We start from the raw sequence: 43,151 nt of genomic DNA on the forward strand, positions 1-43,151 counted from the left end.
TCTTAAGAATGGTGCAACATCTCAGTTTAAACTCACATTTTGCACCAATATCAGCAACGGGCTAGAAGCCCGTTCCACAAAAAATAAACTTGATTGTGGAACGGGCATCTTGCCCGTTCTTAAAAAGAGTGCAAAATATTGGTTTCAGCTAATTGAGTGATTCCTAATAACCAGGCTCCTCCTCGTACTCAGGAGTCTTAGTTTTCTCAGGGATATTCACCCGAGGAGCCTGGTAAGGCTTCGGTGCCTCATCGTCAGCCCAAGCATCAGCCTCCACATCATCTTCGTACTCCACCACCGGCTGCTTCGGGCGAGAAATCTCGGCGCGAGTGTATTGCGGCTTTTCCTCGTACTCTTCCTCCTCGTAATCGTCCTCCTCGCCGCCCCAATTATCCTCTTCGTAATCCTCGTAATCCTCGATTTGCTGCTGCTGTACCTGCACCGCGCGCATCGGCGGCTGGCGAACCGCAGGTCGATTCCACTCTAAATCCTCATCCCAAGGAACTTCCTCCACCGCAGGCGCAGCTACGCGGCTCCGCATTTCCGGTGCAGGTATCCGCACGCCTGGGCCCAATTGATTTCCCGTAGCCACGGGTTTCGGATAATAACCTGCCTCGTCCTCTTCCCGTTCCCAAGGTGCTTGGCCCAAACCGACGCGCTCCAGCAAACCCACACTAAGCTGCCTGAGCCTTTCCTCGGAACCTTCAAACACAATCAAGCGATTCGGGCCGCTGCTGACAATTTCTTCAATCCCCAACTCGTAAGTGCTGAGAACTTGGTCGGGGATTTGGGGGATTCCCAGGGAAGCGATAATTATAGAAACTAACTTACCGTCTTCGGGATCGAACCTAAAGCCCCGCACCCTACCTAAAAGTTCGCCGGTTTCGGTAATAACTTCGCTGTTAATCAAAATGCTGTAGACTTCAACATCAACATCATCTTCGATCGCGCTCTCATCTTCCACCAACAGCACGTCGCCGATTTCGCTGACATTGCTGAGGAACATAAACTTCGGCATTCCAGCGACCGCAAATATATTATCACGCAGACCGATCGCCACAACTTCCCGCCGGTCAATGTCCACCCACAATTGACTAACCACCCCCAAGCGTTTACCTCTGTCGCGGGTGATGACCTGAGTGCCTAGAATATCGGAGCGTTGGCAGATTTGTTCGGATGTCATTCTAACTTTAATCCTGATTTATTAAGTACATATATCACTCAACACGAGCGTTAACATAAACTCCGGGACTACAACTTCAGCCCTATGACTTGAGTATAAGCTCCCCGTGCTTGAGTAACGCCAATTGTACGCTCAGCCGATTGAATCATAGGTCGCCGCAAACTCACAACAATAAACTGGGCTTGTTCAGACTGTCGTTTTATCATTCTAGCTAATCGCTCCACATTTGCCCCATCCAGAAACATATCCACTTCATCAAAAGCGTAAAACGTAGACGGGCGGTAGCGTTGCAGCGCAAAAATAAAACTCAGCGCTGTCAATGATTTTTCGCCTCCAGACATGGAAGCCAGCCGCTGTACGGGTTTGCCCTTCGGGTGAGCGACCAAATTCAAGCCACTGCTGAAGGGGTCTTCCTGGTCATCTAGCTGGAGATAGCCATCGCCTTCGGAAAGTTCCGCAAAGATAGTCTGGAAGTTCTCGTTAACCGCGTCGAAAGCTTCTTTAAAAGCGCGCCGCCTGAGTGTGGTAAAATTTTCGATTCTCAACAGCAGTTCAGTGCGTTCTCCTTCCAATGTGGTCAATTTTTGACTCAATTCTTGAAGGCGTTCTTGAGTGCGGTTGTACTCTTCCAAGGCTAGCATATTGACTGGTTCTAAAGCTTGAATGCGTTTGGCGATCGCCTTTACTTCTTGCTGCAATTCCGTCAAATTGGCTTTCTCAACATTTTCAGGAATCGACGGCACGGGATCGGGCATTTCCGCCCGCTGCGCTTCCAAGAGAGTGCGGACTGCGGCCAATTGTTCCCGGCGTTCTTGCTGGGTTTCGTGAAGTTTTTGCAACTGCCACTGTAACTGTTGTTTGGCTAAATGCTTCTCTCGCAGTTGAGATTCTGCCCGATCGCGATCTCCCTTCTGCACGCCCAATTTTTCCTCAATTTCCCCCAAAGCCGCCTTAGCTTCCGCAATTTGCCGGTCGAGTTCTAACTGCTGCGAAACAATGCGATCGAGTGCATCCGCCCCCGCATTTTGCTGCACTTGCCATTCCTGCAATTTCTCGCTGCCTTCCTTAATTTTGTCTTCCAAACGCCCGAATTGATTTTCCAAGTCTACAAGGCGCTGCTGGACGTTTCTCAGAGCCAATTCTCGCTCTTGCAGTTGCGCTTCCAGAGCGCGCAAACCCGATTGCATTTGCTGCCATTCGCTGTGACTGTTCGACTCTTCCAACTGCGCCAAAGTTTGCCGGTACTGCTGCAATTGAGTTTCCTGTGCAGGCAATTCTCGTTCCAGCAACTGCAATCTCGATCGCGAATTAGTTAATTCCTGTGTATTTTTGGCAATTTGCGATCGCACTTGTTCCTGTTGCGCTTGCAAATTCTTAATTTCTGAATCCAACTGTTCCAGACGCAACTGATTTTCGCGCAAATTTTGTTTCGCTTCCATCAATTCTTGGCTGCGAGTTTTGACTGCAACAGAAGCGCGATCGATCGCAATTTTGCACCGTTCCAAAATCCGCTCAATTTCCTCCAACCTTTCTTGCAGAGATGCGATCGTCCGGGCTTCACTAGCAGCCTCACTAGCCTCAACCGTGCCAAAATGCAAGGTAGATCTGTTCGTAGAACTACCCCCAGTCATCGCCCCGCTAGTTTCCAAAATTTCCCCGTCCAAAGTGACAATCCGGTACTGTCCCAAATAGCGGCGAGCGTCGCTGAGGTTGCTAAACACAACCGTACTGCCAAAAACGTAAGCAAAAATTTCCTGATACCGCGAATCGCAGTCAATCAAATTAACAGCCGCATCCACAAACCCTGCCGCGCGCCGCAAATTTTCATTCACCGAATACCTGCCGCCCCTAATCTTATTCAAAGGCAAAAACGTCATCCTTCCCGCCCGTTTTTGTTTCAACAATTCGATCGCAGCAGCAGCCACGCTGTCATCTTCCACCACCATATTTCCCATTCGCCCGCCCGCCGCAATTTCCAGCGCCAACTGATAGCGTGGTTCCACCCGACCCAGTTGAGCCACCAAGCCGCAAACTCCGCCAATTCCGCTTTGCGCGACAATTTTTGCAGTAAACGTTCCCGTCGCTTCTTGCAAAGCTTGAAACTGCACTTCTAGCTTGTCTAATTTGCGCTGTCTTTCCCGCTGTTCTTCCAACAAACGAGTTTGAGTTTCCTGTTGCAGTTGCAATTCTTGTTCGGCTTCGACTAAAATCTGATTCAGGGATTCTACTTGCAAAGATGCCACGCCTTTGGTTTCCACAAGGCGAGATTGCTGCTCTTTTTTCGCTGCAATTTCCTGTTCCAATACTTGCAGCGATTGGTTTTGTTCTTGAATTTGACTTTGCAGGCGATCGGCTCTTTCGCCAATGGTAGCTTGTTCTGTACGCTGCGGTTCCAAAGTTTGTTGAATTGTTTCGATTTGGCGGTGCAGTTCCGTTTGCTGCTGTACCCAAACTTCTGCCGTCGAGGCGATCGCACTTGCAACTTCTCGACTTTCATCTAAACTTTGCTGGGCTGCATCCCGCTGTTCCTGCAAACTTCCTATTTGAGACTTAACATAAGATATTTCAATCTCAATTTGCTCCAAACTTTGCTTAAATTGTCGAACTTCCTGCTCGGTTTGTGCTATATTAGCCGCCATTTGCCCAGCAGTTGTTTCCAAATCCTGTTTGCGGTTTTGCAGTTGCCGCCGTTCCGCTTCCTGAGTAGCAATCGTCGCTTGCAAAGCCAACAATTCCGACTCTCCCAAAGCTTTAACGCGGGCATTCAGCGCGTCAAGTTCGGCGGTTGCTTCTTGAATTTGGGTGCTAATTGCTTGCAGTTGTTCGGTGAGAGATGCCGAAGTGCGATCGCCCGCTTCGATTTGTTCGCGCAGTTTCCATTCTTGCTTTTGCAACTGGCGGAATTTCAGCACAATTTCCCATTGCGACTTTTCTTGAAATTCCGCCCGCAATTTTTGATATTTTTCCGCTTTTGTGCGATCGGAAGCCAGTCTATCGCGCTGAGAAATCAGCTCTTTTTCCACAATTCTGCTGCGTTCTTCCACCTCCTTAACTTCATCCAACTTCTGCCTAGCTAAGGAGATTTTGCGATCGAACTGAGCCACACCAGCTAATTCGTCAATGATTTCTCTGCGTTCCTTAGAATTCATCGAAATAATGCTGGTAACGTCTCCTTGCAGCACGACGTTATAGCCTTCGGGATAAATTCGCAAGCGGTTGAGTTGTTCGTGAAGTTGAGTCAGCGTACAAGGTTGACCGTTAATGTAATAAGTTGAAGTGTAAGTACCTTGGCGAGTTACCCGAAGTTTGCGCGTTACACTCCACTCATCCGATTTTGGATTTTGGATTTTGGATTTTTTATTACTAGCGAGTAGTTGTCCGTTGTTGTCTTGAGTTGCTGCGATTTCAATCTCTTCTACGTCTTCAACAGATAACTCGTCCGATTTTCGATTTTCGATTTTTGATTTTCGATTGACAGGAGATGATTTGCCGTTGTTGTCTTGAGTTTCGGCAGTTTCTATCCCTTCGGCTTCTTCAACAGATAGAGGCGATTCTTGATGGACAGGAGATGATTGTCCGTTGTCTTGAGTTTCGGCAATTTCTATCCCTTCGACTTCCTCTGCTGCAACAGATAACTCATCTGCTGCATTTTCATCCTCATCTTCATCCTGGGCGAACCATTCCTCTCCCACATCTTCCAGGGCAAAGGTAGCAGTCACGCTAGCTTCGATCGTACCGCGTTTGTTTTGGGCGCTGTTGACCAAATCCGGCAAACGTTCAGCCCGCATTCCCTTAGAACTCGAAAGTCCGAGACAAAACAGCAAAGCGTCGAGGATGTTGGACTTCCCAGAACCGTTGGGCCCGGAAACCACAGTAAAACCGGGCAGCACGGGAATGGCCGTCGTGCCGCCAAAAGATTTAAAGTTAGTCAGTTCGATCCGTTTAATGTGAACCATATGCTAGGAGTAGCTTTGGCTCTAGGTTGTTGTCACAGGGTAGCACAGGCAATGGGGCGATCGACAATGTGTAAACTTTCTGGCATTGTCGATCGAACCGATATCTTACACCTTTGTCAACAACAGAGTCAGCTTTTACTTAAAAAGTTCATTGACAAAGGTACAACATCTGTGATTTTAGCGATCGCTACAAATGAACGTAAATTTTGATACAGATAAGTTCATGAGACTCGATCGACATTATTTGTGCGATTAAACCTGAAAGCCTTGTCCCTAGTGAATTCCAGCAAATAAAATTCCCGGAATTCCTCATGTTACCCCTAGACATATAAAAACTTTCCGGTAAAATCGAACCAAAATTAATAATGTATAAAGTAACGAAGCGCATTATGGAGGGCAAACCCATTACACCAGCTCAGAACTCATCTAACGTGCCAGCTTCACCTGAAAGCGACCAACAAGTATTGCAAATTTGGGGTCGCCAGCCCCTTAAAGGACACGTCAAAATCAGCGGCGCCAAAAACTCGGCTTTAGTCGTGATGGCAGGAGCCCTGCTATGCCCAGAGGATTGCCGTCTCCGCAACGTTCCCGGTCTAGTCGATGTCGCCCGCATGGGGCAAATACTCTCGGCTGTAGGAGTCAAATTACAGCAGAACGGGGACGTTTTAGACATCAACGCCAGCAACCTCATAGACGCTCAAGCCCCCTACGAATTAGTCAGCCAACTGCGGGCGAGCTTCTTCATCATCGGCCCACTGCTAGCGCGTTTGGGATTTGCCAAAGTGCCCTTGCCCGGTGGGTGTGCCATCGGCGCGCGACCCGTTGAACTCCACGTTCGCGGTCTCCAAGCCCTCGGTGCCGAAGTCCACATCGACCACGGCACGGTTCACGCTTACGTCAAAGGGCCGAACCGCCGCCTGAAAGGAGCCAAAATTTATTTGGACTACCCCAGCGTTGGCGCAACTGAAACTTTAATGATGGCGGCGACTCTGGCTGAAGGAGAAACCGTGATTGAAAATGCGGCTCAAGAGCCGGAAGTCGCAGATTTGGCGAATTTCTGCCGCGCCATGGGAGCAAAAATTCAAGGCGCCGGCACGAATACGATCGTCATTTCGGGAGTTCCCAAGCTGCACGCGGTAGACTATTCAATTATTCCCGATCGCATTGAAGCCGGGACATTTTTAGTAGCCGGAGCCATCACTCACTCGGAAATCAGTTTGTCGCCGGTAATTCCCGACCACCTGACCGCAGTCATTGCCAAATTGCAGACAATTGGCGCGAAAATTATTGCAGAATCCCCCGACATTTTGCGGATAGTTCCCGGCCAAACTCACTCGGCCACCGACATCGAAACTCTGCCTTATCCCGGTTTCCCCACAGATATGCAAGCTCAGTTTATGGCTTTGCTGACACTGAGCGAAGGCGACAGCTTGATCAAAGAAACTGTGTTTGAGAATCGCTTGCGCCACGTAGCAGAGCTCAACCGCATGGGCGCGGACATTCGCCTGAAAGGCAATGTAGCGATTGTGCGCGGAGTGTCGCGGCTGTCGGGTGCGCCGGTAGTGGCAACAGATTTGCGGGCTTCGGCGGCGTTAGTGTTAGCGGGACTTGCAGCCGATGGTGTCACCACCATCAGCAGCTTGCAGCACTTAGACCGCGGCTACGAGCAGTTAGAGGTGAAACTGCAAAAATTGGGAGCTAAGTTGCGGCGCGTCAAAGAGGGTACAGACCCGGCGACTGCTGAGGCTCCTGTCAATCCCGTGCGATCGGGTTTAAACTGTTAGTTAGTAGTTAGTGGTTATTTGTTATGAGTTGTCGGTTATTTGCGGTGCCCTGAGCGTAGTCGAAGGGTTATCGGTTATTGGTTATGAAAACTAACAAATAACAAATAACAAATAACAAATAACAAATAACCACTGACAACTAACAACTAACAACTGACAACTGACTAAAATGTCGAACATACCGCTCATCGGTTTGAAAGCAGACCAGTTTCGCCACCCGCTAGACTTGGAAGCCACCAACACGCTCAAACAACTGCCCGGCCTGGATTTGATGGTGCGGCAGTTGCTCGGACAACTGGGCGAACAGTTTTTTATGCTGGAAAATCTGGCTTCCAGCGTCCAAGTCGGCGAAAATCAATTGCCCCACCTGCATCAATTGCTGTTGGATGCCTGCAAAACTCTGGATTTGGAACCGCCGCAGCTTTATGTCCGCCAGCATCCGATGCCAAATGCTTACACCTTTGCGATGCGGGGAAAACAGCCTTTTGTGGTGATGCACACTTCTCTGATTGATTTGCTCACAGACGAGGAAGTTAAGGCAGTAATTGCTCACGAGTTGGGGCATTTGAAGTGCGAGCACGGAGTTTACTTGACTCTGGCTAATTTAATTGTGTTGGCCGCCGGCCAAATTTCGCCTGTGGGAGCCGTACTCGCGCAGGGTTTGCAGGCGCAAATGTTGGAATGGTTGCGGTGTGCAGAATTTACGTGCGATCGCGCCGCCTTGCTCGCCACTCAAGACCCAAGAGTGGTAGCATCGCTGTTGATGAAACTGGCCGGAGGTTCGCCGACTTTAGCTCCGAAACTGAATGTCGATGCGTTTTTGGCGCAGGCGCGGGCCTACGACGACCTCAGCAGCACTCAACTGGGAGAAATGCTCAAACAAGCTCAAACGGCTCAGTTGTCCCATCCTGTACCAGTATTGCGCGCCAGAGAGATCGATCGCTGGGCAAGTTCAAAAGATTATGAATCTTTGCTTGCAGGAAATCGATCGGTGTGTTATGATGGTGAAACCCAAAAGGGCGGGTGGCGAAATTGGTAGACGCATCAGACTCAAAATCTGACACCGAAAGGTATGAGAGTTCGATTCTCTCCCCGCCCACTGCTAAAAAAGCTAGTGATGTCTTAATAAAGAACTCTGTGATAGGTAGCCCAGTAGCTCCAAGTGCATATCTCATCACTTGATATCCCCCTTGCTGGTGGCTGTGGTTGCTAGTCGAGTCTTTTCCCAACTTCAGTTGAAATAACTCATGAGCAACCGCACTATTACTTTCATCTGCTTTTTTATGTAATAAAAACAGAAAGAGATGAGTAATGAGGCAAGCAATATACCTTCTGTGGATTTAGCTATGGTTCCAGGCACAGTTTATCTCCAAGATTGTGTCTGGAATCAGTTAAGTAAACTGTATACTCTTGATTTAGCCACAGGTAAAGCAACATTCATCGGTGAGATCATTACAGAAGTTTATGATATTGCCTTTGTTGATTCACAACTCTATGGCAGGGAGCGAGTACGAGTTCGATAAAATGCTCGTTGCTGCTGATTTCGCACCACTGAAAGATGAGAAAGATGTATCCGCTCAATAATTCGGGGCAGACTACCCACTCAGGAACGATTTTGCGTCATTTGAGGTGCATCGTTGAGCGATTTACCCCGGATTATTGAGCGGATACAGAAAGATGTTGCGTTTTATTACGAAAAGAAAAATTATCTACCCCTCTAGATAGACTAATAGTCATTCCTGGAGCTGTAAAACTTGCGACCAATACTAGCAGATGCTGAGTTTATCAGCACTAAGTTGATCGGCACTAAGGGAAATACCGTCATCAGCAACCTCGATTATGATTTCTTAACAGTTTTGCACCACAAGTCTAATAGCATATATCCCATTAAGTGATTACCAAAAACTTAATGTAGATGCGTTTTTGGCGCAGGCGCGAGCCTACGGCGACCTCAGCAGCATTGAACTCGGAGATATGCTCAAACAAGCTCAGACAGCTCAGTTGTCCTATCCTGTACCAGTATTGCGCGCCAGAGAGATCGATCGCTGGACAAGTTTAAAAGATTATGAATCTTTGCTTGCAGGAAATCGATCGGTCGGTTATTATCGTGAAAACCAAAAGGGCGGGTGGCGAAATTGGTAGACGCATCAGACTCAAAATCTGACACCGAAAGGTATGAGAGTTCGATTCTCTCCCCGCCCACTGCGAGGCAAGTTAGGGATGTCTTAATAAAGCGCTTTGTGCTAAATAGCCAAGCAGCTCCAACTGCATCTATCATCACTTTATCTCGCACTCGCTGGTGGCTGTCGTTGCTAGCCGAGTATTTTCCCAAAATCAGTTGAAATAACTGATGACCAACCGCACTGTTACTTTCATCTGCTTTTTTATGTAATAAAAACAGAAAGAGATGAGTAATGAGGCAAGCAATATACCTTCTGTGGATTTAGCTATGGTTCCAGGCACAGTTTATCTCCAAGATTGTGTCTGGAATCAGTTAAGTAAACTGTATACTCTTGATTTAGCCACAGGTAAAGCAACATTCATCGGTGAGATCATTACAGAAGTTTATGATATTGCCTTTGTTGATTCACAGCTCTATGGCATCGATCGAGAAGGCGACACAACGCAGCTCGTAAAAATTGACATCAAAACGGGCGATACGGCTGTCATTGGGGATACGGGTTTTGCTACAGCCGGCTTGGCTTATAATGCCCAAAGTCAAACCCTTTATGCCACCACAGCTAAACAACTCATTGCCCTCGATCTCAAAACAGGAAAAGGTACACCAGTAGCTACCGTAGCTAATAAAGACTACAACTGTGGTGAAGTTGCCTTTGATAGCAATGGCATAGCATATATCACATTAATTGGTTACGAAAAGAAGAAATTACTTGCTAGATGCAACCTCAATACTAGCGAAGTTAAAACTATTGGTGATACCGGATTTCCTGGTATTGGCAGTATGGAATTTGTTGGCAATGTCCTTTATGGCGTTACTGGCAGATTTTTTAACTTGGGAAAAGACGGTCAACTAATCCGCATTAATACCAAGACAGGTAAAGGCACATTAGTGGCTCAAACCAAGCCTAGCGGTCGTTGGGCAGGAATTGCGGTTTATCAACCAGCAGCAGAAGTGAGCGCAACCGTCACTTCACAAGTTAACCCTGAAACTACACAAGCTCCACAAACAACTACTACAACGGGTGACGAAACTATGAAACTGTTAACGATTGATACCAAAGAAAACTGTTACGTTATCAATACCGCTCAGATGAATAGCTTGCAACAAAATGTTGCTAAGTCTCTGACATTAGACAAAGGAACTTTTGACATCCAAATTACCAGTGGTAGCTACAGTTATAGTGCCGACAATACCGTCGCTGAGCCTTTTGTCTTTCTCTGGATTTATGGACTTGATGACAGTACCTTTATCAACACAAAGACAGGTGTGGAGACAGGTGCAACTTGGGCAACTTTAAACGGCTATAACGACAAATTGCAGTTAGACATCAAAGAAAAAGCTGTAGTCTGTGCTTTATTCTTTGATACCTATAGTGGTGATAATCAAGGACAAGTCACTGTTTCAATCACTGGAAATCAACAGTTTAGTACCCAAACTTTAACCGTTGATAGCAAGGAAAACTGCTATTCGCTGGATGGCAATTATCTCTCAACTCTTAAAAAAGCCAATGCTAATTCTATCGAGTTAGCCCCAGGGAACTATCGCGTCAAGATTCGGGAAAGCACTGCCACTTATGGAGCAGAAGCCAAAAATTTCCAATTAGAGCCTTGGGCGTTACTGTTGCTTCAAGGAGGAAAATTTATCTCCAAGTTGACAGGAATTGAACTTAGCGAAAGTTGGTGTTCCTTAAATGGCTTCAAAGATGACGTTATTTTTGAAGTCAAACAAAAAACTACCCTCTCCGGCTTCTTTTTTGATACATACATAGAAGATAACGAAGGGCAAGTTGTTTTAGAAATCAACAACATCAGTGATGAAGAAGTAGAGCGAGAAAAGGCAGAGTCATCAGTACAACCTGGTAGGGGCAGCAGTGAAAGCAGTGTTAGTGTAGTGGGTGGTGGTAGCACAACTAGCTCTGGTAGCACAACTAGCTCTGGTAGCACAACTAGCTCTGGTGGTACAACTAGCTCTGGTGGTACAACTAGCTCTGGTGGTACAATTAGCTCTGGTGGTACAATTAGCTCTGGTGGTACAATTAGCTCTGGTGGTACAATTAGCTCTGGTGGTACAATTAGCTCTGGTGGTACAATTAGCCCGGGTTCTGAAAATATCAATATTGGCAGTGGATTTGGGTTCACTTTTGACCAAGATCAGATGGAACAAATGTGGCAGCAAATGGCAGCCCAAATCAATACTTCCATCACAGTAACAGGTGACCCGAACGAGAAAAAAGAAGCTTATTGGGACAATTTGGAAAAATGGCTGCTTAAAGGCTATCAAACTCAAGCTAAAGACTTAGCGATGAAGGTAGCACGGCTGGAGTTTATGCTTAAAACTCTTACCCAACAAATGGAAGTTAGTTTTAATCAGAATTTCCACAATTGGTCGGGATACTTCAACAAAAATCTCAACGACTTATTTATTTCCCGAATTCCCCGCATTGTTAGCGAGCAGGTTAATTTAAGAATCTCTGAACAAACCCAAGAGATTAAAAGCTTAGTGCTGCAACAAATGCAAACCGAACTCAATGAGCGTGTTGAGGCCGTCGTTAATCTCAAAGTGGCTAATCAGACTCAAGAAGTTAAGAACCTCGTAGTTCAGCAAATGCAAACTGAACTTGAGCAACGGATTGAGAATGTAGTTAACATCAAAGTTGCCAATCAGTCTACAGAGATTAATACCCAGGTAATTAATCAAATATCGACTGATATTGATGAGCGCATTAGTAACTCCGTTAATGTCCAAATCGCCAATCAATCTCAAGAGATCACTAATCAGGTAATTCAGCAAGTCCAACATACTATTGATGAGCGTGTTGAGAATGTGGTGAGCATCAAGATTTCCGATCAAACCCAGAATGTGAAGAATCTGGTGATTCAGCAAATGCAAACTTACATCGATCAACGCATCGATAATGTCGTGAACCTGAAAGTGTCTAATCTATCTCACGATATTAACACTCAAATTGTTCAGCAAATTCAACACGACATAGATCAGCGGATTAATGCGGTAGTTAATCTCAAACTTGCTGACCAAAGCCAAAACATTAAAAATCTGGTCATTCAGCAGATTGAATCTAACATTGATGCTCGCATCAATACGGTTGTTAATCAATCTAGCACTAGCAACGTGCAGTTAGTGACTAATAATATTGTCAACGATCTTGACAATCGCATTAATGTTAGCTTGGATAACAAGATTCTCAACTTCCGTAATGATGTATCTACGATCGTCAAAAATGAGCTGAACCAAAACTTCACGCAGAACATCAAAAATACGATTTTTGCAGAATTGAAACAGCAACAATTCTACCTAGATATGAACTTGATCAAGTCAGAAGTTGAGAACTTCTACTCTAATCTTGCACAGTTTGAGAATCAGTTCTATTTACGCATTGAACAAGGGGACACTCAACTGTATAACTGGACGCTGGAACAACTTATTGCTCTCCAAGGTTGCTTAACAGATCGTCAGGCGTTAGTCGATATGTTTGAATCTTTCGCCACTAAACTCAAAGACGAATTAGATAATGCTGAATGCGTTCGTCCCGATCGTTTTGGTTCTTGGGTAAGAACAGATATGCGGTCACAATTTCAACCTAGCCAATCTCCGCAATTACCACCACGTTAATCAGTAGGTAGAAATATATCTTGGGTGTCCGAAGAAAGGAAGGAAGAAATCCCAAACTGCAAGCGAATTGCTTCCTTCCTCTATTCGGACATGATGGTATTGATTTATCTTCACCGCCCATTGCTAAAAAAGCTTAATAAATCTAGGGTTCCAGGTAGGCTACCGGGAACCCTAATTTATATGGCATGGGGAATCGGGCATGGGGAATTGGGAATTGGGCATGGGGAATTGGTAACAACAGTCAACAGTCAACAGTCAACAGTCAACAGTCAACAGTCAACAGTCAACAAATTTTATGGGTGAAATCGCCGCTTTAGGCGCTGCATTTGTCTGGGCTCTATCTTCCACCATCTGGCAGCGAGTGGGACAGCAAATCCCCGCAGTGGTGCTAAACTTGCTCAAAGGCGCGATCGCCCTGTTCATGCTCCTTGCCACTGTAGTAATTTTAGGTAAACCCTTACCCGCAATCAACCCTAATATTTTAGCAATGCTGCTCATCAGCGGCGGCCTAGGAATTGGCATCGGAGACACCGCTTTCTTTATCGTATTAAAATATTTAGGCGCGAGGCGAACGCTGCTTTTAGAAACCCTATCTCCCCCTTTAACAGCTTTATTTGGCTTAATATTTTTGCAAGAAAAGTTATCGGCCATTGCTTGTACTGGCATTCTTTTAACAATCTGCGGCGTAGCGTGGGTAATTGCAGAACGAACAGCGGAAACAACCTTACCATCAAAACATCTTTGGCAAGGATTAGCCATTAGTTTATTAGGACAAACAACCCACGCCGCTGGAGCAATTTTATCCCGCGCCGCCTTCACTCAAATAGATATCGATCCCCTGTGGACGGCGGCCTTGCGTTTGAGCGGCGGTATGGCAGTCATGCTATGCTTTTTGAGCCCAAAAAACCTTGATAGTTTCAAACAATTAAAAGCGCCAAAACTATTAGGTGCAATAATTATAGCAGCTTTTTTAGGAACCTATCTCGGAATTTTCCTACAACAGACTTCCCTGAAATATGCACCCGCAGCAATCGCTCAAACACTCAGTTCTACCAGTCCCCTCTTTATACTGCCTTTAGCGGTGTTGGCGGGCGAAAAAGTGAGCATTCGGGCTGTTTTGGGGGTAGTTGCTGCGATCGGCGGAATCGCCTTATTATTGGGTTTGAAGTGATGATATTTTACACAGAAGTGTTGCGTGTCGATAAACACTCAAAAATAGGCTCTTGCGTACTTAGTGTGATTAAATATTAGTTTAAGTAGCCACAAACTAAACTACGTCTTAACTAACTGAAAAAACGCATGAATTTAAGTTAAATATTGCTAAAAAATCTTGCCCCGCAAGAATTTGGGGCATCTTTTGATAAAAATTAGCATACTAAGTAGGGCTTGCTGAATAAGCGATCGCACTTTACGTGGCTAGGGTAAGCTCATCAAATTTGGTAGGAATTGTACTTGACATACAAGAACCGAGCATGGTAAAGGAGAGAAACCTATCTAAAAACACAATCTCTAAGAAACATCATTGTGTCTCAAGCAAAAAATTAAACGGACATCTATAAACAACGATTATATGATTTAAGTTCTCAGATCTTTTTTCATAGACTCTACATTAGATGACTCTGATTCCTTATGTCAAACCTAATTGAGATGCTCTTACCCTGGTACAGTATCAATTGATATTAACATTCGACTAGAATTCCCCTCAACTTCAAAAACTCCGAAAAAAGAAGATTTGGATAAAGAGGATTAGATTGGCGATCGCACTTGAGGACAGAAAGGGCGATCGCGCCTCCACTGAGAGAGAAAAATGTTAATAAATGTTAATAATCTTATAGCTGATAGTTTGAGAAGGAGCTTTTTGATAACATATAAAAATTAAAACTGCCTCACCCACTTCGATTTTACCTAAAACAATCCAATTTTAGTCAAATTTATGTTTCGATTAAGTATCAGCTCGAACAAAAAAGCTCTGGGCTTTGTGCTGGGTTTATTAATTTTTGTCATTTTTATTCCCGGATGTTGGGGTTTAACAACTAATATTGCTCCCACAGCAGCACGGCAAGTAGATAACAAAGTAGCTGTGCGTGCAGATGTACAAAATACATCAAATTCTCGCTCTTCTTTAGGAGTTGGGCTTAATGGCATTGCTGACTACTCCACACAATTACCATTTTTAGATGCTTTCAAATCTTCTAGAAGATGGATAACTCAATGCGTCAGCGGACAACCAAACTGTAAAGGTGAATGGGATACAGAGGAGTATAATCTTTTAAATCTTGATGCAAATGGGTGGGTAAAGTCTCTTCCATCCCCCGAAGATGCTCCTAAATATACTAGGGTAAGTACCCTATTACTTAGGGAAATCCCCAATCGCTATCCTTCAGGGCAATATATTGTTACCTATGAGGGTGAAGGTGCGATCGAATATAGCTTGGATGCCAAAAAAGATGAGGCTGCGTCGAAACCTGGGAGGGATATCATTAATGTCGATGCCACACAAGGCGGAGGCATAATGATTATAATTACTGCTACCGATCCAAATAAAACAGGGAACTATATCCGCAATATTAAAGTTGTTCACTCTCAAGATGAACAGCTTTATCAAAGGGGTGAAATATTTAATCCGTTGTTTATAGACAAGATTAAAAAGTTTAGAGTCTTGCGTTTTATGGACTGGATGGGGACAAATGGTTCGGAACAAAAAGACTGGTCTAACCGACCTAAACCTGAGAGTATATCCTATGCTTACAGAGGAAATGTTCCCATAGAAGTTATGGTGAAGTTAGCTAACAAAGTCCAAGCAGATCCCTGGTTTAATATGCCACATCAGGCTACGGATGAATACATGACTAACTTTGCTAAAATGGTCAAAGATAGTTTAGATCCGAAGCTGAAAGTTAATGTAGAGTATTCTAATGAGGTTTGGAATTGGTCATTTCCACAATCGAATTATGCTTTGAAACAAGGTAAAGCGAGGTGGGGAGATAAAGGCGATGCTTTTATGCAATGGCATGGAATGCGTAGCGCTCAAATGTGCGATATCTGGAAAGGCGTCTTTGGGGAGCAAAAGAATCGAGTTGTTTGCGTGTTGGGAACTCAAAGAGCTTGGAGAGAGTTAGGAAATTATGCTTTAGATTGTCCCTATTGGGTAGCTGAGGGCAATAAACCTTGTTATCAACACGGCATAGATGCCTATGCAATAGGGGGATATTTTAGTGGAAACTTGGGCGGGAAAGAAAGTGTCAGCAAAGTACAATCTTGGTTGAATGACGCCGATGGCGGGTTTGGCAAAGCTTTTAAGCAATTAAAAGATGGCGGGTTACTGCCGGGGTTCAAAGATAGTTTGTCTGATGTGGATAATGACTTTAAGTATTTCTTAGATGTGGCTAAAAAAAAAGGTCTTAAGTTATTTGTTTACGAGGGGGGTCAACATATTGTAGGTATTGAAGGAGTTCAGGATAACGAAAAACTGACCAAGTTTTTTATGGAATTAAATAGGCGTCCAGAAATGTATGATATGTACACCCAATTACTGAATAGTTGGAAACAAGCTGGAGGCAGTCTTTTTATGCACTTTGTGGATGTGAGTTCATTTAGTAAGTGGGGAAGTTGGGGGGCTTTGGAGTATGTGGAACAAAAGGGTTCGCCTAAGTATGATGCTTTGATGGATTTTATTGATAAGAATCCTTGCTGGTGGGATGGCTGTGCTCTGGAGGGATGATGAGGAATTGGGTGCAATCAAGGATCGTTCGATCGCACTTCCTCAAACTCTTCAGCATCCCCCGGCAAACCCGAACCCTCGCTACTCCTCAACCGGGGCGATTCCCCATTACTCGCACCCGCACCGTAAACCCCAGAATACCTATCCTCCAAACCCGAATCCCTTAGCGAAAGCGCAGTTCTTTGACTCGGCGACAATCTCTCTGTTGACCTGCGATTTGTCCCAGAAATCGCCGGCTTCCGAGTTAAAGTTTTCCACGCAGCCTTAATCCCAGTCACCACGCTGCGAGTAGTTACCTGCACGTTTTGCGCCTGCTTTTTGGCGCTACCAATACTTCGATCGACCTGTTTGACAACCTCCCCCGCACTTTGTACTCCCTCGCTGACATCATCCGTCAACTCGCTAATTTCCAGCCCCGTCAACCGAATCGCCTCCAAAGTGGGCGGAAATTCGCGAGAAAGCGTGTCAGCGAGCTTTTCCACGCTGCGGGCCGCCCGTGCCAGCGCTTGCACCGCAGGTATTAAAGTCACTAAAACAGCAGTCAGGCTAACTGCCACTAGCAAAATCGAAAGTCCTAGCCAAAATATGGGATCGCTCACTGGAATCTGGGATTGGGGGTTGAGAATTTCATGCCATTTAGCGGATGGGAGGGCGCGACGGGGGACTCACTTCAGCTTCAGCTTCCGACAGGGTTTGGCGTTCCCGCTGAGTCGCTTCCAAACCTGCCGCGATCGCCTCTTTGAGTCTAATCAAAGTTTCGTCCCAATTCCGGATGGCAGTTTCAGAAAGTCGATCGGCCTGCAACTGCACGCTAGTCGATAAATCTTCCGCCAACTCCGGCAAAGCATCTGCCGATTTTTTCAATATCTGCCGCGTCTCCTTGCCCGGTCGCGGTGCTATCAGCAAGCCAGTCACGGCCCCGATCGCAGAACCCACAAGCAAACCGCCAATAAATAATCCTGAACGTTTAGTTGACATTTGTATAACTTCTCTCCATACACCAATTTTAGGCACGTTTGCCCGATCGCAGCCCTTTACAAAGGTAGAAATATTGTTGAAAATCCTACTGAGTCAGCACGGGCGGCAATTTTAGGATAGCTTACCTCAAACGTCGATCGCGCCTGGACCAAAGCATCCGTCCCAAACCCAGCAATCCCAAAAGTTGCTGAACCTGTTGCAGTTGCAATTCCAGTTGTTGATAACGTAGTCGCAGTTGGCGGGTACCTTGCTGCCTTTTACCAAGGAAATCCGGCGACATACTGAGGACATTGCTGCTACAGCGTTCGATTGCTGCGATCCGAATTTCCAAACGTGCGATCGTCCGCCGAATTTTCCACACCTTCGCAGCGATATAAAAACAGACCACAGATATTAGTAGATTGATAATTACAACAGCACTCAGCATTTATTACCCATTTTCAAATACTACTAAGATATTCCGCTTTTTGTTGCGGACTAGGAGCAACTGCCTACCCGATATATTGTAGGGAGACAACATTGTTGTGTCCTGATATATGTTTTAAGGACACAACAATGTTTTGTCCTGAACTATGTGTCCCTATCCCTAAGCTGTGTCAAGTTTTAAGCTTGAGACATAGCAGGCAAACAAACTTTTGTACCGCCCAAACCGCAATAACCGTTCGGGTTTTTAGCAAGATACTGCTGATGATAGCTTTCTGCGTAATAAAACTCAGGAGCATCAATAATTTCAGTCGTAATCTTGCCGTAACCGGCCTCCGTCAAAGCCTGCTGGTAAGCATCGCGCGAAGCTTCAGCTAGCTGCTTTTGGCTGGCTGAATACGTGTAAATTCCCGATCGGTACTGAGTACCAGAATCATTGCCCTGACGCATTCCTTGAGTAGGATTGTGACTTTCCCAAAAAACTTTGAGCAGCGTTTCGTAACTAATTACTTTGGGATCGAACACAACCATAACTACTTCATTATGTCCCGTCATCCCGCTGCAAACTTCGTTGTAAGTAGGATTCGGAGTAATCCCGGCCGCGTAGCCAACAGCAGTCGAAAAAACTCCATTTTGCTGCCAAAATTTGCGTTCTGCTCCCCAAAAACAGCCCAGACCAAACAAGGCAGTCTCCATGCCGTTTGGAAAGGGAGGTTTGAGCGGATTGCCGTTAACAAAGTGAGTTGCCGGTACCGACATCGACTCTGCCCGTCCCGGTAATGCCTCTTGGGGAGAGGGCATGCTCGACTTTTTGCCAAATCCAAATAGCACCATAAGTTTGTGAGGGGATCTCTGATAAACGTCTTTACCTTACTTAATAATATCAGATGTATACTGAAAATAGCGGCCCTCTTAAAGGTAGAAGGTAAAAACCAGAAGGCAGATTTTTTTTACGGAAGGTTTTTGGTGATACTGCTCACTGCCAACGCAGTTTTAAATCACCTTATCCAGTGTTCTCTGTCACCAAAACATACCTAAAATATCACCTTTTGTTGAGGTAAAAATCACGCGGATTTTAGGCGAAACATCCGATTATTAAAAGTATGGTGTTGTAGTAGTTATTCAATACCATTTATTGGGAGTGTGTAGAAATGGCCGCTAAACCTTGCAGTCAACCTTTAAAATCTAATCCTTTTATTACTTACCGCGACCCAATTACAGGCAAGTGGATTGTGGTAAATCAGACTTTGCCCAAAGCAGCAGAACAAGCACAGCTAGCAGCAGCTTGAGTTCTGATATTAATTTTTGACCTAAAAATTAACCATTCTTTCAAACTTCAGGACTTACGCAAAAAGTTATTGGACGCGCTACTTATATTCGTAAGGTGCTTACGTTACACATACCTAAGCACCTTACTTTGAAACATTTCTCATCTCTTTTTGCAGTTCCAAATACCGATAAAGATATTCCGAAACTATCCCATGCAAAAACAAGTCGCGTGCCGCGTTAAACGGACTGTTTGGGGCTAGGGGATGGCGATTGACAATTACATGATTCCAGTCGCAATTTCCGGTAATCTCGCTGACGTACACTCCGAAGTTTTCATCTAACTGAAGCGACATCACTGCTCGCGCAAATTCGTCGCTAGTCAAACACAAAGAATAAAAAACTTTAAACAATTCGATCGCCGATTCTAAATCCAGAATTTTTAGCCATCTGCGTTTTTCAAAATCTATGGCAACTTCTACTGGTTGAATACTATCATAATTTATTCCCCGTTTTTTGACCACTTGCAACCAGTTAGGATTTGTCAGCATGGCCTGGTTGTAATCCCAGACAAAGTTATAGAGAATTAAGTCGTGTTCGAGAAACGCATTGTCCGCTAAATCGTTCACAGTGCGCGGATAAAGCTTTGACTTTTCTATCTCGGTGTCGGGGCCGTTGTCAATCAAGAAGTTGATAATGTTGGAGCCGATGCAGATGTGTCGGACAATTAAATAACAAGCTTCTGGCGAGACAAAGTTATTTAGGAAAAATGCAGCCGATTTGTGCATTAAAGTGTAAGCGCGGAATTGAAATGGCAACAGGCGCTTTGTTGTCATAATTACCGCCAGCAACAAGTTAGCAATTACTTTGATCGGAATCAGCAAATAACTGCGAGTCCAGTTTTGCAAATCCCGGATCATGTAAGCTTTTGCCACTAAATCCACGGGAATAGATCGATCGCAAAACAGCACGTCCCAAACATTGGGATCTCGGCGGTTGTAAGGTTTGGTAGCGTAAGGGATTTTTCGCTCATCTGGGAGATTTTCGGTATCTTGTTTTTGCAGCTTTTGCATTAACGAATTTCCTCCAATTGCAGCAAATATAAACGAGCAGTGACGCGAGCGGTTTTGACAATGCGGCGGGCAATATCATCTGTCATCCATTCGGCATTAATCAAATTTTCCAGTTTGGCTAAATGCGACTCGTCATTAGCTCCGTGATACGCTAAAAACGATACTTGTTCGTCTTGCAAACCGAGACTTTCTTTAATTTGTTTTGCCCACTTTCCCGCCAATTGATTGCCCAATCCTTCGATAATAAACATACTGCCAATTAAATCGACCGGATTTTCCCGCGATGCTTGGTGGAAGATAAAAGCTGATAGTGCTTCGCTGCCAATATTCTTATCATATTCCACAATTTTTGCCAATTCACCGCCCACAGAAACATAATTTTGTTCTAGCATTTGATAGTCGCGGTGTTCGTCTTGGGCATGGCCGATAAAAGTCGATCGCAGGCGAAAGTCACTCATGTTAGAAGCAGCGCGAGCAATCCAGCGAGCTCCCTCTACAACTTGTGGCCGGAGATTGCACAGCAAAGCTTGATAATCTTTTATTGTAAACTCTCCACGGTACAATTTGCGGACAATAGGAACGGAACGAATTTCGCGCTCAAACTTCAGCCAAATCCATGCTAACTCCCGCAACAAATAAGCTTGCGGAGAGTTGGGGTGTGCCGGTTTCACACTTTCGAGAGGCGAAGCTTCGGGAACCTCATGAAAGTTAGAAACTTGAGAACTCATAGGCTTATGGGTATTTTCCACAGCAGTTAACATAATATATGCCGTTGTAAAGCGGCCGCTTTCCGGCACGAAACAAAAGATTTTCTGTCCAGCCTGCAATTTGCCCGAATTGAACAATTCCTCTAACATTAAATAAATCGCGGCACAACCTGTATTTCCCCGACTGTATAAGTTGGTAAACCATTTTTCTTCAGGAATCATGCAGCCTGCTTGTGCCAGAAGTTCTACAATTTGTCCCCGGAAAAAGTGAGACGAATAGTGGCACAGCAGCCAGTCGATTTCCTGCGGACAAACTCTCCCGGCTTTAATCAACCGCAGCCAACCTTCAACACCTAATTTCATTACATTGTCCAGCAAGCGAATATTTTGCCGCAAGTCAAAAGCTCCCGCTGTGGCTGCATCGAGGTAGGAGGAATAATCCAACCAGCTTTTAGTTGATGTTTCGTTTGCTAATCCTGAATACATACAAACAGGATAGGCGTTGGCGTGGGAAATTAGCTCAATCCATTCTATTTTTAAACTAATTCCCCTGGAGTTAGGATGGTTTTGCAGCAACAATGCTCCGGCACCGTCGGAGAGCATCCAGCGCAGAAATTCTGTATCGAAAGGCAGGCATTTTCCCGCTTGCACCGAAGTCTCTGCTTCAAATTTGGTGTTTTTAAACAGGCGCGAGGGAAATTCGGAAGCGACGGCAATGGCGGTTTGTTTTTTGCCGAGTTCGATTTGAGAGGCGGCGTAATTTAAAGCACTAACTCCGGCACAGCAAACTCCTTGAGTTGACACTATTTCTAGGGGAGATAATTCGGAAAGTTCCCCGTGTACTGTGCTGGCAAATCCCGGTACTAATAAGTCTGGTAAAGTGGTAGCGCAGGCCAATAAGTCGATCGCCCCTGGTTCCAGATTTGACTGAGAAATCGCGTCACGGACGGCAAACGCTGCCATTTGGCTGTTAGAATATAGTGTTTGCTGCTGTTTGTCGATCGCGTAGTAGCGCTGTTGAATGCCGTTGCTGTTGAGAATCCGCTGCCTGAGTCTCGAAGGGCGCGAGGCAATTTTGCCGAGATATTCTTCCATCTCATCATTATTAATTGGTTCTCCCGGCAAAAATTTTCCCATCCGATTGATATAAGCACTGTACATGGCGTACACCTCTAAAGTTGCTAATTTACTCGGGTTCGTTCGTTTGTTAAATCAAGCCAGAAAATATCTAAAATTGATAATGCTTTGTGAAGCAGTGAACTTGCAAGGAGCAAGCAGCTATCTTGTAGAGTCGCCGGAAATCAGGCAAGTTGAGCAACAGCGGCAACAAGTAATCTGAAGCGGGGTGAAGTTTATTGTAATTGAGCCAATATGTAACTAGAGTTCCTTCGCAGCTTCCCGACTCAAATGGATATTGCAAAACTAGATACTTGGTATTCTCCTTCTCAACGCCGCACGGCTGTTTCGCTGTTGATGAAACGAGTAGGCGTAACTCGCACTAGGGCTGAATGCTTTATCAGGCTTTGGGTTTACTTATCGGTGAAACAGCTTCAGGAAAGCCAGCCCCGTCTCAAACCACCGCTGGCGAAACTGGAAGTGCCAGCAACAGAAGTGCAGTGCACTCACCGGGAAGCCGCCGAACTATTTTACTGTGATTCCGATCGCGGGAGCGATCGCGCTGCCGGAATGATGTTAGATAAATTAGCAGCCCTGGGGTTAATCGCAAAACACTTTGATGGTAACGCTACGGCAATTCAAATTCAACCTGTTTCAGAAATTTTAGAGGCCGGCGAACCTCAAAAGCCTGTACAACTCCAATTAGATAATTTTGACCCCCGGTGCGACGCGATTCCGGTTGCCAATTTATTAGCCACCAATTACAACTGGATGAACCGAAACACTAACGCCGTTCCCCACAAAATTGCTAAAATCCTCCGGCTTTTTGCCAGTCAATACTCAAAGGGAATGCGAGTTTTGCGACGCTCAGATAATCTCAATCCAGTCGGATTTTACTTACTTTATCCCACAGCTAGCGAATCTGAAGTAAATTTTTTTAATGCTGCTAGTAAAGGGCTTCATTTAAGTTCTATTTCCGATATCGATCCTTTCAAGATGGCGCTACCAGGAGATCTAAATTGCCAGTCAGTATTTGTCCGCAGTTGGATGATCGATCCGCAGTATTTGTCAGAATACCGCATTGCTTTTCTCGAAGACACACAAAAAGTTTTAGGCGAAATGCAAACAGATTTTCCCAATCTTTGCGACTTGTACACCCTGATGATTCACCCCATGTACGAAAAACTGTGCCTGGTCTTGGGATTTCAGAAGACTAGCAGTGATAGTCAGTTATCTGTTTACTGGATGTATCTCGCCTTGGATAGATTTTTAGCATTAAATATCAAAGAAGCCTTGCTCAAACTGTAGGGTGCGCACTGCGCACCTTACCCCAATTTTAACTCAAAACTATTACAAAACTTCCCTCGCCAAGTATTGTTGCAGCACTTCCGGCACTTTTACAGTTCCGTCTGGCTGCTGGTAATTCTCCAAAATAGCCGCCATTGTGCGGCCCACAGCTAAACCGGAACCGTTAAGGGCGTGAACGAATTGAGTGCCTTTTTTCCCAGCTTCTTTAAAGCGAATATTTGCCCGCCGCGCCTGAAAATCTGCGACGTTGGAACAACTGGAAATCTCGCGGTATTTGCCTGCAGAGGGCAGCCACACCTCTAAATCGTAGGTTTTGGCTGCCGCGAAACCTAAATCGCCCGTACACAGTGCGATCGCCCGATAAGGCAATTTCAGCGCCTGCAAAACTCCCTCAGCATCCTGCACTAATTTTTCGTGCTCTGCCTCGGAGGTACTCGGATGCACGAGTTTTATCAATTCAACTTTATTAAATTGGTGCAATCGAATTAATCCCCTCGTATCTTTCCCATAACTGCCAGCTTCGCGCCGAAAACAAGGAGTATAAGAACAGTGATAAATTGGCAACTGTTCTGCTGTCAAAATTTCACCTCGGTACAAATTGACAACCGGAACTTCGGAAGTAGGAATCAGCCACAAATCGTCTTGGTCGCACTTGAAACTTTCTTCAGCAAATTTGGGTAATTGACCAGTAGCGGTCAGGGATTCAGTGTTAACTAAAAATGGGGGAATTACTTCTACATAACCGGCTTTTGTGTGGCGGTCGAGCATAAATTGAATAATCGCTCTTTCCAGGGCTGCACCAGCTCCCATTAAGCTCACAAAGCGGGGCTGAGCGATTTTTACTGCCCGTTCAAAGTTGATAATTCCTAATTTTTCGCCGATTTCCCAGTGCGGTAAAATACCGGGGTTTTGGGGTATGTATTCGTCTCCCCAGCGCCGGATTTCGACGTTTTCCTCTTCATTTTTGCCGATCGGCGTTGACGGACTCGGTAAGTTTGGCAGAGGTAGCAATAAAGCTTCTATTTGAGCTTTTAGGTCTTTTTCCTGTGCTTGCAGTTGGTTCGACTCGGTGCCGACTGCGTTGCCTTCTGCTTGCAGTTCCTGAACTTCGGGAGATTCGAGGGGTAAACCCGATTTTCTTTTTTGACCGATGAGTTTGGCAATTTCGTTGCTGCGGGCTTGCAGTTGCGATCGCTTCCCTTCCAACTCCCGCTGCTGTTTGTCTAATTGCAAAATCGGCTCGATTTCATAGTTACCTCCGCGCAGGTTGAGGCTTTCTTGCACGGCTTGCGGGTTTTCTCGGATTAATTTGAGGTCTAGCACAGATTTATTCTAAATCTTAGATTTTAGATCGGCTGGGACAAAACGAGATGATATAAAAGCTTTCTTAATCATTTACATATTAATTTATAAGTTATTCTGACTCAGAATTTCGGCGGGTATTACCCCTGAAGGGTGACACCCCACAAATGTCTGCTATACTTGCAAATATTAGTAGATGCACCCTGATAATTTTCTACCCCAGCCAGCGATGGTAGGGGTTTTTTGTTGTGTAGGATGAAATTGAAGTCCTGGACGCACTATCAGTCTAAAAAACCCGGTTTCTCGCGATTATCGTCTCAGATGAGGCAATTACGTCAAGAAACTGGGTTTTTGCGTCCAGGACTAGGTTAGTAAGTCCTAAAATATCTTTCCGGTTAAAAGTTAAAGCCAGTGCGGAGCAACCAAACCCATTGAGTGTCGTTGCGGCTGTCATTCTCAGGATTAACAACGGCCCAAACACCAGGGGTGATGGAAATGTTGTCGTTGACCTGAAAGCGATAGAAAGCTTCAATGTGATAGGAAGTATCTCGCTCGCGGCGCACATTACTGCTCGTCACGCGACCTGGCAAACCCACTAAAATCCCCGGTAGGTTGCCTTCACCTCCCACATCTGGGAAACTGATCCCGATCGCTGCATACACAATATCAGCGCGATCGTCACCGTCAACATTTAGCAAAACCACGCCACCTCTACCATCAGAAACGCTGCTAACACCGGAATTTTCTGCATTGGCGCGACTATAAACGCCCCAACCGTGAACTTGCAAGCGGGGAGCAAGGCGGTAGAATCCTTGTACGGCTACAGAATCGCTGGATGTAGCAATATTGTCCCCAAACGGTCGCGCAGCCAGAAAACTGCCCGTACCGCCTGTGAGGTCGGCTTTACCGCTGGGTGCAAAGGTACGAGAATAGGCTACGCCAATGGCTCCGCGATCGCCCCGGTAGGCAAGCTGAACCAGAGCGTTGTAGGAACCGTTGAATAAACCGTTACTTTGCTGCGAGAGATTGGGATTTCCTGCGATATAGCCCACAGTCAGGGTGAGGTTTTTGGCCATCGTCCAGTTGACAGCAGCACCCCCACCTCCCCGGCGGTAGAGAGGACTGTATTGTCCGAACTTCGAGGGAATTCCCTCACTATCGCTGGCGATCGTTGGAGGAGTCAGCAAATCGGTAATATCGGAATACCCAACACCTGTCGGGCCCACGGTCAGCGAGAGATTAGAGGTCAGCGGGGTCACATACAATACGTGAGGGACGGTGATTGTGTTATCGACATTGCCATCAAAGTTCAAGGCCGTCATATTTGTACCCGTCTCGTCGGCAATCCTGCCCAAGTTGCCGAATTCCAAACGGGTTCTCAGCATATCGCGACCGGTGAAACTGGTTTCAAAATTTAATCGCCCCCGGTTGGCAACAATAGTGTTGGTGCGATCGCGCGAATCCCCAACACTGTTGCCGGAGGTATCTGTTACCACCACAATAATTTCCGCATTCAGCTTCGTTGTAGTCGAGAACTGATGCGCTTCTAGTTCTGCTGTGCGTGCATCTAGGGCATCGACTCGACCCCGCAACACCGATAATTCAGTTGCAAATTCTCCTTGCAGCTTTTGGACGATCGCTAAATCTTCCGCAGTAATCTGGTTGGTTGTGCCTGTGGCAATTAGTTCGCTAACTCGATCGAGACAGCTATTCAATCCTGCTGCAAATTCGTACCGCGTCATCGCGCGGTTTCCTCTGTAGGTGCCGTCGGGATAACCGACAATACAGCCGTAGCGTTCTACTAAAGATTGCAGCGCCTGAAACGCCCAGTCAGTGGGTTTTACATCCGAGAGTTGAGAGACAGAATTCACCTGCGCGAAGGGGTCTTCTGCCAAGGTATTTAACGGTTCAGGAGCAACTAATCTATCAATTGGTGCAGCAAAACAGGGGAATAATGTTAGTAGAAATACAGCAGGCAATCCCAGGATAAAACCAGTAATCAGGTGATAAAAAGGAGGGATGTGCATAGAAACAAGCTCCGAATAAGGAACCGATCGACCGAATTAGCAATATTACGCTGCGCTTGAACCGGTGCGAACTTTGTCAATCGTCACTGCGATAATTATCACCAGACCTTTGACAACTAACTGCCAGAAGAAAGACACGTTCATGAGAGTTAGTCCATTGTTGAGCAGGGCAATAATTAACGCCCCCAGCAAAGTACCCCAAATAGTGCCAATTCCACCTGTGAAACTGGTTCCTCCCAAAATTACAGCAGCGATCGCATCTAATTCGTAGCCTTGCCCCAACATCCCCGTCGCACTGTAGAGGCGCGACGCGCTCATAATTCCACCTAAACCAGAAAGCAACCCACTCACGCCATAGACAAATAACAGCACGCGACTCACCTTAATACCTGTCAATCGTGCTGCCCGAATGTTGCCTCCCACGGCATAAATATGCCTCCCCAGAACAGTCCGCCGCAAGACAAACCAACTCGCTAAAACTGCGAGAAAAGCGATAATAACTAACCAGGGAATAGGGCCAACATAGCTGTTACCTACCCAAGCAAAATTCAAATTTCTATTGATAACTGTAGTGCCGTTAGCTACTAAATAAGCAACTCCACGCAAAGCTGTGTAAGAACCCAGGGTTACGATGAACGGAGGCAAACCTAAATAGGCAATTAGCGAGCCGTTAAGTAATCCTAAAAATACTCCGGCTATTAACGCAGCCGGTACGGCAAACCAACCCAGACCTGGAACTAAGGAAACCAGCACCCCGACAACTGCAGTCACGCCCAAAATTGACCCGACTGAAAGGTCAATTCCCCCCGTCAAAATCACAAAAGTCATGCCTGTAGCAAGGACAATATTGATCGATGCTTGCCGGATGACATTGATCAAATTTCCTACTGAAAGAAAGTTGGGCGTTACCAGGGAAAAAATGATACAGATGCCCACCAAAATCGGCAGGATACCGGCCACTTGGATGAAATTTTTCCAAGCTTGAGCTTTACTGGCTTTTTGGCGATCGCTTGATTGATTTCTGGTGCTTTTTACTTCTGTTTGACTCATGATTTTTTTACCTCTGTTGCCCCGGTGGCATAAGCCATAATGTTCTCTTGCGTAATTGCTTCCCCAGTCGCTCCGCCTACTTCACCGACGAGGCTTCCTGCTCGCATCACTAAGACGCGATCGCTCATTCCCACAATTTCCGGCAGTTCGCTGGAAATCATTAAAATACCTACACCCTTGGCTGCCAAATCGCTAATAATTCGATAAATTTCGCTTTTTGCGCCAATGTCAACACCCCGCGTCGGTTCATCTAACAAAAGTACCTTTGGGTTGATAGCCAACCAACGCGCTAGCAGCAACTTCTGCTGATTTCCCCCAGAAAGATCCATTGCCCTGATGCTCGGACTTGCAAGGCGAATCTGCAAATTATTAATAGCATCATTGACAACTTTCAACAGAAAATTTGAGTTAATAATGCCAGCTTTTGCTTCTCGATCGAGGACATTCATGGTGATATTCTCACCAGAAGTTGCCTCCAAAAATAGTCCGAGAGCCTTGCGATCTTCAGGCACGTAAGCAATTCCGGCTGCCATTGCTTCATTTGGTGTCGAGACATTCAGAGGACGATTTTCTAGTTTAATTTCACCGCTTGTCTTTCGATCGGCACCAAAAATTAGGCGGGCAAGTTCTGTTCTGCCCGCGCCAACTAAACCAGCTAAACCCAGAATTTCGCCCGCATGGAGTTGAAAAGTGGCAGGCTTTACTTTGCGGCCGTCGCTTAAATTTGTTACCTCAAGAACAACAGCACCCGGTGTTATTTGATGCTTGTTTTCGTACAAATCCTGTAAAGAACGACCCACCATCATTTCCACCAAGCGATTGGCAGAAATTTCGTGCTTTTCCAGAGAGCCAATATACCCGCCATCTCGGATGACGCTCACGCGATCGGCAAGGGCATAAATCTCTTCCATCCGGTGGCTGATATAAATAATAGCAATGCCCTCATTCCGCAAGCGGCGAACCACTTCAAAAAGCTTATCTGTTTCGCGGTCTGAAAGCGCGGCCGTCGGCTCGTCCATCACTAAAATTCGGCTTTTATCTTTGAGCGCCCTAGCTATTTCCACTTGCTGCTGTTCGGCAATTGAAAGTGTGGAAACCAGGTCTCCAGCAGCAAAACTTGCGTCGAGGTTTGTTAATACCTCAGCGGCCCTACGCCGCATTTCATCTTGGTCTAAAAATGTACCTCCTTTTTTTAGCTCGCTGCCCATAAAAATGTTTTCAGCAACTGTCAGATTGGGGGCGAGATTGAGTTCTTGATAAATAATCGCTATCCCTAAATTTCTGGCTTGACCGGGGTCTGTCATCTTAACAGCTTGACCGTCAATTCTGATTTCGCCTGCATCAGCTATGTAGGCTCCCGCCAGAATTTTCATCAGCGTGCTTTTGCCCGCACCGTTTTCCCCCATGAGGGCGTGGACTTCGCCTGGGTAAACGGTGATATTTACATCGTGCAAGGCTGTAAAACCGTGAAAGGTTTTTGTAATACCTTGCATTTCTAGTACGGGCTTAGTTTTAATTGAATCTTGAGTGCTATTTACCATTGTAAATACCGTAAGGAAATCTGCTTGACTATTAAACTTAGATCCCCCCTAGCCCCCCTTAAGAATGGGGGGAGAAGATTCTTCTCAAAGTCCCCCTTCTTAAGGGGGATTTAGGGGGATCTAGACTCGGGCAAAAACGGGATTCCTCAAGGGTTTTAGTCTTAACTTGACACGAAGAAGGTCACTCGCTTGTCCAGCCTTTATGTTGATTGACGTTTTCGCGAGTAATCAACGCGACTGGAATCAGAATGTTTGGATTGGCTGGCTTGTTTCCTTTGAGAATGTCGTTGCCGACTTCAACTGCCTTGGCTGCCATGCGAAATGGATCTTGAGCTGCTGTAGCCACAAATAAACTGTTGTTCTGCTTGAGTGCATCTAAAGCTTCAGGTGCACCATCGACTCCCACAATGAAGAACTCGCTCCTTTGTGCTTGTTTGGCTGCTAATTCTGCACCAATGGCACAGGGGTCATTAATTGCAAAAACAGCATCAATTTTCGGGAAGGAAGTAAGCAAATCGCTCATCACTCTTAACCCGCCATCGCGACTGCCTTCTGCGTTCTGATCTTTGGAAAGAACTTTGAGATCGGGATATTTGGAGAGAACACTCTGGCAACCCTGAACTCGCTCGACCACTGAAGCGACGGGAGGCCCGTTGATAATCACAACGCTGCCTTTTCCTTTCAAGCGATCGGCTATATATTGACAGCTTACTTCGCCAGCTTGCACGTTATTTGAAGTAACTGTGGCATCAACGCCTCCCTCGGCGGCGGTATCAACTGCAATTATCGGAATTCCGGCTTGCTTGGCTTTTTCGACAACCGGGGCAATGCCTTTGGTGTCCGCAGCATTGAGTACAATCATGCTGACATTAGAGGCAATAAAGTTTTCGATTTGATTGAATTGCTGATTTAAATCGTCGCCGCTGGAAACGAGAGTTGTCTTCACGTTTGCACCGCCGATTTTCTTGGCTGCGGCCTCAGCGCCCTTGCCGACTTGTACGAAGAATGGATTGCCGAGGTCGCGGACTGCTACAGCAACTGATGAAAGTTCGGAGTTGCTTTTTTGCGTGCTGTTTTGAGCGTTCTGGGAAGCGGCGGTGCAACTTGCCAGAGTGCTGCTGAGTAGACTAAAAAGACTGAGTGCGATCGTTACTCGTTTCACCTCAAACTCCAATGAAGGCTCATTTGGAGAGAGTCGCTCGTAAATATGACCTTGCCAACCTAACATTAGCTTTGTTAGGTTTAAGCTCGAATACCTAATGTTTTAGGTGAGCGGCTTTTCTTTGTACATGATTGTACGAGATCGTGTTTATTTTCTGCTCGTAAAAATTTTCACTCATCTCGCCAGACTACTTTTGTTAACCGAAAAGATGAAGATTCAAACTATCTCCTCGATGCCAAAACAATCAACGATATTAATACTTATTTAATGCTTTATGAGCATTAACTTTTGGCAATGCGTGACAAATTTTTAGGAGAATATTTTCGACAAAATCTTTCAGAAATTGCTTTTAAAACCTGGCACAGTCATATTAAATTTAACTCTCTATCTTGCTGATGATAACAATTAAAGACTGGCTCTATATCTATCTTTGGATAGACAATACTTTTACCAAAGACTAAAAATGCGATATCCTCGATCGACACCATCTGCTAATCCTCAGTCTGCTCGGACGCGCCGTACCAACTTAATAAATCTTAATTTTTGTTTGGTGCATAATTTTGTAAAAAATCATTAAGTTTACAGTAAATTACAGTAGATTATAGTAAGGTTCAAGCAAAGCCTCGCACTTACTCATGCAGCTACTTAAAAAGCCCTAGTAAAAAAGCAGATAGTCGCTCAAAACCAACGGTGAGATTAAGCGAGTCAAATATTTGCCTGTAAAACCTGCAACTACAGTCATTTTGACATGGTTTAAAAGCTCTGGATAATGGCGATCGCCCTTTTTGACAAAATCACTATAATGCAATAATTGTCTGCGCTGTCAATGGGTAAATCACAGATGCGATCGACAAATCACCTATTCTGTTTCCTCGAAATATTTGCCAGCGAAGGCGGTATTCAATCCTACGTTAAAGACATTCTCAAAGCTTACCTGTCCATAACCGCAGGGACAAACTCGCCGTCGCAAGCAGAAGTTTTGCTGTTGCGAGATACCCCAGACTGCAACAATCCTTACGAATCAAAAAATCTGAAATTTTATTACCTCAAAACCGAGAATCCCTGGTTTGGCCGTCTTAAGTTTGCTACAGTATTACTAACTCGCTTGCTGCAAAAACGACCGGAACGAGTTTTTTGCGGCCATATCAAACTCGCACCGCTAATTCAAATTCTGTGCCAACCCTTGGGAATTCCCTACACAATTTTAACTTATGGGAAGGAAGTGTGGGAACCGCTTGCTCCCAAATATCAAACAGCAATGAGACAAGCTGAGAGTATTTGGACTATTAGCAGGTACACGCGCGATTCCCTACGGGATAGCTTCGCTTCACGCACTTGCGAAATTAACAACTTAAATCCCGAAAAATTCCACATAGTGCCTTGTACAGTAGATAAAAATATATTTACCACTGGACCGAAGCCACAGGATTTATTAGAGCAGTACAATTTGGTTGGTGCTAAAATATTAATGACTGTAGCCAGATTGCGATCGACGGATATTTACAAAGGTGTCGATGTCACAATTCAAGCTTTGCCGCAAATAGCCAAAACTTTTCCGAATGTGAAATACTTAGTTATTGGACGCGGAGACGATCGATCTAGATTAGCCAAACTCGCTGATGATTTGGGAGTTGCCGAAAGAGTAATGTTTGCGGGTTTTGTACCGAAAGAAAATTTAGCAGCACATTACCAGTTGGCCGATGCTTATGTAATGCCCTCCCAGGAAGGGTTCGGTATAGTTTATTTGGAAGCGCTGGCTTGCGGAGTACCCGTACTCGCGGGGGATGCGGACGGGTCAGCCGATCCGCTGCAAGATGGTAAACTGGGATGGCGAGTTCCTCATCGAGATTCAGCAGCAGTAGCGCTTGCTTGTGTAGAAATGCTGCGAGGGGAGGATAAAAGGTGCGATCGCCACTGGTTGAGGGAACAAACCCTCGCAAGATTTAGTTTTAAATCCCTTTGTCAATCGTTACAAGGAATTTTTCAACCCTCTGACTCAGATAAGCTTATGCCGTAGAGAGCGGTTTCTGGGTGTACAATGGGAAAATTAACTCGATCGACCGCCTGAATTTCTGAGTAGGATAGAGTTATGCCTACCTGCAAAGACACCCAAGGAGACCACCGTGAACCAAGGCACCCCCAAAATCTCTTTCCAGCTACCCCGTATTAGTAATTGGTTGATACTGCTGGGCATCGCCTGTTTGTTGGTGTCAATTGGTTTGGGTTGGATAGTTAAATCAGTGTTGATTTTAGTAGCTTTTTTGTTGCTGACGCCTGTGGTCGCATTTTTCGCGCTTCAGTGGTGGCTGAAACGCAATTTAATTGAGGACAATTGTCCAGTTTGTCAATACGAATTTACAGCTTTAAATCAAACTCAGTTTCAGTGTGCGAACTGTGGCGAACCTCTGAAAATAGAGGAAGGTCATTTTAGTCGCTTGACGCCGCCCGGTACGATCGATGTTACCGCAGTTGAAGTATCATCGGTTCAACAGTTGGAAGAATAGTTAGTTGTTATTGGTTATTTGTTATTTGTTACTTGTCAGTAGTTTTTGGTTGTTAGTTGTTAAGTTCTTAGTTGTTGGCTCTAATAACCAATAACCAATAACCAATAACTAACAACCAATTCCCAAAATTACTTTTCTAGACGCACTGCATACCACTGCAAAAATTTTCCAGCCCCGACATCTAATTCACAATAAGTATCAATCAAATACTTGGCTTGAGCTTCCACGCCAGATATTTTATCAACGTCTTGCGGCAAATCTTCGTGTTCCTCGGTTAACAGGGCTTTCAGCTTTTCTAACAGTTCCGCCGCTGTCAAAAACTGCTCTGACTGGTTTGTTTCTAAGACCACAAAGGTGTCTTCGTCATACAGTGACATAGTTTCAAAGGTTTAGGTTAATTATTTCTAAAGTTTCGTACACTTAAGCGATCGAAAGTATAAACTCTTAATTACAATTTTTCAGCCCCGGCTCGATCGTGTTACAATTGAACAACATCAGAATTCCTACCGGATTACCGTTATTAACTTACTTGTTAACTGACTTGTTAACCGAGTTGTCAACATATCCGACAAAGCATTTCTGAAGAAATTTGTCAAGTGCAAATTTGTCAAGTGTCAAATTGTCAAGAAATATTCGATCGGCTGTATCTAATTATAACTGGCACTATACATTCCCATGATCACATCTTCCACTTCAACCCCGGTTGCGCGCAAGCCCTCTAAATCAGAAGGTCTCAAAGAACGCAGCAACTATTTACGAGAACCCGTTGCGACTGAACTGTTACAAGAAACTACCCACTTCACCGAAGACGGGATTCAGATTCTCAAATTTCACGGATCGTACCAGCAAGACAACCGCGACAATCGAGTCAAAGGACAAGAAAAAGATTATCAGTTCATGCTCCGCACCCGCAATCCCGGCGGGTTTACTCCGCCGCAATTATATCTAGCCTTAGACAAGCTATCTGAAGAATACGGCAACCACACGATCCGGGTTACAACGCGCCAAGGTTTCCAACTGCACGGCGTGTTGAAAAAAAATCTTAAAGCAGTGTTTTCCTCAATTATTAAAAATATGGGGTCAACCTTGGGAGCTTGCGGCGACTTGAACCGCAACGTCATGGCACCGCCTGCACCGTACAAAAATCGCCCAGAATACAAGTATGCACTGGAATACGCCAACAATGTCGCCGATTTGCTGACACCGCAAACCGGTGCTTATTATGAAATTTGGCTAGACGGCGAAAAAGCTGTTTCGGCCGAGGAAGACCCCGCAGTGAAGGCGGCGAGACAGAAAAACGGCAACGGCACAATCTTTAGCGACGACAAAGAAGAACCGATTTACGGCAGCCATTATATGCCGCGCAAGTTCAAGTGCTCCGTTACCGTGCCCGGAGACAATTCAATTGACTTGTACTCTCAGGATTTGAGCTTGGTGGTAATTACCAATAAATCTGGCGAGTTGCAAGGTTTTGACGTGTTTGCTGGCGGCGGTTTGGGTCGTACTCACAACAAAGAAGAGACTTTTGCGCGGGTTGCGGATGAGATTTGCTATGTGGCCAAGGATGATGTTTACGATTTGGTCAAGGCAATTGTAGCAACGCAAAGAGATTACGGCGATCGCACAGACAGACGGCACGCGCGGCTGAAGTACCTGATTAACGACAAAGGCGTACAGTGGTTCCGCGAAAAAGTGGCCGAATATTTTGGCAAGCCGCTAGAAGCGTTTAAACCGCTGCCTGAGTGGAAGTATTTGGATTTCTTGGGCTGGCACGAACAAGGAGACGGCAAGCTGTTTGTCGGCATTTCTGTGGATAATGGCCGGATTAAGGATGAAGGCTCGTTTCAGCTAAAAACCGCTTTGCGGGAAATCGTGCAGAAGTACAACTTGCCGGTACTGGCGACGCCACACCAAAACGTGCTGATTTACGATATTTCGCCGGATCTTAAAGAAGAAATTCAGGGAATACTCGATCGATGTGGCATTCAGCGGGAAACTGCAATAGACCCATTGGTGCGTTATGGGATGGCGTGTCCGGCAATGCCGACTTGCGGGCTGGCGATTACCGAGTCTGAGCGCGTGATGCCGAGCATTTTAGAGCGGATTCGCGCACTTTTGACCAAAGTTGGCTTGCAAGACGAGCATTTGGTGGTGCGGATGACTGGTTGCCCAAATGGATGCGCCCGCCCTTATATGGCAGAATTGGGGTTTGTCGGGAGTTCGCCGGAATCCTACCAGATTTGGCTGGGCGGTTCTCCCGACCAAACGCGGCTAGCAAAACCAATTGAGGATAAGCTGCACGTCAAGGATTTTGAAGCTTTTCTGGAGCCGATTTTTGTTTATTTCAAGCAAAAACGGCAACTGAACGAGAGTTTTGGCAATTTTTGCGATCGCGTCGGGTTAGAATCTATCCGTCAATTTGTAACCAACTACCAATCTGCTGACTCGATGACAACTGAGATAAATGAATTAGAAGTTACGTCTAGTAACGATGACGGGAACGAGACTGCCACTGCTGGCGGTGGCAAAGTCCGCCGTCGAATTAGCGTCCGCGATGAAATCTACAACGAGCTCAAGGAAGAAGCAGCCCGTCAGGGCAAGCCGATTACACAGCTAGCTACAGAAGCGATTTCTACTTATTTAAAAAAGATTAAGGAGGAAGCATAAGCCGATTTGCAATTTTCGATTTTTGCTAGCATCAAATAAAATTCACGCAAAAATAATATAAAGGCAGAGCATTTGCAGAAAAAAACTAGGATTTTTAACATAAATCTGGTTGTAAATGCTTTGCCTTTATTATTTATTAGCCGTTGAAACCCCGCCTGCCTATCTCCTCTCTTTCTCTCTTTCTCTGCGTTCTCTGCGTTCTCTGCGGTTAAATAAAAAAATCTCTAATAGAAAACGAACAATCCCAAATTCAATGCCTCAATTACAAAGATTAGCAGTTACTGACACTCAAATTTGCGATCGCACAATCGACTTAACTAGGGAACAGCAGCATTATTTAAATCGAGTGCTACGTTTGCAAGCGGGCGATCGATTTATTGCGATGGACGGCCGGGGGCATTGGTGGTTAGCAGTCCTAGAAGCCCAGGAAACCGGGTTATTTGCCTCGATAGCAGAGGAGATTGCTGTGAACGGGGAGCTACCAGTGGAAGTCACTTTGATGGCGGCTTTGCCCAAGGGTAACGGCTTTGACGAGGTTGTGAGACAGGCGACGGAGTTGGGTGTGGCAAGTATTGTGCCGGTAACGAGCGATCGAACTTTGCTCAAACCAAGCGATCGAAAAGTCGATCGGTGGAGAAGAATTGCTGCGGAGGCGGCGGAACAGTCGGAACGTCAAATTGTGCCGAGGATTTTAGAGCCTATTGCGTTTGATTTTGCTGTGAAAAATTGCGGTCAAAAACATCGATTTATCTGTGTTGCTCGCGGGGAAAATCGGCATTTCTGGGATTGTTTAGTCGGTTTGGCTCCCCCCCAGTTTAGGGCGGACACGGGGGGACTGCCCGTACAAAGGGGGGAGCAAGATGGCGGAGAATTATCGATTGTCATAGCTATTGGCCCGGAGGGTGGATGGACTGAGCGGGAGGTGGAAAAGGCGATCGAATTTGGTTTTGAAGCTGTTTCTTTGGGTAGTAGAATTTTAAGAGCGGTGACAGCTCCGATTGTGGCTTTATCTTTAGTTGGCACGGCATTTGAGAAGTGCTAATATCAACAAATAACAAAGAATTCATCAGATAGGTGGGTTGACGGGGAATGAAAATAGAGTTGAGGAAAGGTCGATCGCTCTTTTGGTCGAGCGCGCTTTTGGCAATTTTCGGTACACAATCAGTTTCTGCACAATCTCCGATTTTTCCCATTGCTCAACAGATTAATTGCGATCGCCCGCAAGGAGATGCACAAGTCAGAACTTGTATTCGGTTGAATTACGAAGCCTCGGATAAACGGCTAAACGAGGTTTACAAACAACTGATTGCCCAATTGAGTGGCGAAGAGCGGGCGCTACTTTCCGAAGCCCAATTAGGGTGGATTAAGTTAAGAGATAAAACCTGTGAATTTGAAGTTTATAAAAATCGTGGCGGTACGGGTTATGGAGGTTTCTTGAGTGAATGTTTGGATCGCATGACTAAACAGCGCACTGCGGAATTAGAAAACTATTTAAAACAAAGATAAAATAGGAAGTATACCGTACAATACCTGACAAGAATAAAGAGAAAAAAGTATTTATGAAAAGCCGTTCGCCCTTCACCCTCAGCATCATCTCAGCAATTGTAATTACCATCGTCCCAGCAGCTTTCTCCCAGCGACCGCCATCAGTCAACGAAATATACATCGATAAAAATTGTAACCGTAACCAGCAACTACCGCAACTTGAAAGATTCATTATCTTTAGCAGAAACGAATTTACAACTAACGGTCAAAACTACTGGTTCTACGCCGCCCGCTATCAAGATGGAGGCGTACTTATGTGTATATCTAAACCCAATTTTAATCAACCAAAACCTATAAATGAACAAAAAATACAAGCCAATTTTATTGACAAAATAGTCCGAGAGCCCAACAACAAAACGGCTTTTATCATCGCAGTCAGAGAAGGAAACGGCCCCGAATCACCAGTGACAAATTACGGCTTAGAATTGAGCAATGTCGATCGCCCAAAACTCACCTCCCTTTCCATCCTACAGCAGCGGGGAACCCTCACAGACGGCGAATCACGCCAACACAACTTTCAAGGACGGGCAGGTCAATCTATTACGATCGACCTCAAAAGCAGAGCATTCGACCACAACATAACACTGTTAGACACCACTGGCAAAAATATTGCCCAAACTGCAGGTAACTCCCAGAATCGCCGCGAGTCTCAAATCACCGTAAAATTGCCTAGTAACGGCACTTATAAAATAGTTGTTAAAGGAGGCGATCGTACAAGCAAAGGTTCCTACAGCTTAAGCATTAATTCCAATCAACTTTGACTTATATTGATTGTCACATCCACTCAACATCCCTTTCTACACATCCGCGTTCATCCGCGTTCATCCGCATACATCTGCGGTTAAAAAATCCAAATCTTAAATTTTCCCAACAGCCCAAAATCCCAAACAAAAAAAAGCCAAAGTTATTAACCAGTGGCGGAACCAACCAAACATCAGCCAAGATAGAAACAACGCCATTCCCGCAAACCCCATGACAGACATCAACCAAATAGCCGCCGCCCTAGAGGGTAAAGACTACAAACAAGCTGCCCAACTCATCAAACAACTACAAAAAGAATCCCCCGAAAATCCGTGGGTACAATACTATATCGCCCGCTATTACGAACTCACCAACAACCTCGAAAAAGCCCAAACAAGCTATAAAAAAATACTCCGCGACATCACCAACCCCAAAATCGTCTCCCAGACCCGCCAAGCTATTCAACGGATTGAAACCGCACAACAAAACCTCCGCCAACAAGCCATAGAAACCGCCAAAAACGACCCCAGCAACCTCGAACCCGGACTCCTCATCCTCGAACCCGTGAGTCCCGAAAACAAACCCGCCGCCATTCAAAATATCAGCAGAATCTTTAAAATCGACGCCTACACAACCCGGATGCAAATCCAAAGCCGCGGCTGGAGACTCTACAAAACTGGCCCCATCGCCGAACTCCGAATTTACGGTCAAGAACTCCTCAAAGCCGCCATTCCCGTATTTTGGGCAACCCTAAGCGATATTCAAAAAATCCAAATCTTCCGAGTGCAGCACTTCCAGTCTCTCTCTTCCCCAGCCGTTGTTTGTAAAGATCAACTCGATAGACTCGGTGCGATCGAATTTAGCTGGTCAGAAGTTACCCAAAGAGTAGAAGGCTTGTTGCCGATGTTCATCGAAGTCATGGACTACTCCCCCAACCGAAGAAAGGAGCAATTTCGCCACCGAGAAATTAGGCAAGATTACGCTCAAATCTGTGACTTACACATTCCCAGCAGAAACTGCATTCTGCGAATTTGCGACCAAAGTTACGAATTTCAACAAGGAGTGGATTTCACCAAAGCTTCGGCTGAGCTCCCCACTTCACCGAACCCCAAAAACAAAACATCCAGAGTCAAAAACTCTCAACAAATTCCTCAAAGTACCACCCGAATTAACTGGAATCACTTACTGGAAATATTCGATCGCCAGCTTGACGTTACAGTTTGGTCAGAATTTACGCCCTTTGCCGAGACAGTGCTCGATTACACTAATATGTTGAGCAAGATCGAATCTCATATAGAAGTCGAGCGCAAATCCGAAACTCCTTGGGACTCAGCTTTTCAGCTATATAGCGGATTAGCCTTCCTCAGAAATGAAAAAAATAGGGAATAGAATAAAGAGTTAAAATTAAAAATGAGGAATGCCATTTTTTTTATTTTTAACCCCAGCATTTGGAGTTATCCAATGCCCAATTCCCTATTATCAATTCCCAACTTCCTATTTCGTTTTCACCTGACGAGCCATTTCCCGGAAATTGTTCATGCTGGGGCCAGGGGTTCGACGACTTCCATTTGGTGTCGGCATTAAATTATTAGGAGCAAAAGTCCGATTCGGTTCAGCTTGACTCGGCACTTTTCCGTTAGTTGCTGCCACTGCAGGTACCTTCACGGGTTCCGGAGTATTAGCAGGAACGCTAGCGACTGGTTCCTTTTCTTTCTTAGACTTTTTCTCTACCTTAGCCTTTTTAGCAGGTTCAGACTTCTCAGACTTCTCAGACTTCTCAGACTTCTCAGACTCAACTTTTGCCGGTGCGATCGCAACAGGCTCAGCCTTCGCAGGCGCGACTTTTGCTGGTTCCTTAGCTCCAGATTCGCCCAAATCTAGGAAATATTCAGACTTTTTCAAGCCCAACAGTCTGGCGAAAAATCCGAAAATACCGCCGAAGAAATTTTTGATAAAACCAAACATTAGACTTACTCCTTTTGTTCTTTTAGAGAAATTTGTACAAGCTTGTCAACAAAGTTAGATTACGAGCTAGAGCAACTTTTGTCTACATTTCTTAATCAAAATTTACATTTGGCTGTATTTAAGCTACCTCATCAAAGCAAATTTTAAGTATAAATACTAGCCCTGCTTTGCACTTATTTACAAGTATCTCAGAATTTGTTAGCGATTCCCACTAATTGTCGATCGTACCTCGATCCGATTCGCTAGCTGTCCTAGTAGGGATCAAACTCTCTAGGGGAGTAATCTATGCTGTAATCAGCAAGCAATTTTCCTGCCAAATGAACAGTTCGCTCGATCGCAATCCGGTCATCCTCCTACACGGCATCTGGGACACAAAGATTATTTTCAACACAATGTCCGCCCGCCTCACCGAACTCGGATGGTCAGTCCACAGCCTCAACCTAACCCCCAACGACGGCACCATCGGGCTCGACTTACTGGCCAAGCAACTCGCAGACTACATCTCTGAAACCTTCGATCCACAACAGCCTTTAGACATAGTAGGCTACAGCATGGGTGGCATCGTCAGTCGCTACTACGTCCAGCGACTCGGAGGAATCAACCGCGTACAGCGTTTCATCACCCTATCTTCCCCCCACCACGGCACCCTCACCGCTTATTCCCTACGCCTACCAGGATACCTGGATATGCGCCCCGATAGTGGCTTGCTGCGCGATTTGAATCAAGATGTGACAATGCTCAAACGCCTAAACTTTACATCAATGTGGACGCCATTTGACATAATGATTGTACCGGCGAACAGCTCCCAAATGCCAGTAGGTAAAGAAGTTAAAGTCAACGTTTTGCTGCACCGCCAAATGGTAACAGAACCCCAAAGTATTAACGCATTAATTGAAGAACTAAAAGCACCTATTGAAAATAAAATTTCCACTTAAAAATGAATAGCAATTTCAGTCGCAACCCCGTCTTGCTAATTCACGGAATCTTCCGCAAATCGGGAATTTTTTACAAAATGTCTGCCTACCTAACTCAACTGGGATGGTCAGTTTACACCCTCAATCTCTCGCCTCATTGGGGCAATGCCAGCATAGACGAATTAGCCCAACAACTAGCAGATTATATAGACAAAAACTTTGCACCAGAACAACACTTAGATATAGTAGGATTGAGCATGGGCGGTTTAGTAACTCGCTACTACCTGCAAAGGTTAGGCGGGATTAACCGAGTCCAGCGCTTTATTGCCATATCTTCTCCTCACAGCGGTACTTGGATGGCTTATACTCTCTGGGGAAAAGGCTGCGTTCAAATGCGTCCTGGCAGTGCTTTTTTAGAAGATTTAAATCGAGATGCAGCCTTGTTGGAAAAGCTCAATTTTACTTCGATTTGGACAGATTGGGATTTCATCATCGTACCCGCTTCTAGTTCCCAAATATCTGCTGCCAAAGAAGTAAAATTGTCTGTTTTCGCCCATGCCATGATGGCGAGAAATTCCAGCAGTTTAAAAGCTGTCGCTGAAGCACTTTCAGAACCATTGAAAGTTCATGATTGACCGTTAGATTCATTCTTGTATAATGTCAACTTTTGTAGGGCAGGTTTGACCTACAGTAATTGCCTAAAACCAACAATTTCCTAAACCCGCCCCCACAGGATGCAAATCGCTACCGGACTAAATATCAAACAGCATCCCCAACTTCAGCGTATTCGCTGCGACCAAAAATTGCTTCAGCTTCACAATAATACTTGAACTCAAGTATATTGTGGAAAGGATCTTCTAAGAAAAAAGTACGGTGTTCTGTAGGCAAACCGACAAATCGCCGTCTCGGTTCTTGATAGAAATTTAAGTTGTTTTGCTGGGCTTTTTCTAGCAACGCTTCCCAGTCAGCTTCGGAAGTAAAAATTAACCCAAAATGCCGGGGATAGATGCCTCGCTGAGGCGTCAAAGGTTCGCGGCTGACGTGGGCGACAATTTGATGGCCGCACAAACCCATAATCGCAGAATTCGGCGATTCGCGACCTAGTTCGCAGCCGAGCCCGTCTACGTAGAACGCTTTGGTTTGGGCAATATCGGTCACGGGGAAGGCAAGATGAAATAAGACTTGGCTCATGGAGGTACTAAATGCAGAATTCAGAATTGTTCTTTAATTATTTATCTTGGTCTAATCCTTGGTTGGTGGCGATCGCCCTAAATACAGTTTTACTCGCGATCGCCACCATTGCTCCTAAAAAATTGCTCACTCCCGCTGGTCAATTTCACGGCTGGGTATTGGGCGTCCTCATCTGGGGCTGTTTGGGATGGCAAGGCTATGCCGTGGTGATGTTTTACTTTCTTGTCGGATCGGGAGTTACCCGCATCGGCAAAGCACAAAAAGAAGCAGAAGGCATAGCCGAAAAGCGTTCAGGCGCACGAGGCCCTGAAAATGTCTGGGGTTCTGCTTTAACCGCTACTCTTTGTGCTGTGGGAGTTTTGGCATTATCTATTTTAGGCAATACAGGCAAGATGTCTGTGCCACAAGATGCTATTTCCCTGTTATTGCTGGGTTACGCGGCGAGTTTTTGCACCAAACTTTCGGATACCTGCGCTAGCGAAATCGGCAAAGCTTACGGCAAACGGACTTTTTTGATTACCAGCTTGCAGCCTGTACCTAGGGGTACCGAAGGGGCCGTAAGTTTGGAAGGAACGATCGCAGGTATTGTCGGCTCAATTCTGATCGCACTTTTGAGTTGGACCGTCGGTTTAATAGACTTGACAGGAATTGTTTTTTGTGTTATTTCAGCTTTTATTGCCACGAACATCGAGAGCGTGATTGGGGCGACGGTGCAATCAAAGTTCGAGTGGCTGACAAACGAGGTGGTAAATTTTTTTAATACACTCATAGGAGCGATCGCAGCGATCGTTTTAGCGGCCACCTGGAGAGCTTTTTTAGCTTAGTTAATGCTGGACGCATTCGCGACCTAAGAAACCGGGTTTATTACGATAATTCAAAGCCTTAACGCAGTATTTTTTCACAGAAACCCGGTTGGGTGCATCTCACTTTGGCAAATGTGTCAAAAAAGAGATAAAATGAAAAAGCTAGTAAAATCGTTAAATAAAGATGAGGCAAATAAAATGACACCATCAGACCAACAACAGCTAAAAGCCCACTTAAAAGCGGTAGCAAAAATTCTTTACAGAAATACAGAGCCAACCGAGTTAAAAACTTTTGAAAGTATAGAAAAAGCAGTCCGTCAGAAAATGTTATCAGAGGTTGGTCCAGAAATAGGTAGCTTTTTTTTTCAGCAGTATCAGGAATTCAAACAGGAAAACCCCGAAAAATAAAATC

Annotated in this window: 36 protein-coding genes, 2 tRNA genes and 1 pseudogene; 23 read left to right on the forward strand and 16 right to left on the reverse strand. The window is 45.4% G+C overall.

What is annotated here, in order from left to right; genetic code table 11:
- Positions 1-163 precede the first annotated feature (163 nt).
- Both QUA33_RS09240 and smc read right to left on the reverse strand, forming a co-directional pair.
- Entirely contained in the window at positions 164-1,183 is a 1,020-nt protein-coding gene (locus QUA33_RS09240; protein WP_333148279.1) for a PRC-barrel domain-containing protein, read from the reverse strand.
- Between the two features lie 68 nt (positions 1,184-1,251).
- Positions 1,252-5,139, reverse strand: a complete 3,888-nt coding sequence (gene smc / locus QUA33_RS09245; RefSeq protein ID WP_333148281.1) for a chromosome segregation protein SMC — start codon at positions 5,137-5,139, stop codon at positions 1,252-1,254.
- Between the two features lie 365 nt (positions 5,140-5,504).
- On the opposite strand from smc, the gene murA reads away from it, so the two are divergent.
- From murA to QUA33_RS09295, 10 genes are all read left to right on the forward strand, one after another.
- Positions 5,505-6,923 (forward strand): UDP-N-acetylglucosamine 1-carboxyvinyltransferase, encoded by a 1,419-nt coding sequence (gene murA, locus QUA33_RS09250; protein ID WP_333148283.1) that lies wholly within the window; start codon positions 5,505-5,507, stop codon positions 6,921-6,923.
- 169 nt (positions 6,924-7,092) lie between these two features.
- Entirely contained in the window at positions 7,093-7,962 is an 870-nt protein-coding gene (locus QUA33_RS09255; RefSeq protein ID WP_333148285.1) for a M48 family metallopeptidase, read from the forward strand.
- Positions 7,941-8,022: transfer RNA gene (locus QUA33_RS09260), tRNA-Leu, on the forward strand. The genes QUA33_RS09255 and QUA33_RS09260 overlap by 22 nt, the downstream gene beginning before the upstream one ends.
- Positions 8,023-8,227: 205 nt before the next feature.
- Positions 8,228-8,446 carry a hypothetical protein gene (locus QUA33_RS09265; RefSeq protein WP_333148287.1) on the forward strand — a complete coding sequence of 73 codons (219 nt, stop codon included), beginning with the start codon at positions 8,228-8,230 and terminating at the stop codon, positions 8,444-8,446.
- A gap of 400 nt (positions 8,447-8,846) precedes the next feature.
- Complete coding sequence (locus QUA33_RS09270) at positions 8,847-9,065, forward strand: hypothetical protein (protein WP_333148289.1); 219 nt, start codon at positions 8,847-8,849, stop codon at positions 9,063-9,065.
- Positions 9,044-9,125: transfer RNA gene (locus tag QUA33_RS09275), tRNA-Leu, on the forward strand. The genes QUA33_RS09270 and QUA33_RS09275 overlap by 22 nt, the downstream gene beginning before the upstream one ends.
- 205 nt (positions 9,126-9,330) lie before the next feature.
- Positions 9,331-12,735, forward strand: a complete 3,405-nt coding sequence (locus QUA33_RS09280) for a hypothetical protein (protein ID WP_333148290.1) — start codon at positions 9,331-9,333, stop codon at positions 12,733-12,735.
- Positions 12,736-12,759: 24 nt separating this feature from the next.
- The gene (locus QUA33_RS09285; RefSeq protein ID WP_333148292.1) at positions 12,760-13,038 is read left to right on the forward strand and encodes a hypothetical protein; all 279 of its coding nucleotides are present in this window, start codon (positions 12,760-12,762) and stop codon (positions 13,036-13,038) included.
- Entirely contained in the window at positions 13,031-13,906 is an 876-nt protein-coding gene (locus QUA33_RS09290; RefSeq protein WP_333148294.1) for a DMT family transporter, read from the forward strand. The genes QUA33_RS09285 and QUA33_RS09290 overlap by 8 nt, the downstream gene beginning before the upstream one ends.
- 762 nt (positions 13,907-14,668) lie before the next feature.
- Entirely contained in the window at positions 14,669-16,456 is a 1,788-nt protein-coding gene (locus QUA33_RS09295) for a cellulose-binding protein (protein ID WP_333148296.1), read from the forward strand.
- A gap of 17 nt (positions 16,457-16,473) precedes the next feature.
- On the opposite strand, the gene QUA33_RS09300 is transcribed toward QUA33_RS09295, so the two are convergent.
- The 4 genes from QUA33_RS09300 to msrA all read right to left on the reverse strand — a co-directional run bounded on the left by QUA33_RS09300 (position 16,474) and on the right by msrA (position 18,691).
- Complete coding sequence (locus tag QUA33_RS09300; protein ID WP_333148298.1) at positions 16,474-17,055, reverse strand: DUF948 domain-containing protein; 582 nt, start codon at positions 17,053-17,055, stop codon at positions 16,474-16,476.
- Between the two features lie 37 nt (positions 17,056-17,092).
- On the reverse strand, positions 17,093-17,434 hold the full coding sequence (locus tag QUA33_RS09305) for a YtxH domain-containing protein (protein WP_006632275.1): 342 nt from the start codon (positions 17,432-17,434) through the stop codon (positions 17,093-17,095).
- A 121-nt stretch (positions 17,435-17,555) separates the two neighbouring features.
- Entirely contained in the window at positions 17,556-17,861 is a 306-nt protein-coding gene (locus QUA33_RS09310; RefSeq protein WP_333148300.1) for a hypothetical protein, read from the reverse strand.
- Between the two features lie 176 nt (positions 17,862-18,037).
- Positions 18,038-18,691 (reverse strand): peptide-methionine (S)-S-oxide reductase MsrA, encoded by a 654-nt coding sequence (gene msrA, locus QUA33_RS09315; RefSeq protein ID WP_333148303.1) that lies wholly within the window; start codon positions 18,689-18,691, stop codon positions 18,038-18,040.
- Positions 18,692-19,008: 317 nt separating this feature from the next.
- Between msrA and QUA33_RS09320 the strand changes: the two genes are divergently transcribed.
- Positions 19,009-19,146, forward strand: a complete 138-nt coding sequence (locus QUA33_RS09320) for a hypothetical protein (RefSeq protein ID WP_333148305.1) — start codon at positions 19,009-19,011, stop codon at positions 19,144-19,146.
- A 123-nt stretch (positions 19,147-19,269) separates the two neighbouring features.
- Here the strand turns inward: QUA33_RS09320 and QUA33_RS09325 are convergent, their stop codons facing one another.
- The gene (locus QUA33_RS09325) at positions 19,270-20,196 is read right to left on the reverse strand and encodes a DUF6999 family protein (RefSeq protein WP_333148307.1); all 927 of its coding nucleotides are present in this window, start codon (positions 20,194-20,196) and stop codon (positions 19,270-19,272) included.
- Positions 20,196-22,064 (reverse strand): 3-oxoacyl-[acyl-carrier-protein] synthase III C-terminal domain-containing protein, encoded by a 1,869-nt coding sequence (locus tag QUA33_RS09330; protein ID WP_333148308.1) that lies wholly within the window; start codon positions 22,062-22,064, stop codon positions 20,196-20,198. The genes QUA33_RS09325 and QUA33_RS09330 overlap by 1 nt, the downstream gene beginning before the upstream one ends.
- 246 nt (positions 22,065-22,310) lie before the next feature.
- Between QUA33_RS09330 and QUA33_RS09335 the strand changes: the two genes are divergently transcribed.
- Positions 22,311-23,327 (forward strand): hypothetical protein, encoded by a 1,017-nt coding sequence (locus QUA33_RS09335; RefSeq protein WP_333148310.1) that lies wholly within the window; start codon positions 22,311-22,313, stop codon positions 23,325-23,327.
- 42 nt (positions 23,328-23,369) lie between these two features.
- Here the strand turns inward: QUA33_RS09335 and serS are convergent, their stop codons facing one another.
- The 5 genes from serS to QUA33_RS09360 form a co-directional block, all read right to left on the reverse strand.
- The gene (serS, locus tag QUA33_RS09340) at positions 23,370-24,650 is read right to left on the reverse strand and encodes a serine--tRNA ligase (protein WP_333098901.1); all 1,281 of its coding nucleotides are present in this window, start codon (positions 24,648-24,650) and stop codon (positions 23,370-23,372) included.
- A gap of 374 nt (positions 24,651-25,024) precedes the next feature.
- Complete coding sequence (locus QUA33_RS09345) at positions 25,025-26,656, reverse strand: iron uptake porin (protein ID WP_333148312.1); 1,632 nt, start codon at positions 26,654-26,656, stop codon at positions 25,025-25,027.
- A 45-nt stretch (positions 26,657-26,701) separates the two neighbouring features.
- A complete protein-coding gene (locus QUA33_RS09350; RefSeq protein ID WP_333148314.1) occupies positions 26,702-27,706 on the reverse strand; it encodes an ABC transporter permease subunit in 1,005 nt (334 codons plus the stop codon).
- The gene (locus QUA33_RS09355) at positions 27,703-29,247 is read right to left on the reverse strand and encodes a sugar ABC transporter ATP-binding protein (RefSeq protein ID WP_333148316.1); all 1,545 of its coding nucleotides are present in this window, start codon (positions 29,245-29,247) and stop codon (positions 27,703-27,705) included. Before QUA33_RS09355 ends, QUA33_RS09350 begins: the two co-directional genes overlap by 4 nt.
- A 181-nt stretch (positions 29,248-29,428) precedes the next feature.
- A complete protein-coding gene (locus QUA33_RS09360; RefSeq protein ID WP_333148318.1) occupies positions 29,429-30,475 on the reverse strand; it encodes an ABC transporter substrate-binding protein in 1,047 nt (348 codons plus the stop codon).
- A 760-nt stretch (positions 30,476-31,235) separates the two neighbouring features.
- On the opposite strand from QUA33_RS09360, the gene QUA33_RS09365 reads away from it, so the two are divergent.
- Together QUA33_RS09365 and QUA33_RS09370 are read left to right on the forward strand one after the other, a co-directional pair.
- Positions 31,236-32,426, forward strand: coding sequence for a glycosyltransferase family 4 protein (locus QUA33_RS09365; protein ID WP_333148320.1), 1,191 nt, complete (start codon positions 31,236-31,238; stop codon positions 32,424-32,426).
- A 106-nt stretch (positions 32,427-32,532) separates the two neighbouring features.
- Entirely contained in the window at positions 32,533-32,913 is a 381-nt protein-coding gene (locus tag QUA33_RS09370) for a hypothetical protein (protein WP_333148322.1), read from the forward strand.
- Positions 32,914-33,041: 128 nt separating this feature from the next.
- Here QUA33_RS09370 and QUA33_RS09375 read toward each other — a convergent pair whose 3' ends face one another.
- Positions 33,042-33,290, reverse strand: a complete 249-nt coding sequence (locus QUA33_RS09375) for a chlororespiratory reduction protein 7 (protein WP_333148324.1) — start codon at positions 33,288-33,290, stop codon at positions 33,042-33,044.
- 298 nt (positions 33,291-33,588) lie between these two features.
- Between QUA33_RS09375 and sir the strand changes: the two genes are divergently transcribed.
- The 5 genes from sir (at position 33,589) to QUA33_RS09400 (ending at position 39,255) form a co-directional block, all read left to right on the forward strand.
- Positions 33,589-35,580 carry a sulfite reductase, ferredoxin dependent gene (gene sir, locus QUA33_RS09380; protein ID WP_333148326.1) on the forward strand — a complete coding sequence of 664 codons (1,992 nt, stop codon included), beginning with the start codon at positions 33,589-33,591 and terminating at the stop codon, positions 35,578-35,580.
- A gap of 253 nt (positions 35,581-35,833) precedes the next feature.
- On the forward strand, positions 35,834-36,622 hold the full coding sequence (locus tag QUA33_RS09385) for a 16S rRNA (uracil(1498)-N(3))-methyltransferase (protein ID WP_333148328.1): 789 nt from the start codon (positions 35,834-35,836) through the stop codon (positions 36,620-36,622).
- A 47-nt stretch (positions 36,623-36,669) separates the two neighbouring features.
- Positions 36,670-37,086 (forward strand): lysozyme inhibitor LprI family protein, encoded by a 417-nt coding sequence (locus QUA33_RS09390; protein ID WP_333148330.1) that lies wholly within the window; start codon positions 36,670-36,672, stop codon positions 37,084-37,086.
- A gap of 53 nt (positions 37,087-37,139) precedes the next feature.
- Positions 37,140-37,886, forward strand: a complete 747-nt coding sequence (locus tag QUA33_RS09395; protein WP_333148332.1) for a PPC domain-containing protein — start codon at positions 37,140-37,142, stop codon at positions 37,884-37,886.
- Positions 37,887-38,097: 211 nt separating this feature from the next.
- A complete protein-coding gene (locus QUA33_RS09400; protein ID WP_333148334.1) occupies positions 38,098-39,255 on the forward strand; it encodes a tetratricopeptide repeat protein in 1,158 nt (385 codons plus the stop codon).
- Positions 39,256-39,360: 105 nt separating this feature from the next.
- Here the strand turns inward: QUA33_RS09400 and QUA33_RS09405 are convergent, their stop codons facing one another.
- Positions 39,361-39,831 carry a hypothetical protein gene (locus QUA33_RS09405; protein ID WP_333148336.1) on the reverse strand — a complete coding sequence of 157 codons (471 nt, stop codon included), beginning with the start codon at positions 39,829-39,831 and terminating at the stop codon, positions 39,361-39,363.
- A gap of 317 nt (positions 39,832-40,148) precedes the next feature.
- Here QUA33_RS09405 and QUA33_RS09410 point away from each other — a divergent pair, with 317 nt between their 5' ends.
- Both QUA33_RS09410 and QUA33_RS09415 read left to right on the forward strand, forming a co-directional pair.
- Entirely contained in the window at positions 40,149-40,766 is a 618-nt protein-coding gene (locus QUA33_RS09410; RefSeq protein ID WP_333148338.1) for a triacylglycerol lipase, read from the forward strand.
- 2 nt (positions 40,767-40,768) lie between these two features.
- Entirely contained in the window at positions 40,769-41,380 is a 612-nt protein-coding gene (locus tag QUA33_RS09415; RefSeq protein WP_333148340.1) for an alpha/beta fold hydrolase, read from the forward strand.
- 124 nt (positions 41,381-41,504) lie between these two features.
- Here the strand turns inward: QUA33_RS09415 and QUA33_RS09420 are convergent, their stop codons facing one another.
- Positions 41,505-41,936: a VOC family protein gene (locus QUA33_RS09420; protein ID WP_333077352.1), complete on the reverse strand. Its 432-nt coding sequence runs from the start codon at positions 41,934-41,936 to the stop codon at positions 41,505-41,507.
- 11 nt (positions 41,937-41,947) lie between these two features.
- Between QUA33_RS09420 and QUA33_RS09425 the strand changes: the two genes are divergently transcribed.
- Positions 41,948-42,760: a TIGR00297 family protein gene (locus QUA33_RS09425; protein ID WP_333148342.1), complete on the forward strand. Its 813-nt coding sequence runs from the start codon at positions 41,948-41,950 to the stop codon at positions 42,758-42,760.
- A 177-nt stretch (positions 42,761-42,937) separates the two neighbouring features.
- Positions 42,938-43,151 (forward strand): annotated as a pseudogene (locus tag QUA33_RS09430) (ISKra4 family transposase); the annotation flags it as partial.

This window comes from Microcoleus sp. Pol14D4 (genome assembly GCF_036701245.1).
Lineage (GTDB): Bacteria > Cyanobacteriota > Cyanobacteriia > Cyanobacteriales > Microcoleaceae > Microcoleus.

Excerpts from the sequence above, each read along its gene's own strand:
- QUA33_RS09240 (WP_333148279.1), bottom strand. The coding sequence starts at position 1,183 with ATGACATCCGAACAAATCTGCCAACGCTCCGATATTCTAGGCACTCAG.
- smc (WP_333148281.1), bottom strand. The coding sequence starts at position 5,139 with ATGGTTCACATTAAACGGATCGAACTGACTAACTTTAAATCTTTTGGC.
- murA (WP_333148283.1), top strand. The coding sequence starts at position 5,505 with ATGTATAAAGTAACGAAGCGCATTATGGAGGGCAAACCCATTACACCA.
- QUA33_RS09255 (WP_333148285.1), top strand. The coding sequence starts at position 7,093 with ATGTCGAACATACCGCTCATCGGTTTGAAAGCAGACCAGTTTCGCCAC.
- QUA33_RS09265 (WP_333148287.1), top strand. The coding sequence starts at position 8,228 with ATGAGTAATGAGGCAAGCAATATACCTTCTGTGGATTTAGCTATGGTT.
- QUA33_RS09280 (WP_333148290.1), top strand. The coding sequence starts at position 9,331 with ATGAGTAATGAGGCAAGCAATATACCTTCTGTGGATTTAGCTATGGTT.
- QUA33_RS09290 (WP_333148294.1), top strand. The coding sequence starts at position 13,031 with ATGGGTGAAATCGCCGCTTTAGGCGCTGCATTTGTCTGGGCTCTATCT.
- QUA33_RS09295 (WP_333148296.1), top strand. The coding sequence starts at position 14,669 with ATGTTTCGATTAAGTATCAGCTCGAACAAAAAAGCTCTGGGCTTTGTG.
- QUA33_RS09305 (WP_006632275.1), bottom strand. The coding sequence starts at position 17,434 with ATGTCAACTAAACGTTCAGGATTATTTATTGGCGGTTTGCTTGTGGGT.
- QUA33_RS09310 (WP_333148300.1), bottom strand. The coding sequence starts at position 17,861 with ATGCTGAGTGCTGTTGTAATTATCAATCTACTAATATCTGTGGTCTGT.
- msrA (WP_333148303.1), bottom strand. The coding sequence starts at position 18,691 with ATGGTGCTATTTGGATTTGGCAAAAAGTCGAGCATGCCCTCTCCCCAA.
- QUA33_RS09320 (WP_333148305.1), top strand. The coding sequence starts at position 19,009 with ATGGCCGCTAAACCTTGCAGTCAACCTTTAAAATCTAATCCTTTTATT.
- QUA33_RS09325 (WP_333148307.1), bottom strand. The coding sequence starts at position 20,196 with ATGCAAAAGCTGCAAAAACAAGATACCGAAAATCTCCCAGATGAGCGA.
- QUA33_RS09330 (WP_333148308.1), bottom strand. The coding sequence starts at position 22,064 with ATGTACAGTGCTTATATCAATCGGATGGGAAAATTTTTGCCGGGAGAA.
- QUA33_RS09335 (WP_333148310.1), top strand. The coding sequence starts at position 22,311 with ATGGATATTGCAAAACTAGATACTTGGTATTCTCCTTCTCAACGCCGC.
- QUA33_RS09345 (WP_333148312.1), bottom strand. The coding sequence starts at position 26,656 with ATGCACATCCCTCCTTTTTATCACCTGATTACTGGTTTTATCCTGGGA.
- QUA33_RS09350 (WP_333148314.1), bottom strand. The coding sequence starts at position 27,706 with ATGAGTCAAACAGAAGTAAAAAGCACCAGAAATCAATCAAGCGATCGC.
- QUA33_RS09355 (WP_333148316.1), bottom strand. The coding sequence starts at position 29,247 with ATGGTAAATAGCACTCAAGATTCAATTAAAACTAAGCCCGTACTAGAA.
- QUA33_RS09360 (WP_333148318.1), bottom strand. The coding sequence starts at position 30,475 with ATGTTAGGTTGGCAAGGTCATATTTACGAGCGACTCTCTCCAAATGAG.
- QUA33_RS09365 (WP_333148320.1), top strand. The coding sequence starts at position 31,236 with ATGGGTAAATCACAGATGCGATCGACAAATCACCTATTCTGTTTCCTC.
- QUA33_RS09375 (WP_333148324.1), bottom strand. The coding sequence starts at position 33,290 with ATGTCACTGTATGACGAAGACACCTTTGTGGTCTTAGAAACAAACCAG.
- sir (WP_333148326.1), top strand. The coding sequence starts at position 33,589 with ATGATCACATCTTCCACTTCAACCCCGGTTGCGCGCAAGCCCTCTAAA.
- QUA33_RS09385 (WP_333148328.1), top strand. The coding sequence starts at position 35,834 with ATGCCTCAATTACAAAGATTAGCAGTTACTGACACTCAAATTTGCGAT.
- QUA33_RS09390 (WP_333148330.1), top strand. The coding sequence starts at position 36,670 with ATGAAAATAGAGTTGAGGAAAGGTCGATCGCTCTTTTGGTCGAGCGCG.
- QUA33_RS09395 (WP_333148332.1), top strand. The coding sequence starts at position 37,140 with ATGAAAAGCCGTTCGCCCTTCACCCTCAGCATCATCTCAGCAATTGTA.
- QUA33_RS09400 (WP_333148334.1), top strand. The coding sequence starts at position 38,098 with ATGACAGACATCAACCAAATAGCCGCCGCCCTAGAGGGTAAAGACTAC.
- QUA33_RS09405 (WP_333148336.1), bottom strand. The coding sequence starts at position 39,831 with ATGTTTGGTTTTATCAAAAATTTCTTCGGCGGTATTTTCGGATTTTTC.
- QUA33_RS09410 (WP_333148338.1), top strand. The coding sequence starts at position 40,149 with ATGAACAGTTCGCTCGATCGCAATCCGGTCATCCTCCTACACGGCATC.
- QUA33_RS09415 (WP_333148340.1), top strand. The coding sequence starts at position 40,769 with ATGAATAGCAATTTCAGTCGCAACCCCGTCTTGCTAATTCACGGAATC.
- QUA33_RS09420 (WP_333077352.1), bottom strand. The coding sequence starts at position 41,936 with ATGAGCCAAGTCTTATTTCATCTTGCCTTCCCCGTGACCGATATTGCC.
- QUA33_RS09425 (WP_333148342.1), top strand. The coding sequence starts at position 41,948 with ATGCAGAATTCAGAATTGTTCTTTAATTATTTATCTTGGTCTAATCCT.